Genomic DNA, 57,671 nt, shown 5'->3' with positions numbered 1-57,671 from the left:
GGTGGCTGCACTTTTATCTGCCTCATTTACACACCGAAAGGGTGTTATTACCAGAAACGGCGAACTAAGCTGCCTTGCTAGGGGTTATAACTTACCATTCCTCCTTTTAAGCCGAGCCGTTCCAGCATGAGACAGTTAAAAATCAGCAAGCAGATTACCAACCGCGAAAGCCAGTCGCTGGATAAGTACCTGCAGGAAATCGGCAAAGTGAGCCTGGTCTCAATTGACGAGGAAGTAGACCTAGCCCAGCGTATCCGCGAAGGTGACCAAATGGCCCTCGAAAAGCTGACCAAAGCCAATCTGCGCTTTGTAGTCTCGGTATCCAAGCAATACCAGAACCAAGGCCTAACGCTGGGTGACCTTATTAACGAAGGCAACCTAGGGTTGATTAAGGCGGCCAAGCGCTTTGACGAAACCAAGGGTTTCAAGTTCATCTCCTACGCTGTGTGGTGGATTCGCCAGAGCATCCTGCAAGCCTTGGCCGAGCAGAGCCGCATCGTGCGCTTGCCGTTGAACCGGGTGGGCTCGCTCAACAAAATCAACCGCTCGTTTGCCGAGCTAGAGCAGCGATTTGAGCGCGAGCCCTCGCCCGACGAGATTGCCGAGTTGCTAGAGCTGACGACTTCGGAAGTAGTAGACACGCTCAAAGTCTCGGGTCGCCACGTCTCGATGGATGCTCCCTTCGTGCAGGGCGAGGAAAACGGCTTGCTCGACGTGATGGTAGATGAGGGACAAGACACGCCGGATGCGGGCTTGCTCCAAGACTCACTGCGCCGGGAGGTGCAGCGTGCGCTCTCCACGCTGACGCGGCGAGAAGCTGACGTGCTGACGCTGCACTTCGGCCTCAATGGCCAGGCTGCGCTAACGCTAGAGGAAATCGGCGAACGATTTAGCTTGACCCGCGAGCGAGTGCGTCAGGTAAAGGAGAAGGCAATTCGCCGCTTAAAGCACACCTCCCGCTCGCAGTCACTCAAATCGTACCTAGGGTAGCCCCTTTACCCTTCCGCGCGACAGCTATTGCCTTCTGCTGCTGCCGCTTTGGCGATGGGCTAGACTGCGACCCACGCCGCTTACTACCCCGCGTCGCCATGACCGTCGATTAGCATGTCTCTGAGGCAAAGGCTAGGTACTATTTACTTCTTTAATACAAAATAGCGTTGTCCTGCTGATGCAGGGCAACGCTATTTTGTTTAGCGCGCAAAGGCACGTATTCTATTTTAAGCTTGGACCATCTCAGTGTAAGTCCGAATTTAAGAAGTAACGTCTATCCTTATAAGCCGACACAAGAGGCTGTTACGCAAGCAGCCAACTCCGTAAAGCATCGTTGACAGCTTGTGGCTGTTCAATTGTTGAGCCATGCCCGCACTCCGGAATAATGACGAGGCGGGCGTGTGGAATGGCCGCTGCTATTTCTTGCGCGGCGTCAGGCGGCGTTAATTGGTCTTGCTCCCCTACCAGTACGAGGGTGGGTACGGCAATGGCCGCCAAGCTTGGCCGGCTATCGGGCCGGGAAAGCACTGCCTCCACTTGGCGAGTGAAACCTGCTAGGCCAATTGCCTCACCCATGCGCTGATTGACAGCCCGAAGCCCAGGGTCACGTTGGTGAGCCGGGTGCATGACCGAAACAAGCGTCTCGCCCATCACGGTGGCCGCCTCCCCACTACGCGCCTGGGTCAGTAAGCCGCGAAACAAGCTAGCTTGTGTTGGTGACGCCGGTTGGGCAGAGGTGTCAAGCAAGGCCAGTTTGAGCACGCGCTCTGGCGCTTGCCGCATGATTTCGAGGCTAATCATGCCGCCCATTGACAGGCCAACGAGCGCAAATTGAGGTGGGGCCTGCGCCAGAATGTCGGTGGCCATCTGGGCGATAGTATTGCCACCTAGGGTGGAGGCGACTGTAATAGGTCCGTAAGGCCACAAAGCGGCTAGTTGGGGCGCAAAGAGTTCGGCCGTGCACAGCAGGCCAGGGATAAACACAAGCGGAGTCATCGCCAGAAGGAATAGGGGAAAGAAAGGCTGCTGCGTTAGAAGCGCAGCTAACTTGTCACAAAGCTCCCCTAGGCGAATGCCCGAAAACTTAAGCTACCTTAAGAAATAGGCCCTAGCTGTGCCGGGTGCGCAGCGCACTCAAAAACTCCGGCGTCATGCCCAAGTACGAGGCAATGTACTTCTGCGCTACCCGATGGCGCAGGCGGGGGTACTGGCGACAAAAGCGGGCGTAGCGTTCGGCGGCGGGCCACTGCAACAAGGCTAGCCGCTGGCGCTGCTCGAAGAGAAATGCATTCTGAAATAAGAGCCGAAAAAAGCGTTCGCAGGCAGGCACGCGCGTGCAGAGCTGTTCGAGCCGCTCTAGGCTCAGTTGCAAGACCTCGGTCGTTTCGAGCGCCTGAATGGTGAGAGCAGCGGGGCGCACCGCTACCGCGCTCGCAGTATCGCCACACCACCAACCCTCCCAGGCAAAGCCGAGCACGGTTTCGTGGCCGTGGGCATCGGTAGCATAAGTGCGCACGCAGCCTTGTGTCACAAACAGGAGGGAACGAGTAGGCTGTCCGGCCTGGAGTACGTAGCCAAAACGCGCCACTTGTAGCGGAACCATCAAGCTACTAAAATAGGCCTGCTCAGAAGGAGTGAGGGATATGTACTGGGTTACATTGGCCAGTAAAGCAGGGTACATAGCTAGTGATAAGAGAAGATATAGAAGGAGCTCTCAACTGGTGTAATAAGCTCGTTTTACTGCTAGATATCCACAAAAACCTGATTAGTTCAACTTGACTTCTACCGTCGTATTATTTTGCACTACCCGTTGGACTACCACCTTGCCTTGCTGGACAACCTGCACCTGGAGCTTGTTCTTGTTCCGGCGCAGGTTGATATCGAAGCTCGCATTAAACGCTTTGATGTTACTGATAGTCAAGCGGTCCCACTTACTTGGCAGATTGGGGCGTAGGCTGAAGGAATTAAAACCAGTCGGCTCGAGGCCCAGCATGCCTTCGGTAAAAAGGCGGCAATACAAGGCACTTTCAGCAGAGAGGTGCGCCATGCCGTTTTCCGGCCAAGCTTCCACGGCATACGGTACTCGAAAACCAGTTAAACGCGTGGTGGAATAAGAAACCAAGCGAGCGAGGGCTCGGTCAGATGCCCCCGCTTTAAACGCGCCGCGAAAGGCATAGAGTGTACCGCGGTCCCAAAACACGGGTGCGGACCCAGTCTCAGGTTTTAGCTCGGTCAGCACGCCATTGGCTGACCACAATTTATCGAATAAGGCATCTAGCGTACCGGCTTTGCGCGGGGTTAAGCCGACCACTAATGGTAGGCAAATCCAGCTCCGTAATGTCGTATTCTCTTTATAATACTTATACGTGTGCAGCCCCGCCAGTTCCGCTCCGAAATACTGCTCAATCGCCGTTGCTAAGCGCTGAGCTTGCTGATTATAGGTCGTGCTTACGGCAACCGGCTTGTGCATCGCCTTCGCCAACCGAGCCGCTTGCACCAGCGCCCCATAGTATAAGCACGAGGTAGAGAGATTGGCCGAACCTGCTGGAAAACGCCCTTCTAACTCATCGCTTTCCGATGCCACGACCCCGGCTGCCGTGGTTCGTTTCCGGCAGTAGTCCAGGCACCACTCAATTAAGGGCCAGAGCTCTTTACTTTTCTGCTCGTCGCCAGCGGCAAGCAGGAAGTGCGTGGCCCCGAACGCCAGCATGGCCGCATCGCCGCGGTCGCGCTCCCCAAAAGGAAAGGTGACGTCCATCTCAAACGAGGCCCAGCTCTTGCCCCCGTCTTTGGGCAGGTTACGCTGAAAGATGCGGTAAGCATTCATCGCCGCTAGGTTGCCGGTTTGATAGCCTAGGTACGGAAAGAAGGGACCACTGTATTCTGCCTGGTCATTGGCCCATATTCCGACATAGTAGTTGCCCCCGCCCGGGGAGTGCACTAGCCCGTAGCGGGAGCGAAAAATGCTTTCCGCAGCCCGAATTTTAGAAAAATAGAACAGCGTGTTCAGAACTAGGTCCGGCGAGTGTAGCTGCAGATTGGTGGCGATGCTGTCCAGGAACGTATCGCGGCTGCGTTCTACTGCGGCTACGGAAACGGTGGGCGCCGCTTCGTCATTGAGCGTGGCCAGGAAGTAGAGGCCAAACTCATAGCGCTCCCTAGGTTGCAACGTGACAGTACGCTTTGCATCAGTGAACATGCGCCGGTGGTAAATTCCCTTCCAGCCCGCCTCTTCCTGTTGAAGTTCGGTAGCCCCAATACCTACTGTACACGGTGTTTGACTTGTGTTAAGCAAGGTCCATTTTTCCACTAAACACCGCTCTTGCATGGAGGGGAAGAATAAGCGGATTACCGTTAAGCCATTTTGTGCGTGGAAGTAGAAGCTGATTTTACCGTTTATTCGGATGGAATCCAATTCGCCAACTTCGTACTTCTGGTCTCCTAGGGTGAGCACGGGCAGCAGGTTATCGCGGTACTCCCCGCGTAGATACGCGCGGTAGGGCGACTCGCTGGGGGTGGTGTAGCGACGCAGTTGGGGAAAGATGATGTCGCGGGTCAGGTGCAAGTGCTTATTCTTATCTACCTCGTAGCGGATGATGGCGGAAACTTGCGTACCAGAGAGTTCAATGTTATCGGCATGAGGCAGCCGGCCTTCCTTGCTCAAGTTCCAGGTGATACTCTGGTCACGATTTGGCTGCCAGAAGCGCTCGTTTTGGTGCGAAAAGTCCTGCGCATGCAAGGAGAGGAAAAAACCGGCCGCTACACTAAATAAGAGAGCTAAGTAGACCTTGGGGAGCAAAGAAGAGGAAAGACAGGTCATCACGAGGCAGGGAGCGTGGTTGGTAGGTAATGGACAGCGAGCGGCACCTCTGCGGAGTGCTAGTTGAAAGAAAGCATACCTTACCTAGTAGCCGAGCTGGAGCCCGACCTAGTAAAACAGCCTAAGATAGGTTGAGTAACTAAAGTGGGTACTCTAGCCCCGAAAGATGCACCTTGTTACTACGGTCAGTACATCCTGGCATTACAGGCTAGCTAGCCGGGGTTACCCACTTTTCTTATAGTTCGTACCCCACGTGCCTAAAAAAAGCAATCCCCATCTCGTTAAATTCGATGGCCGCCGAGCCCAAAACCGCCATCATCCTCGACCGGCTAGCTGCGGCCGACTTAGACGAAAGGACGAGTAACGCTGGTGGGGATGCGGCCTACTGCGCCTCGCTCGGGGCAGGCACTGGAGGCTCACTGGCCATGATTGACGGGGCGGCCCTGGCGGAGACTTTCGCGGCCTATAACCAGCAGTTGCGGCCGCGCGTGGAATAGGCCCAAGCCCAAGCGCTGGTCATGCTAGCATACTATTTGGTGCCTGGACTAAGGCAGGATTGAGCAGCGCAATACGCAACCACCTTCTTTCTAATGCCAAGGTAGTAATGCCTCAGGCAGAAGCTCTCTAGGATGGCCTAGTGACCCACTATGGGAGCAAGCCCACCCTGAAAAGCGCACCTTTCGGGGCCAAACTATACAGAGGGCTGGCGTGGCGAAGAGCAGTAAGGCTACTAACCTTGCTTCTAGGACTTGTCGACACTACTCTGGCTTTTCGCTTAGCTTTTCTTCCAGCACCTTTCGATACAACGCCTCATTGTTGTCTTCATACCCGCTGAATCGCTTGAGCTCCTTGCCGCGGCTGTCCGTCACCAGAATGAAGGGAATGGCGTTGAAATTAAACTTCTGCTTCACTTGCTCAATTTGTTCTTTGCCGACCAACAACTGCGGCCACCCCATCTGCTCCTGGCCCAACGCCTGTTGCCAGTTTTCTGGCTTTTCATCAATAGAAACGCTGACTAGGTGCACACCCCGGTCCTTGTAGTGGGCATAGAGTGCTTTAAGCTGGGGTATCTCTTGGCGGCACGGGCCGCACCAGCTCGCCCAAAACACGAGCATATTCACCTTCGCGCCATTATCCATTAGCCAGCCTTTCTGCTTATCAGGGCCAACAAGCGACAGGTTGGGATAAGGTTGCTCGGAATCGATACGCGTAACTAGGTACTGGTTGACCTTGCGACCAAAAGTGGATTGTTGCACCTCGGGGTTGAACGAACCCACTAGTTCGCGCAGCTCCTGCTCTGTGTACTGTTCTTTATAGTTGTAGATTTCTTGGAGCAGGTAGTACGAGTAGGGATTCTGAGTAATCTTGTTTTTGAAAAAACTGATTTTGGCCGCTCGTTTTGCTCCTTCCAGATTGCCTAGCCACCCAAAGTCGGCTGTCAAAAGGCTGAACATCACATCTGTTTCTCGATTACCTATTACTCTTATTCCGTCTTCGCTCTGCGCATCCCCTTCTAGTTGGGTATGCCCTTGAGTTAAAAAGAATGCGGTACTGCCGGAGGAAAAGCGCACGTGAGCTGCTCTCAGGCTATCAGGGTTGCGAATGGTATGGTTGCGCAGTAGGAGCATTCGGTGCCCTATTCGCTTAAAAAGTTGCTCGGTAGAAGTAGTAGTGTCAAATACAGGCTTGTTAGCGGTGTAATGAATCGAGACCATCTGGGGCGTGAACGAGGAATCAGGCGTAAGTGTGAAGCGAAACCTACCATCCTGGCACTGCGTCGAATCAAGCCGCTTCCAACTATGAGCATCGGCCAAGTAGACCTTCCCATTCTGTATGTTTTGTACGTTTCCCTCAATCACAATTTGCTCCGCGGGCTTGGCTTTAGTACAAGCCCCCAAACAAGCGAGCAGCCCCAGTTTGACCAACGAATTCTTCATAGCTTGCTGACATAGTGAACAGATGGTGAGAATCGATGCAATGTAAAAATTAAATATGAACATACTTCATTTGCATAGCCATAAAGCTTGACTACACAACCAAATAGCCGGTTGCGCTTTGCTGGCTGAATAGTTTACTCTCTTCCATTTTCCCGCTATGTGGTCACTCCCCAACCGCCCCTCGCTGACTGGGGCCATGCTCCTCTTCTTCACGCTCGCCTTTGGTCACCGCCCATGCCTTGCCCAGACGAAGGACCCGCTGCCACCTAGGCCAAAGGAAACGTCACCGACGCCACGCCTCGATATGGCCCCTCGCTTAGCCGACCGAGTACAGGACACGCCCGCTACGGTAGTCCGCCTGTTTAAAGACGCTGGCATGTCCCCACGTGCTCACGTGCTCACGGTCAACGAGCGTCGCCTCGTGGCTCAGTCTCTTGCTGCCCTGCCCCCTTTGTACCAACGCGTGTTGCAAACCCGGTTACGTAGCCTCAGCTTCCTGGACAACATGCCCAACACGGCCCTGACGTCCACGGTCGAGTCCACGTCTCCTAGCCCGCTCTTCGACATTACGATTCGTGCTGGGATTTTGCAGCAAACGGCCAGCGAATGGCTCACCGAAAAAGAGCGTACCTGCTTTACACCGAACGACTCGACGGTCCAGGTCGCCATCGAGGGCGGGGCGCGCGCTGCGCTTGACTACGTGTTGATGCACGAAGCCACACATGTGATAGATGCTACGCTGAAGCTAACCCCAACGTCTTCGGCCACGGGGCAGCTACTTGATAGCGCAGCGGCCAAGCCCTTCACGGCCGGGGTCTGGCAGCGCCGCACCCTACCTACCCCTGCCTGGCGGCACGCATTGCTGCTGCAGATTCCATTTCGGCGTGGCGGAAAAGCCTTGCCCATCACCAAGGCGGCCCAGGTATATGCCTCGCTACAACAGACGCCCTTTGTTTCTCTTTATGGCAGCTCTAGTTGGACCGAGGACCTAGCAGAATACCTGACAGTCTATTACTTCACCCACAGACTGCACCAACCGTTTCGCATTGTGCTCCGCCAGCACGCGCAGGAACTATGGGCGTACGAGCCTATGCAGTCTGGCTTGGTGCGGCGCCGCATGCGGCAGTTGAAACATTTGCTAGCCTAGCGGCACCGTTTCTGGGAAACATACATCCACCTTCACCTAGTAACCTGATAGCAAGCACACACTTATCAGACCCTCTTGATAGCCTTATAGATAGCTACTGCGCTACTGCTGCAATAGATTAAGGCTGACTATTGGCGCGTAGTTGCTCGTTCATAATGAATAAACTACATCCTAGGGATGGTAATGCATCTCTAAAAACCGTTTTTGGCGTACTAGCAAGCGTACCCTAGTGACCCCAAAGGCAGTTTTTAGAACGTTATTTCGATACGGGTTTTTGGAGAGTAACAATAGTGAATATCACCTATTTAGCGGTGGGTACTTTTGAGGGAGCGAATACCAGGCGCAAGGCGCGCAGCGCCGCCGGATGGTAAATAGTAGCGTGGGTTTCTGCAGGCATGGACTCATAATACCAACGCAACTGCTGCGGCGCAGCGGCGCGCAAGGCAGGGGCTAGGCGGCGCGATTCGGGAATGCGGGCATCATCACTGCTAGAAGCTACATACAGGGTTTTGGCCGGGCCCTTATAAGCCTGCAGCCGCGTCTGAGCCTGGTTTACTAGCCACCCGTTGTTCCACCACAAGCTGGGGTCAAAGGCTACATACGTATCAAATAAGTCGGGCTCCTGCAGTAGGGTTTCCATAACGAATAAGCCCGCTAAGGATTCGCCGATGATGGCCGTTTCAGCACTGGTGTGGTAACGCTGCCGAATCACGGGCATGAGCTCTGTGCGGATGAACTGGCGAAAGGCCGCTGAGCCACCTACTTGAGGCGCAATCTTTTTATCGTCTGCGCTGGTGGTAGGGCCGGTAAGGTCGCGCCGACGGGCCGTATTTTCGATACCGACCAGTAGAAAGGGGCGCATGGTTCCATTGGTCGTCAAGACCTGTACTAGCCCGGCCACATGCAAAAAGTCTTCCTTTATGCCCCCATCGGGCATATATAAAACAGGCAGTTGGCTAGCTACCGAATCTGCGTAGCCCGGTGGCACATACACATTTATGCGGCGAGTTTCTCGGAGTGCCACAGAAGGCAGGGTAAATGTTTGCCCTATCGGGAGGCTAGTAGGCGCAGATTGCGCATGCGCCATAGGAGGGCTAATGGTACTGACCAAAAGGCCACTAAGCGTAAGAAAGGATAAGTAATTCACCGCTGAAAGAGGAGCAAATAGAAGGTAGTGTGCACGAACCAATGGGACGAAGGTATTTTTAGAAATGTGAGTCGCCATTTACGCTCGCGTGTCGAGGCAGGAGGAGTCACACAAAAACAGGCATAGCAACCCCCGTTAAGCCGCTGTTAATAATGAGACTTTCTAGGTAGCAGGTGCAGGAGTCTTTTTACTAAGCAGCCCGATATACTGCGTGGGCACTAGCCAATAAGAAAACAGTAGGGCACCTAGGCCCAACTCTTTATCACAAACCCTCGAATTATAGCTACTTACACTTCTTTGAGGCTACTTGTTGAGGAATGCTGTGACTACTCTCGTGAGCCCTTTCATACTTGCGCGGGGCGGCATCCAGTCTTGGGCAGGCCCGCTCTTTAAATAATTCTATCGGCCTGATTAGCTGATAAAATGACACTAAAAAAATAAATAACTATCCTTTTCTCAGCTATCCATAGTGTACTATATTCGTCTGATTATCCAACCATTCTACAGCAGTCGCACTCAGTTAAAGCTGAACACTTGATGGCTTTATTCCGTAAGTAGCAATTCATTAATTACTTGCGCCAAAGCTTGTCTGGTTTTCGCTTTTGCCAAAGCATCACCTCTGCGCGTCTATTCTTCACTCTCGGCTATGAACCTACCCCTACGCGGGCTATTGGCGGCGGCATTGCTCCTAGGGAGCCTGCGACCCGCTTTGGCACAATTAGCGCCCGACACGCTAGCCCAAACTACTGCTGGCACTGATACGCTGCGCCTAGCCCAGCGACTGACCGAAGATGAGGAAGAGCCGGCTACGGCGAGCACCTTGCCCGTGGCCCCCATGCCCGTGGCCGTAACGGAAATAACGCTGCACGGCACCGTACTGGATGTAGCTAGTGGCAAGCCAGTGGCAGCCAGCATCGACGTGCTCGATAATGAGAACGGTTCGCTTGTCACCACCCTGCATTGCACGCCAGAGGGTAGCTACTCAGTAAACCTGCCGGCGGGTACCAACTACGGCCTAGTGCTGCGAAATAGCGCGTACCCTTTTCACTCCGAAAACGTGAACTTGGCATCGCGGATGGGCTTCCCAGAAACGGTGCGCAACTTCCGGTTGCAGAAGCTAGAGCCTGGCACCAACATCTTGCTGAATAATGTATTCTTTGAGCCCGGCACCGCTAAGCTGCGCCCCGAAAGCACAGCCGAGCTAGAGCGCCTCTTGAAGCTGTTAGGCGACAAACCCAAGCTGAAAGTGAAAATCAGCAGCCACAGTGATGGCACCGGTGACTATGAAGAAGGTGTGGCCCTGACCAAGCGCCGCGCCCAAGTAATTGCCGCTTACCTCACTGAGCACAAAATCAAAACCGAGCGGCTGACGGTGATGGGCTACGGAGCCAGCATTCCGCTGCGGGCCAGCGCCCTTGACGGCGACCGCCTGCGTAATCAGCGCACCGAGTTTAGAGTACTAGCTAACTAAGCGTAGCGTCGGCAAGTCCTAGGTGCTTGCAGCTACCACTTAGTACCTATAAAGCACGAAAAAGGGCCGCCAATTTGGCGGCCCTTTTTCGTGTAGCCAGCGCCGAGCACCCCTTTAGTGGAAGTGGCGGCACGGTTGGCTAGCAGTATTCTTCAAATGCACCTTGTAGGTTGTTGACGATGCGCATCATGTCAGAGCCTTCGATGTGGTAGCGCTCAATCATGTGCACCAGTTCGCCATCCTTAAACAAGCCGATGCAGGGCGAGGAGGGCGGATAGGGCAGCATGTGCTCGCGCATTTTAGCTACCGCATCGGTTTCCATACCAGCAAAAACGGTCACCAGTTTGGTGGGCTTCTTCTCAGCGCTGGCCAAGGCCAGCTTGAGGGCCGGGCGAGCTTTGCCAGCAGCGCAGCCGCACACCGAGTTCACGGCTACTAGCACCGTGCCTTCGGTTGGGGCCAGGGCCGCATCTACTTCCTGCGGCGACATCAGTTGTTCGAAGCCCGCTTCTACCAGGTCCTGGCGAATGGGAGCGACCATGTATTCGGGATAAACAGCCATAATAGGGTAAATTAATTTGGACTGAAACGGCGGACAATCCGTTTATTTCTTCGCAAAAATACGGCACGCGTCGCGCCGCATTCCATAAGCAGGCAACCCCGCAAAAGGTTCGTAGTGCTACGTTCATTTTCTGGCCACTATTGCCGTATACCTTACTGACTGCCTGCCGCTCCTAGGTAGTCATACTTGCTTAGTAACCCACTCATTCCTTTACCGTTTTGGCTCTTAAATTATCTACGCTTACTGGGCGCCTAGTGCTGGGCTTAGCCGCCTGGGCTAGCCTAGGCCTAGGCCACGAAGCCAGCGCCCAAACGGGCACGGGCAGCGGGCCACTGGGCCAACCCCGCCCCACAGCCGAGCTATTGCGTGCTCGCTCCAGACCTATGCCGCCGAGCACCGCTGGCAGGCAGCGCATTGTCGCCAGCGCCAGTACCAACCCGCATCTCGACGAAAGATTGCAGCGCCTTTACCAGGAGAGCGCAGCTGCACCAGGCACTGAAAGCCTACGGGCTCGCCACCCCGAGCTTACGTTTGGCAAGGACACGGCGCCCGCAGTGCTAGTGCGCATTACAGCAGAAGATGTAAATACGCTGCTGCCTAGCTTGCAAAAACGCGGTTTTGTAGTAGCCGCTTCTTATCCCAAGCTGCACTTTGTGGAGGGCCTGCTGCCGGTGAGCCAGCTCAGTGGCGACGGCCAGGGCGTGGAGGCACTTACCAAGCAAGGCCTGCTGGGGGTACTAAGTGCTTACGAACCGCAGCACAATGCAGGCGTGGTGACCAGCCAGGCCGACTATGTGCTGCAAGCAGCCCGCACCCGCGCCACCCGCCCCAAAAACGTGACTGGCAGCGGCATTAAAATTGGGGTACTGAGCGATTCTTTTGACGCCCTAGGTGGCGCGGCCGCCGATGTAGCCGCGGGCGACCTACCGCCCGCAGGGGTGCAGGTGCTGACGGAGGGCGGCCCTACCGACGAGGGCCGGGCCATGTGCCAGCTCATTTATGACCTAGCGCCGGGGGCAGCACTAGCTTTTAACACGGCTAATGGCGGCGAGGGCATCTTTGCCCAGCATATTCTGGACCTGGCCGACCCTAGCAAGGGCAACTGCCAAGTGATAGTAGACGACGTGCGCTACTTCACCGAGCCTTTTTTTCAGGATGGCGTAGTAGCGCAGGCCGTTAACCAGGTAGTGGCGCAGCGCGGCGTCAGCTACTTTTCCTCGGCTGGCAACAATGCCGATGCCAGCTATGAGAATGCTACCCCGCAGTTTATAACACCGACGGGCAGCACCAAGCGGCTGCTCAATTTTAATACGGCCAACACCACTACCGACGTTACGCAGCGCATTACGATAGCCGCCACAAACTCTTTCCGGCCCTTTCTGCAATGGTCAGACCCTTTCTACACCACTGCCGGGGTAAAAACCAACCTAGACATGTACCTCATTGCCGTGACCAACGGCACGGCAGGTGACACGGTAGCACGCGGCACCAACAATAATATTGCGCTGCAGTATCCGCTTGAAGTTCTTGACTTCACTAATACTGCTGCAACGGGCACTACGACCTTCGACCTTGTCATCGTGGTGCGGGGCGGGGTGGCCCCTACGCGCGTCAAATACATTGACTACGGCTCGGGCGCGACGCTCAGCGAATGGCGCACAAGCAGCAGCACCATCTCGGGGCATGCCGCGGCGGCTTCGGCCTATGCGGTAGCGGCGGTGCCCTACTATGCCCAGCAAACGCCGGCTAGCTATACATCGAAAGGCGGCGCACTGCCTTTCTTGTTTAGCCCAACGGGTACAGCGCTGGCGGCGGTAGAAACGCGCCAAAAGCCTAATATCACGTCGGTAGATGGCACAGACACTTCCTTTTTTGGCTTTGATATCGAAGGCAACGGCTTTCCTAATTTCTCCGGCACGTCGGCCGCGGCGCCGCACGCGGCGGCCGTAGCGGCGCTGCTACGCTCTTCGGAGCCAGGCCTAACGGCCACGCAGGTCTACAATCGCCTCACCAGTTCGGCTCGCCTCATTGGCACCATGGCCACCGACCCGCTCACTGGCCCCGGTCTGCTCGATGCCTACACGGCCGTGTACGGGCCAGTAGTGGCTACTGCCACGCCCTACATAGAGGACCTAGAGAAAACAGCGCTGCCCCTTAACTGGGCCGTGAGCACCTACCGGGCTGGGCGCGTGCGGGTAGTAAGCGGCCTAGGGGCCGCCTCAGGCAAGTACGAGCTGTTGCTCGATTCGGAAGTTAGCCAGTTGCAAAGTATTACCGAAGCGACCTGCTACGTGACGCCGGTTGCAGGCAGCAACTTACAGCTGTCATTCAGGCACCGTAAGAACGTAGCCGAAACCAATGAGGTCATGCCCACTTCGTACACGGGCAACGGCACCAGCCGCACCGATGGCGTGGCCCTCAGCGTGGATGGGGGCACGACGTGGTACCGCATCTACGACCTCGCTACTAACTCTACGACTAGTTACCAGACCAGCGTCGTCAACCTCACGCAGTTTGCGGCGGCTAATGGCCTGACCCTAGGTACTACTATTCGCATTAAATTTCAGCAATTCGGTACCGGCTCGGGCACCACAGACGCAACCCGGCGCGGTCGCTCGTTCGATGATATTGCCGTGACTGCTAGCACCCCAGGCTTAGTGGCTCTTTTCAACTCTAGCACGGCCACCGGGTGCTCTGGCTTGCAGGTGCAATACGCCGACACGTCGCTTTTCAAGTCGGCCGCTACCACTTATGCCTGGACGTTTGTAGGCGGCATCCCCGCTACTTCTACCTTGCGCAATCCGCTAGTGACTTACAATACGCCGGGCCACTATCCTGTCACGCTGAGCGTGAGCAGTGCCGGCAGCACTGCTACCCGCACCGACACGGGCTACGTTTTCATTTCGGGCCGCGCCCCGCAGGCTACTATTACGGCCAGCAGCACTAGCATCTGCCGCGGTGGCAGCGTCACATTCAGCAGCACAGCGCTTTACTGCCCGAGCACCTATGCCTGGAGCTTTCCGGGAGGCTCGCCGGCTACCTCTACCGCTGCCAACCCCGGGGCCGTCACATACGCTACAGCGGGCACTTACACGGCTACGCTCACGGTAGCAAATGCCTACGGCACCGTCACCAGCAGCGTCATTATCGACGTGGATGGGCGGGCACTACCGTTTGCAGAGTCCTTTGACAACTCCACTACCCTGCCGCGCGGCTGGACGCTAGTACGTCCTAGCGTCTACACCTGGTCATTGGTCGATGGCATTATCGGGCGGTCGGGCGTGGCCAGCCGGGCCCTTCAGGCCCCCTTTGTTGATGATGAAACCCGCGGCGAGCGGCCAGCTGTGTACACCCCAGCCATCAACCTAACGGGGGTAGCCAGTCCCAAACTACTCTTCGACCTTGCCTACGGGCCCTTTGCTACCGTGGCCGGGGCCGTTCCTACCGATATCGACTCGCTTAGTATCCAGGTGGTCGATGCCTGCACTGGCACAGTACTCGGCAAGCCCTACAGCAAAGGCGCCACCAACGGCCTTGCCACTAGCACTAGTACTCCCAATGTCTTTATTCCCACTTCGGGCAGCGACTGGCGGCAAGAGCTAGTAGACCTAACCCCTTTTGCTGGCAGAGTCGTCATCCTCCGGTTTATTGGCTACAATGATTACGGCAACTCTCTCTACCTCGATAATATTCAGATAGGCAACAGCTTACTCAGCCTGACTTCAGTAGCCAGCACTGTAGGGCTAGAAGTGTGGCCCGTGCCTACCCCGCGCGGCACTAGCCTCAACCTGCGCCTACCAGCCTACACTGGCAGCGTCGACCTGCGCTTGGTTGATAACCTAGGGCGCGTGGTGTGGCAGCAACAGCTTACGCAGACCGGCGCGGCCCTCGAGCGCACGTTGCCGCTACCATTCGCACCAGGCTTGTACAATCTGCTCTATAGCCCAGCTAGCGGCACGCCCGCCGCCCGCCGCGTAGTGCTTGAGTAAGGCTATTATATAGGTAGCCGCCCCTGCAAAATGACCAAGTGCTATTCCGCTTGGTCATTTTGCATTTTTTATGCTTTATCTTTAGGCTGATAATGAGCTAATACGTTATTTAAGTCTTTTTATAATCCTAATAAATAGAAAAGCGTAGCGAACAGTAAACTGCCGTAATCCTGCTACAACTACTAGCCTGAGGCGACCGCTTTCAGCTGATTTTCTACTGCTTTACCAACGTACTTTATGGCTATTTTTACGCGTTCCATCATCTTATCCTGTGGACTTTTAGGGCTTGGTACTAGTTTGGCGCAAGCGCAGAGCATTCCTTTCACAAAAGAGCAATTCACCATTGATAAGGATGGTCTTAAGCTCGCCCAACGCGAGCTAGAGTTAGGCGACCACGAAATGGGGGCCGACCCAGCCAGGTTTGGAGCCGCGCTGCCGCACTACCTACGCGCGCAAAAATTCAATCCTAAGAACGCCCTGCTCAATGCGAAGATTGGTGAATGCTACTTGCACTCTGCTACGAAGCAGGAAGCCCTACCCTACCTACAGCGCGCCCAGCAGCTCGATGCCAAAGCCGAGCCTCGGCTACACTACCTACTAGCCCGCGCCCTGCACCTAGGGGGGCAGTGGGAAGCTGCCATTAAGGAGTATGAGCAAGCGCGCCCAGTGGCCGCCGAGGCCACCAGCGATGACGTGGCCGTAACCACCGACGACCTAGCCCGCTGCGTGCGCGAGTGCCACCGCGGCCAGCAGATGCAGGCTCACCCTGTGCGCGTGAAGCTCGAAAATGTTGGCCCAAACATCAACTCGGCCATGTCGGACTACGCGCCGCTCATCTCAGCCGATGAATCGGTGCTGCTATTGACCTCGCGCCGGGCAGGCTCGACGGGTGGCCAGCTCGATGCAGAAGGTGACGGCATGCTGGAAGACATTTACCAAAGCGACTGGACTGGCTCGGGCTGGAGCCCCGCCCGCAACCTAGGCGCCCCCGTCAACACCGCCCACCACGACGCAACCGTGGGCCTTTCGGCCGACGGGCAGCACCTACTGGTGTACATGGAAGATAATGAGGGCGATATCTACGAATCGGACCTGATAGGCAACGCCTGGAGCAAGCCCAAGAACCTAGGCGCCCGCCTCAATACGAAGTATCATGAATCTGCGGCTTGCTACTCGCCCGATGGCAAGTATCTGTATTTTGTGAGCGACCGGCCCGAGGGCAACCGCGGTGGCCGCGACATCTACCGCTTAGAACTCGATGCCCGCACGCCGGCCGAGAACCTAGGCCCAGTTATCAACTCGCCCTACGACGAGGAAGGCGTCTTTATGCACCCCGATGGCAAGACGCTTTACTTCTCCTCCAAAGGCCATGACTCAATGGGCGGCTACGATATTTTTAAGTCGACCCTCAACGCGAAGGGCCAATGGAGCGAGCCCGAAAACCTAGGCTGGCCCATCAATACCCCCGACGATGACGTTTATTTCGTAATGTCGGCCTCAGGCCAGCATGGCTATTACTCTTCTGACCAGCCGGGCGGCCTAGGTGGTAAGGATATTTACCGCGTCACGTTCCTGGGTCCCGAGCCAGCACCGGCAGCCATAGCCGCCAAGACCCCAACCAAGCCTAAACCCGGCGCGCCTGCTGCCCTAGGTGCTAAGGCTCCGACTGCTCCCGCTAAACCCGCAGCGGTGCCTGCCCTAACGGCCGCCACCCTGGCGCACGTGACGGTACTGAAAGGCATGGTAACGGATGCTGTGAGCAAAAAACCGCTTGCCGCGACTATCGAAGTAATTGATAATTCGAAGGGGGAAGTTATCGCCACTTACCAGTCGAATGCGGCCACGGGTCGCTACCTCATCAGCTTGCCATCGGGCCTGAACTACGGCGTGGCGGTGCGCCAGCCCGGCTACTTGCTTTACTCCGAGAATGTAAACCTGGCGGCCAATGCTCCCTACGCCGAGCGGCAGCAGGATGTAGCCCTAAACCGGCCCACGCTTGGCTCTATCGTGGAGCTGCGCAATATTTTCTTTGCTCCAGCCCAGGCCGATTTGCGCCCCGAAAGTGCCGCCGAGCTTATCCGCTTGCAGCAATTGCTGACCGAGCAGCCGACTCTACGCCTAGAGCTCAGTGGCCAAGGTGATGCCGACGCCAGCGCAGACCTGCGCCAGCAGCGCGCCGAAGCCATCTTGGCTTACTTAACCAGCCACGGCATTGCGCGCGCACGCCTCAGCACGGCGGCCCTCGGGCAGCCGGTGGCATCGGTGGCCAGCACACCGCAGCCGACGAGTGGGCCCACTGCTTTTCGAGTAGTAGCTACGGCCGCTAATTAGGCGGAACTAGTAATGCTCAGCAACAAATAGACTGCACTGAACGAGCAAACCCACCCACTGGGCTTGCTCACTAGCTCTTCCTCAGAGCACTTGGCTAATTTGCAGACCTAGATAAGATGGCTGGCAATAGGCCAGCGCCTGGCTCGTGCGCGTTTGTTCTGTAGTTGTTGTACTTACTACCCGTCTTCGCTGGTTGGCGGCGGTGTTCTGCCTGCTTGTGCTGGGCGGGCCCGCGCGTGCCACGCCGCTGCCGGCGCCCCACGCATTCGTGCGCCAGTTTGGGCCCGCCGATGGCCTTAGCCAGACGTTTATTTACTGCCTCTTACAAGACCGGCAAGGCTACCTGTGGCTAGGTACCGCCGAGGGCTTAGTGCGGTATGATGGCGCTCGCTTTGTCACGCTCACCACCCACGATGGCCTTGCCGAAGACTTCGTAACCGGCCTATGGGAAGAGCCTAGTACTGGCCGCTTGTGGGTGGCGCATCGCGAGGGAGGGCGCTCGCTACGTGCCACTCCGGGTGCCAATTTCCAAGCCGTAGCGGCTACGGTAGCCCTGCCCCAGGGCTGGCGCCCACCAGCCCCCGGCCCCCCGGCGCCCGACACGGCACGCCTGCGTGCCTATCTGCGCCGCTACCCGCTGCCGCTGCCCGCCGATGTCACCCCGAGCTGCCTGCTCGAAGACCGGGATGGCAATGCCTGGCTGGGCACCTCCGGCCAGGGCCTGTGGCGGCATAGCGACCGGTTCGTGACCCTAGTACCGCTGCCTACTAACTATGCTGCGGCGGGCACTACGCTAGCACCAGCGCTCCTGGCCGGCGCGGCTACGGCTATTTGGGGAGCGGCAGGCTCGCGCTTTTTCCTGCTTGATAACCCTGTGCATACGCTGGCCAGCGCCGGCAGTAGTGGCCTGCTAGCAGCACCAGTACGCACCTTTTTGCCCCGGCCGGCCGCTCTAGGAGGGGGCGTGTGGGAAGGCCGGGAACAAGGGGGCGTGTGGACGGCCGCTAAACCCGGCGCCCCAGCTGCCCGAGTGCTGGGCTTGCCACCGGGACTAGCAGTAGCGGCCCTGGCATACGCGCCAGGGTCGGGGCTATGGGTGGGCACCGTGGCCGATGGCATCTATTACCTGCCGCTGTCGAGCAGTGGGGTGGCTTCGCTACCCGCCGTGCATTTCACGACAGCCAACGGCCTGCTGCACAATCAGATTTACGCGCTACTAGCCGACCGCACCGGCCGTGTGTGGATAGGTACGCACGGCACTGGCCTCTCGGCTTGGGAACCGAGGAGCCGCCGCTTTCGGCATTACCGAGTGCACGCCAGTGGCTTGGCAGTCAATACCCTGAGCGAAGACAACCTAGGCACCATTTGGGTGGGCACCGAGGGTCAGGGGCTTTACTACCTACCTGCAGGCGCTAGTCGGTTCTCTAATTCAGGAACGGGGCCTGCTGGCTCATTCGACGATTATACCCTAGCTATGGCGCCCCTAGGTGAGTACTTGCTGCTGGTGCACCCGCAAGCACTCACCTTGCTTGATACCCGGCGGCGCACGGGGCGCTCCATTCGCCTTTTAGCCCGCAATTTCCTGCCTGCTGCAGCAGTGTTAAATGGGCGCCAGCCTACTGCCTGGGTAGCCACCCAAGCCGGACTACTCCGCCTAGATGTGCAGGCGCTGCTAGCCTGGTTTGCGCGCACGGCAGCCTCACCTAGCTTGGCCCTCACCGGCGCCGAAGTAGACGGTGAAAGCCGTTTGCCCACCGCTATCGGCGAGCTTTCGGCGCAGCAGCACCGCGTCAGCTTCACTTTTCAAGGTCTGAGCTTAGCGGCAGGTGATGCCCCATTGCTCTACCAATACCGGTTACACGGTCTTTCTACCGATTGGAGCCGCCCTAGCCCAGCAGGCGAGGCCCAATTTGTAGGCTTGGGCGCAGGTAGCTACTTACTCGAGGTGCGAGCTCGCTACGCCAGCCCAGCCGCCACTGCCTGGAGCCCGGTGGTTAGCACTCCTTTTAGCATCGCCACGCCGTGGTGGCAGCAGCCCTGGGTACTGGCCCTAGGGGCGCTGGCCGTGCTGAGCGGGGCTGTGCTAGTGGTGCGGGGCCGCGAGCGCCTGCTGCGCCACCAGCGCGCCCACCTCGAGCGCACGGTACGCCAGCGCACCAGCGAGCTTCGCCAAAAAAACGCGCACATCGAGCAAATGAACGGGGAGCTACTCGTGGCCCGCGATGCGGCCGAGGCCTCGCGCCGGGCTAAAGCCCAATTTCTGGCCAATATGAGCCACGAAATTCGCACCCCAATGAACGCCGTTATTGGCCTCACCAACCTGCTTCAAAATACGCAGCCTACCCGCGAGCAAGCTGAGTATCTCACGGCCATCGGCTCCTCGTCACAGAACTTGCTGGTCATTCTTAATGATATTCTGGACTCCTCTAAAATGGAGGCCGGCAAGCTGACGCTGGAGCAGATTCCCTTCCGCCTACCCGATGCGGTACGCCGCCTCAGCACTATGTTTCGCTACGCGGCCGATAGCAAAGGCTTACAGCTAACGATAGAGGTAGCGCCCGAAGTACCCGCCGCTGTACTCGGCGACCCTACCCGCCTGCAGCAAGTACTGATAAACCTAGTCAGTAACGCGCTAAAGTTTACACGCCAGGGCAGCGTGTCAGTGCAAGTCAATCTTGCAGTGCCCCCCGCCCCCGATGCCTCACACGTGGCGCTGCGCTTTGCGGTGCAAGACACTGGCATTGGTATCGCCGCCACGAAGCTCAACGCCATCTTCGAAGACTTTTCGCAGGCTAACGCTAGCACTACTCGCGAGTTTGGGGGCACAGGCCTGGGCTTGAGCATCGCCCGCAATCTAGTGCAGTTGCATGGTGGCCAGCTAAGCGTGCGTAGCACCGAAGGCGTAGGCTCAGAATTCTTTTTTGAGCTCACCTACCCCATCGCCGATGCCACGCTGGCGCAGCCCGAGGTGCACACGGGTCCGCTACCGGCCTTCGAGCCCATGCTGCGCGTGTTGGTGGCCGAAGACAACGAGCTAAACCAATTGGTAGCGCGCAAAACTCTGGAAAACTGGAACGTGCACGTCGTCATTGCCGCCAATGGGCGCCTGGCTGTAGAGCAAGCCACCCAAGCCGCCGAACCCTTCGACGCCGTGCTGATGGATGTGCAGATGCCTGAACTCGATGGCTACGCAGCCACCCGGGCCCTGCGCGAGTTTTTCCCCGACGAGCGGCGCCTGCCCATTATTGGTCTCACAGCCTCGGTGCTGCCCGAAGACCGTGGCCTGGCCCTATCCGCTGGTATGAACGATACGCTCGCCAAGCCCTTCGACCCTGCCTTGCTACATGCACGGTTGGCCTACTTCACTGGCCGGCAGCCCACAGCCTCTACCGATGCGGTAGCAACGCAATCCAACTTAGGCGAACCTGCAGCTGTCCCCCTTCCTATACTGCGCCCCGATTGGCAGCTACTCGAAGAACTGGCCTGTGGCAACGAGGCTTTTATTAAGCAGATTGTCAATACTTTTTTGAGCGAAGCACCCTCTTTAGAAGAGGTCCTAACCGCGGCTTTTCCCCACGATGCCGATAAGCTCGCGCAGGTAGCGCATAAGCTCAAGGGCCAAGTAGCTTATTTCGGGGTGCCGGTGCTTCATACTCAGCTAGATGAGCTAGAGCGCAGTGCCCGCCGCGCCGATTGCCAGCACTGCGAGCCATTGCTCCTCGCCATTCGGCAGCAGCTAGGGCAGCTTTATCCGCACCTAGAAGAACGCGCTTAGCCTATGCAGCCCACTAGGTGCTCTTAATCAGGAGCTACTTACCGTCTACACCATAACTTCACTTTTACTTCGTAAAAGATTACGCTTTTTGTAGCTAACACATAGCAACACACATTAAATTTATACAATTTTTCGCCTCTACTTAACAGCCTTTATAAACCATCCGTATTACTATGCCTACTACGCTACCAGAGCCTGCTCCCATCCTTCCTCCCCTGCGCTGTTTAGTAGTGGACGATGACCCTTTGTCGGTACAAATAGTGCTGAACTGCATTGCCAACACCCCCTTTCTGCAAGCCGTTGGCTCGTGCAGCAGTGGCATGGAAGCCGCTGAGGTACTGCGCACTCAAGCCGAACCTATAGATGTGCTTTTCTTAGACATTGAGATGCCCTTGATGTCAGGACTCGACCTACTGCGCCTGCAAGCTGAGCTACCACAGGTCGTACTCATCACCAGTAGCGACCACTACGCGGTACAAGCGTTCGAATTCGCGGTTGCTGACTATCTGCTCAAGCCATTGTCCTATCCGCGCTTTTTGCAAGCTGCTCAGAAAGTTCTTGAAAATATCACGGCCGAGCGGACGGCTGAGCCTGATACGCTGAGCCCCACGCCTACTTCGACAACGGAACCCGACTTCACGTTTGTGAAAATGGATACCAAACTAGTGCGGGTTGATTTTCGAGAGGTGCAATACGTAGAGGCCCTAGGTGACTACGTACACATCGTCACGACCCAAAGCAAGTTGATAGTGTACAGCACGATGCGGGCCATTGAAGAGAAGTTTCCTCCCTCGCAATTCCTGCGCGTCCATCGCTCCTTTATTGCGAATATTAACTGCATCCAAGCGCTGGAAGACAACTCTCTGCTAGTCAGAGACAAATATATCCCTGTGGGCCAGACCTACTTGCGCAACGTCTTGCAGCGGCTCAATCGCCTCTAAGCATACTTATCCTAACGGCTTTATTTGCCTGCTCGCTAGCCGGGTTAGGGCCACAGTAGGGCGGCTATTTTTATCCTATATATGCGTTTTTTTCGTGTTTTGGTGTGTGCCGCGGCTCTTGGGGCCAGCACTTGGCATGCGGCCCACGCCCAGTCGGCCGCTGCCGACTGTGGCCCGCCCTTACTGCCACAGCTATGCGTCGATTTTGACGCGAGCCGCTCTGTTGATGCCGCCGCGGGCAATCTAGTATACCGCTGGCACATGGGCGACAGCACCACGCTCAGCGGTTTCACTATCAACCATTGCTACAAGCGGCGGGCCCGCTACCAAGTAGTGCTTGATGTCGAGGTCTCCGCGACGGGCGAAGTGCGCCGGGCCGAAAAGACCTTTGAGGTGGACCTAGTAACGCAGCCCGTTATCAACTTTAGCTTCCCGGCTACCACCGTGCACGTGGGTCAGGCTATTGCCTTTGATGCCTTAGACTCGGGCCTACCCACGTGCCAGAACATTGCTTATATCTGGGATTTTCGCGATGGCACCACCCAGCAGGGCCATCGCATAGAGCATACTTTTCGCCGGGCGGGCCGCTACGCGGTGCGCCTGAGCCTGCGCGGCTATGGCCCCGGCGATTGTGCCGATAGCCACTGTGCCACTCGCGAAGTAGTAGTGGTACCCTAGGGTCATTCCGGCGCTCCACTACGCAGAATATCCAAGACGAGCGTCCACACTTGCTCGTAGGGAATGATTTCAATTTCGGCATCGGCCTCGCCCACCATTGGGGCTTGGCTTAGCTGCGCTAGTAGGTTTTGCCCCCGCTTCGCCAGTGCAGTGGGGTCAAACTCGCCCTCAGGCAGCAGCAGCAACAAGCGCAGCAGCAGCCGGCTACGTAAGGTGGCTGCATCGCGCAGGTGGCGCTGCTGGTATTTGCGCAGGCGCTCGAGGCGCGTCAGTACTGGCTCTAGCGACCGCTGCCGCAAGTAGTGAAGCAGCTGAAAAACAAGAATGGCCACATTATAGCCACGCTTATCGCGGGCGTATTCAGGCACGGTTAGCGCGGCAAATATGGCTAGTTGGTTGCGGCGACGCAGGGGTATTTTATCGGGCGGCTGCACAAACTCTACATAGGCTTGTAGCAAACCCCACCGCTCTTGCGCTGCTGGGCGCTGCTTTGAGAGCGAAGGGTTTTTATGCACGGTATGTAGCAGCAGCAATGCTTTGTCGTATTCGCCAGCGTGCAACGCAAGTAAAATGTAGTGCTCGTAATAGTAAAACCAGTTGTTGGAGGTAGGGTGCAAATTGGCGGCGTACTCTTCAGCAAGCTTCAGCCCTGCCGTGTACTGGCGCCCCCGTAAGTGCGCGTACACGCTCATAAACTGATTAAACCGCTGGTCAAAGCGACGCTCATTAAGCTTACCCTTACGCAGCATCTGTGTGGCAGCCGTAGTCGAACGTATTATTTCGTTATAGTCACCCGCGAGCCCAGCCTGCACCAAGCGCAGTCGGTAGAGCGTTAGAAAAGTGGTGAAAGTTTTAGCTTTCTGATGCAGCAGCTGCGCTTTTTCTAGGTGCGCCGCCATCTTAGGCAGTAGTGCCTGCCGCACTGCTACAGGCCGCCGCATGGTGAGGCTGATTTGCGTAGCTAGCTCCTCCGACTCGTGTTCGTAAGCCAGAATTTGACGCAGCTTGTGCAGTTTTTTGGTGGCAGCCGTGTATTTATGCTGCTGCCGCTGCCCAGCATATAGCGTGCATAATCGGTGGCAAGCCTGCTCAGCATAGTTAATAAACTCGCCTTTTTCGGCCGCCCGCAAGCAGCGCCTCAGCAGGCGCTCGCTGAGTACGTACTCTCCTTCTAGGTACAGGATAGTTACTTTGTGCAGCAAGTCAAGGCATTCTAACTCGTAGCGACGAGCAACGAAAAGTCGCGTGTCAGAGTGGTCGAGAAAGAAAAGATGATTCAGCAGCTTGTCCTGCACCCTGACGCGTAGTCGCAGAAAGGCTGTTTGGTTAGCGCTTGTGTGCTTGCCATACAGTTGCTTAACGAGGCCTAGGGCTGTTACATTTACGTCTGCCGCTAGCAACGTAGCCAGTTGTACTTCTTTGCCTGGCTGCTTCCCATTCAAATCGAGCAAGGGCTCATTTTTGAGGCGGCGCAATGTCACAATTCGGGCCAGATTTGCGATTTCCTTCATAGGAAAAGCGTGTTAATAGGCTAATAGCGCAGTATCGCGTTCATAATTACCCTAAAAGTAGCACGCAAAAAAAGAAGTAAAATGTCCTTGCTGACTTTAGACCCAAACAGGAATTTTGTAATATGGAAAAGTGTGATTTCTTCCTCGAAGCGATGTCACAATTTCCACTTTTTTTTGCAAAAAATGGGTTCAACTGTAGCGCTTTTATTGCAGTGCATCATCTACATTTGCGGCACTGCCTATAATGAGTTATAAAAAATCTTATTTAAAACATTGTCTTGTTTTCTGTAAGACTGTCCTTTAAGGAGGCTCCTGGGTAGCGGAATTTTGTCACAGTTAATCACCGCAACAATTTCACAACCCTCTTAACATCTCTACCATGTTTGACCTCTTTATCATCGCCCTGATTCAGTTCGCTACCCTCACTGGCGATGCACCTGCTACTAAAATCGGCGGCAGCGGCTGGGAGAACGACGCTACTTCGACCCAAATTGGCGGTAGCGGCTGGGAAAATGATGCCACTTCGAGCAAAATCGGCGGCAGCGGCTGGGAAAATGATGCTACCTCGAGCAAAATCGGCGGCAGCGGCTGGGAGAACGACTAAGCGTCGTTAGCCGATAGTTTCTTAACTTGCTGGTGTTGCTATTTCACCGCGCAGTTAAATGAAATATCTTTGGTTTAGTTGGGTACTAGTACTTGGTAGTAGTTCATGCTCCTTACCAGCTAAGCAACAAGCAGGTACCACGGTGAATATTCGCTGGAATCGCGACCCAGAGAATTTGTCACCACTAGCCCAGCCTAACCAAAATGCAGTTGACGCCGCCACATTGCTCCACTGCAGCTTGCTACAAGTCGACTTGTCAACGGGGACTTATTCGCCAGCATTAGCTGACTCTTTGCCCCGAACTCGCCTGCTAGGTGACTCGCTTACGCACTTGCAGTACCAGCTGCGCCGCGCCGCAAGCTGGGACAATGGCCGCCCAGTGCTAGCTACCGATGTAGCCTTCACGCTGAAGCTAATTTTTTGCCCTGGCTTGCCCAATGAAAAGGCTCGGGCTCCACTTGGGTTCATTCGCGACATCAAGCTTGACCCCACCAACCCACGTCGTTTTACACTAGTGTGCCGTGGGCAAGCGCCGGAATTTAGCTTTGAGTCTGGTGATTTTGCCATCGTACCAGAAGACGCCCTGGACCCTACACATAGCCTGCGCAAGTTTTCGGTGGCGAGCGTGGCCACAGCTAATGCTACTGAGCCCACATTAGCTGCCTTAGTAACTCGCTACCAGCAAGCCGACCTAGGCAGGAACCCTAAGCGGCTGCCTGGCTGCGGGCCTTATAAGCTGGCCAAGTGGAAAACCAATCAATACCTGACCTTCGAGCGCAAGACGCACTGGTGGGCCGATAACTTGCGCCCAGCACCATTTGTGCTACAGGCTAAGCCAGCCAAGCTGCACTTCCGTATCATTGCGGATGATGCGACGGCCGCCCTAGCGCTACGGCGCCACGAGCTAGATGTGCTGCCTCAGGTATCAGCACGCGATTTTAAGCGCTTGCAGGAGTCCTCGGCTGCTCGGCAAAGCTTCGCATTCTACTCTACTGTTTCTTACGAGGTTGTAACCGCTGGCTTCAATACGCGCCGCCCCCTGCTGCGCGACTCGCTTACGCGCCAAGCCTTGAGCAAGCTGTTTGCCCCCGCCCGCTTGCTACAAGCTACGCAGCTAGGCCAGGGCCAGCGCACGGTGGGCTTGGTGCACCCCGGCGACCGTCGCTATTACGCTAGTAATCTGCCGCTGCCCGCCTATAATTTGCCGCAAGCCCAAACCCTGTTGCAACGCGCAGGCTGGACGCAGCAAGCCACTGGCTGGACGCGCTCAGCTGTGGGCAGCCAGGCCGAACGCCTAGCCCTGATGCTACGCTACCGCACCGACGAGCCGACCTTCCAAACCATTGCCCTGCAGTTTAAGGCGGCGGCTGCGCTGCTCAATATCCCTGTAGAGTTGCGGCCTACTGAAAGTTCGTTGCTGACGACTGCCCTCCGCGAGGGTAACTTTGACATGTATATACGCATCCAAAAGGGGAATCCTTTTGCGTTTGACTATGCGGCCATGCTGCATTCGCGTAACGCTAAGGAAGGGAACTTCACCAAATTTGGGACGCCAGCTACCGACCGGCTCATCGAAGCAGTGGCCACTGCCGAAACGCCGGTCCAAAAGCGCCAGTTGCTGTATCGCTTCCAAGTAATGCTACAGCAGCAGGCACCACTTGTGCCTCTCTTTTTCTTGTCTTACCGCTTGGTAGCCGACCGGCGCTTACAAAACTTGTATCCGTCGGCACTCAGGCCTGGTTATAGTGCGCCAACCATAACGTGGGCTGCTAACGCAGCACCCGCACTGGCGCAGCAATGACACTCCTAGGGCGCTGGCTAGTGGCGCAAGTGGGGCGAGCTGCCCTGGCCGCCTGGGCTATTGCCTCGCTAGTGTTTCTACTAAGCCGCCTTGACTCTGCCAAAGCTACTGACTTATTACTAAGCGAAGTAGATAGTCTCAATAGCACGGCGTTGCGAACCGATACAGACGCTACTCAGCGCCAAGCTCGCCAAGCCATCAAACAGCGCCTCGGCTTAGAAGCACCTCTTTTTTACGTCACGCGCACCCAGCAAGTGGGGGTAGTAAAGTGGCACTGGCATGGTTTGCACAACCAATACCACCAGTGGCTTGTGGGGCTATTACATGGTCAGCTAGGGCTTTCCTTTCGCGACGGTCAGCCCATCGGGCCGCGCTGGCGCGCTGCCTTAGCCTACACGCTACCCCTCACGGGGCTAGCCACCCTAGGCGCCATCGCTGGAGCATTGCTGCTGGGGTTAACACTAGCAGGCGGGCCTTCAGCGCCGGCGCTTTCTGGCTGGCGAGCAGGACTACATACACTGCTGACGGGGCTGCAAGCGCTACCACTTTTTGCATTAGCCCTGGGCCTGTTGTTTACCCTCGCCAATCCTGACATGCTCAACATCTTGCCGGCCTACGCGGGCTCGGCTGATACCGACGAGTTGTGGGACCAACAAGCCCTGCGGCTGGTGCTACCCGTGCTAGCGCTAGTGCTGGCCGTATTGCCTGAGCTAGCGCTGCTACTGGCACACACTCTTCGCCACGAGCTAGGCAGTGATTATGCCACCACGGCTCGCGCCAAGGGACTGAGCAACCGCCAACTGCTGCAGAAACATGCCTTGCCCAACGCCATCTTACCGCTGCTGACCGCTTTTGCGGGCCTGCTGCCAACCCTAGTAGCGGGGGCTGTAGTTGTAGAAAAGATTTTTTCTGTACCTGGTACTGGTCGCCTGTTGGCCGAAGCTGTAGCGATGCACGACTACCCAGTGGTAGTAGCTGGTGTATTACTCACAGCGTTGGCCCGGCTGCTCGCATTGGCCTTAGCTGATGCGCTGTACGCCTGGGCCGACCCGCGCATTCGCCTGCTGTCATGAGCCAGCCCGTTTTTCGTGCTCGCGCCACTGGTTTTTGGTTTGGGGTGAGCTGGCTCTTACTGGTGTTAGGTGGAGGCCTACTGGCTCCATGGCTACCATTAGTGTTTCCGCCCGCTGTGCCCGACTTGCAACACATAGCCGAAGCACCCTTGTGGGCCAGCAGCCCTACGCACTGGCTGGGCACCGACCTACAAGGCCGCGATGTGCTCACCGAATTGCTTTATGGAGCTTGGCAAGTAGTTAGTGTCAGCCTACCTGCAACTTTATTAGCAACAATAGTTGGGGCACTGACTGGGGGGGCAGCAGGCTTCTGGGGCAATAAAGGCCTGCGCGTGTCGTGGGCCGGCTGGCTTGCTGGGGCAGCTGCGGGCTGGTGGGCCTTGGCACTGCCTGGCCGGGGACCGTGTTCGCTAGCACTGGTAGGCTTAGCAGGGCTTGCCTGGTGGTACCAGCGCTCGCACGCTGCTAAGCCAAGTGGTTGGCCGTTACCCCTCGACAGTCTGTTTCAAAGTGCACTCACGCTGCTAGGTGCCGTACCCCGCCTCGTGCTGGTGTTGGTCTTTGCGGCCGGCCCCGCCCTAGGTACTGTGCAGCTAGTAGTGCTGCTGGTGCTGGTGGCCTGGCCCGAGCCAGCCAGCCAAGTGCGTGCTCAAATGCTACGCGTGCGTGAGCTATCCTTTGTAGATGCGGCACGGGCGGCGGGCCTAGCCCCTACGCGCGTGTGGTACCGGCACGCACTACCGCACGCGTGCCGACCGCTGCTGGCTACCGCGCCGCTCAGCCTAGCCGGCCTCATCGGCTTAGAGAGTACGCTGGCCTTTCTAGGAGTCGGGCGGCCCCCCGATGTACCTAGCTGGGGAAATTTGCTCGGTGCGCTGCAACAGGAACCGAGCGCTTGGTGGATACTGGCCAGTGCAGGTGGCACTTTGGTTTTGACACTGCTGGCCTTACAACAGTTAGCGCAGCAGCTAGGAAAACGCAGGTAAGCCCATATTTTATGTGCTGTTTGAGGGAGAAAACGCAAGCCTTTGAGCTCGCTTGATGTCGCGTTTTTATTCTTTTTCGTCAAATAGGGCTGTTATCAAATTGCATCAAACACAACTCACTATAATAGCAACATATTGTTTTTTTGCCTATTACACGTAACAACTGCTGTGCTAGCCAAAAATATTTTGTTCTTTTATATAATTTTTACCTGGCTACATTCAGCATCTTCGATGTCGTAGAAAAAACAGGTTTGTCCTTTAACTAGCTTAAGCAACGCCCTAAAATTGTATTAGAATTTGAGTCCCCATCTATGGGCTTACCGGTTCTACTGCCTTATTTCTGCCGTTGCCATGAGTACTACTTTTTGCTTCAACCAAGCGCTATCGCAAGCCAGTGGGCTCGTAGAGGATTTTTCCTACCTCTCGGCCGAGCGCGACTTCATGACGCCCGACGGCCGCTTAGTACCCCGCGAACTTGGTGAGGCAGCTCTGCGCCAGCGCACAGCACTGCTCGTTGGTGGGCTGCTAGTGGGCTTTTGGCCTACACAAATCTGATTTTCAGTTAATTAAATATACAGGATAGCAAGCCTTACTGGCGCTGTCCTTATTACAGTGTTGCATACAACGTCCAGTATAGCGTGTCCTTTTATTAAAAAGCGGAAGGTTTATAGCTGAAAAACCCGTTGGCTCTGCCAACGGGTTTTTTTCTTGCTTCCTAGGTGCCTCTACTTGCTTTGTTGCGCCAGCAAGGCGATGCCTTCCATAAAACTACGGGGCTGGTAACCTAGCTCACGCTCAGCTTTTTCAATAATAAATCCTGTGCGCGGCGGGCGCTTGGCCGGCTGCGTGAAAGTAGATGCATCAACCTGTTCTAGCAGGGCGGCATCTAGCTCAAAAAAGGCTGCTACCTGCTGCGCCATTTGGTAGGGGGTCAATAGCTCGTGCCCACTAAGGTGGTAAATGCCCTGGGCGCTGTGCAGGGCCAGTAGCCAGCAGCCAAGGGCTAGGTCTTCGGCTAGCGTAGGCGTACGCCACTGGTCAGATACCACTTTTATTTTCTGGTTTTTACGTAGCGAATCGCGCACCCAAAGTACGATATTACTACGCCCTCCGCCGTGCACGGTGCCATATACCAATACGGTGCGGGCAATGGCCCAGCGCAGGCCGGGTGTAGCTCGCACTATGCGCTCGGCGGCTAGCTTGCTTGCGCCATAGTGGCTGATGGGGTCGGGGGTGGCCTCCTCGGTCAGCGGCCCAACTAATCCATTGAAAATAAAGTCAGTGCTGAGGTGAATAAGGTGAATATCTAGTTCGGCGCAAGTGCTGGCTAGGTACTCTACAGCTGTCACATTTTGAGTCCAGCAAGCGTCTTGATTCAGCTCGCACTCGTCTACCTGCGTCATGGCAGCCGTGTGGATGAGGTGCGTGGGCTGCTCCTGCACAAGCACTTGGCGCACTTGCACAGCATCAGTTACATCGAGGGGCACAAAGCGCACGTCGGGGTATAAGTCGGCCAGCCGATTGGTACCACGGGCAGTAGCCACCACAGTCACCTGAGACTGCTGGCGCAGTAGGGCTACCAGCTTTTGGCCCAGTAGGCCATTCGCACCGGTTATCAGAATTTTCATGGGTGTAGAAGGATCTAGGCCGACCAAGACTAATAAGCGTAGCCGTACAGCTGCGTGATTTTCTTTTTGCGAAGCCGCTCTACCTTCATCGTCATTTTCAGGTCGCTGAGTGGCCGGTCGCGGCCGTCCTTGGGCAAGGCAGCTATTCTGTCAATAACCTCTTGCCCCTGAATAACCTGCCCAAATACCGTGTACTGACCATCCAGAAAATGCGTGCCTTGGTGGTTTTCTACTAAGTAAAACTGGCTGCTGCTGCTGGCCCGCTGCGGATTTACAAAGTCGCCCTGCCGGGCGGCAGCCACGGCACCGTAGTCGTGCTTGTGGCCCGCCGTCAGTTCGGCCGGTATTGTTGGCTCGTTAGCCGGGCCCTGGCCGTCGTTGTTAGGGTCGCTGTCCTTCGAGTTTGGGTCGCCGCCTTGCACCATAAACTGCGGAATGACGCGGTGAAAAGTCGTGCCGTTATAAAAGCCCGCCTTGGCTTTGCGCAGAAAGTTGGCGCGGTGCAAGGGCGTATCGCCGAACAGGATAAGCCGAATATCACCTAGGCTGGTCGTAATTGTCACTACCTCATCTTTCTTGCTTTTGAGTGCAGGCTTACTCGCCCAGCTAGGCAAACTGAGCAGCCAACAGAAAATAAGCAGGGAACGAAGCAAGTAGTTATTCATAGCTAAACCAAACAAATTCAACCTTCTACATATATAAGGAGCACTAATAGCGGAGCCTATAGGTCGCCCCGCTGCTCGCGGATGCTGGCCAAGATAGCCGTTCCGCCATGCCCTAGCACATACTCAGCCACAGCCATACCAAGGCCCTCGGCCTGCGCGATGGGAGCAGTTTGGGTGAAGTCGATGTACTCCTCCCCGCTCAGGCTGATAAGGCCGCCGTGCAGCGTGATATCGCCCGCGTCGGAGAGGGTAGCGAGCGCGAAGGATGGGATGCTACAGCCGCCTTCCATGGTACGCAAGAAGGCGCGCTCGGCGAGCAGGCAACGGTGCGTGGCCGGGTGGTCTAGAGCCTTTACTATTCTTTCTTTCAGGCTACTATCAAGAAAGCGCGAGCTCTCGACCGCGATGCTACCCTGGCCCACAGGCGGTACAAACTGGTCGGTGGGTAGCACGTGCCGAATAAGGCCATCGTAGCCCATGCGATGCACACCAGCATAGGCCAACACTAGGGCATCATACTGGCCCTCTTCGAGCTTGCGCAGGCGGGTTTGGAGATTACCGCGGGCCTCGGCCGTGGTAGCCTGTGGGTAAAAGCGGCGCAGCAGTGCCCGGCGGCGCGTGCTGCTGGTACCAAGCACAATGCCCGGCTTGGCAATGTCAAAATCTTCCTTGAAGCTGATAACTACATCGTTGACTTGCTCACGCTCTAAAAAGGCGAGTAGCTCTAGGTCGGGCGGAATGCTGCTTTGCACATCCTTAGCCGAGTGAATGGCGAGGTGCGTGTCGCCGCGGCGCAAGCTTTCTTCGAGCTCTTCGGTAAAGACGCCTTTGGCTCCGATTTTAGCCAGCGAGCGGTCGAGCACCTGGTCGCCGGTAGTTTGCATGGGCACGATTTCGGTAGGCAGGCCGGCCTGATTGAGTAGACTGGCCACGTGCTCGGTTTGCCAGAGGGCAAGGCGGGAAGCCCGGGTAGCGAGGCGAATGGGAGTGTCGGACATACGAGGTACTATTCGGGCGGGCCAGGCAGCAGAAGTTAGCTAAACGACACGCTTGAACAAAGCCAAACACGGCGCCCCGCTCAAAGGTTAGTCTTTGGGTAACAATAAGGAATGAACGCGCAGTCCGTGTACCGGATTGTATTCCAGCGACGGCGCGGGGATTTTAAAGAATTGACCAGCACTTAGTAGCGGCTGGGCCCCGCTGGTACGGATGCCCGGCAGCTGTGCTAGGGTGATATCGGGCGAGAGATAAAACTGGCGGTAACGCTTGAACTTTACTTCGTTGCCGGCTGCATCAAAATAGGGCGGGTTGGCGTGGCCGCCTGTCATGCCGCTAGCGCTGTAGCCTAGGTCCAGGTTGAGCCAGCGCGGAAACGACGGGCCCACCGGCAGCACCGAAGCCATATTGAACGACAGCCAGTACTGCTGGCCATTGTAGTCTTTTAGCATTTGGTTGCCAGCGCTGTGCCCTAGCAGACTGGGCCGGTAAGCGGGATAAATGCTCTGGCGCCAGCCGTAGCGCAGGCTGGCTTTTTGCTCGCCAAAGCCATACTGCTGCCCCATGAAGAGCGCCACGCCAGTGAGATTGGCCACCATGTCGCCCTTCGAAAAGCCCCATCCTTCGGAACGCCCATCAAATACCTCAATCGTAGTTTGATAGAGCAGTGCGATGAGCCCGCCCGTAAGCACTGCCGCTCGCTCGTTGACCCCGCTCCAGCGAAACAGCTCATACTCGCCGCGGCTGATGGCGTAGCTTGTAGTAGCGTGGCCTATTTTGTCCATTTGCAGCCACTCGCCATTGTCGTTGAAGCTGTGGAAAGGCACTCGCTTGGTGTACCAGGTTTTACCTAAGAAGTAGGTAGTCAAGGCGTATACTATCGCTGTACCCGCTACCACCCCAATAAAGCGGCCCTGGTGAATACCAGTGTCGGCGGGGGGCCTAGGGTCGGGGCCAACCACCTGCGCTCGCACGGTGCCTAGGGGTAGGCTGACAAGTAGCAGAAGGCAGGTGGGGCGGCGCATAGCTGCAAAAGTACCGTGGACACTGCGAGTCTGCGCGGCGGTGGGCCGCTAGGTGCGGCACCCATAGGTTAATTGGGTGGCACAACTCAGCTGTCTGCAGGCAGACCCGCTAGGGTCATAGTACAGCTTATGCCCGGCGCAGTTGCTGGCCCATGCGGAGCGACGCATCCACGAATACCATGCGCGGGTTAGCATTGCGCTCGATGTGGTAGTGGGCGGTGTTGAGCTCTTCGGTGAGCTGGTCAGCGTTGCGCGGCGTCACAAACTTGCTGAACCCCTGCACAAACTGCTGCTCGCCGCTGGCTAAGTGGGGCACCAGCTGCGGGTCGAGGCCGAAGAGCAGCACCCGACGCAGCAGCCCAAGCGAGAAGCTGAGCTGCTCTTTCTGGTTTTCGCGGCCCATCTTCTGAAATTCATCAGCCAGCGCCATTACTTCGGTCATTTTCGACCCGTAGCACTTGCGCATCCACTTGATAAAGAAGTCGGCATAGTCGTGGTCGGCGCTTTTCTCACGGCTGGCAATAGCGGCCCCTAGGTTGCCCTCGGCCAGCTGCGCTACCTGGCGCGCTTTTACTTCGGGCACGTGGTAATGCTCAGCAACATAGGTGGCAATATCGTCTTCCGAAAAAGGACGTACTGCCACCGGCTGCACTCGGCTCAAAATGGTGGGCAGCAGCCGCTCGGGCTCGTGGCTGACCAGCAGAAAAATAGTAGCGGGTGGCGGCTCCTCTAGCAGCTTGAGCACGGCGTTGGCGGCCGCGGGGTGCATCAGTTCGGGCAGCCAAATAATTACAATCTTAAACTTGGCCTCGAAAGCCTTGAGCGATACCAGCTTGAGCAATAAGCCGGCTTCTTCTTTCGAGATGCTGCCCTGTTTGTTTTCGGCCCCGATGTGCTGCATCCAGTCGTTGAACCCCTGGTAAGGATTCTCGCCCAAGAAAGTGCGCCACTCAGCCGCAAACTTGGCGCTGGTAGCATCCTTAGGTACCGATTTGGTAGTAGTGGTGGGTAAAATGAAGTTGAGGTCTGGATGGGCAAGCTTGCCCATCTTCAGGCACGCCGGGCAATGGCCACAGCTGTCGGCGGCGGTATCGGTGCGGTCCTCGCAGTTGAGATACTGCGCGTAGGCCAGCGCCAACGCTAGCGCGGCCGAGCCCTCGCTGCCGCGGAAGAGCTGAGCGTGCGCCACGTGCCCGCGCTGCACCGATTGGCGCAGGACTTCCTTGAGGGCAACTTGATTGGGAATGTCTTGAAACTGCACGAAAACTATATTAGCTCTGAATTAGATGACAGACAAAAGATAAAGCCTTCTTATTCTGTCATGCTGACGCAGGAGGCATTTTGAGTGCTGTAATACTTAGCAGCCAGTCAATGAGCAGAACGAGGTACTACCTTTTATCAGCTGTATGACTGCACACGCAACGTTTGAGTCTCAATTTCGGCTTACTTGGCCTTATCCCACACCCGGTCGCCCTCGGTCTGCCGAAACACCTCAGCCATTAGCGCTTCTTCGGCCTCATCGTACCCTAGGCCGCGCCGCGAGAGCACCCGCTCGGCTACCTCCGCGAACTTGGGGAGGCGGAATGTTTCGAACCCTGCGGGCCCGCCCCAGCTAAAGGACGGAATGAACTGGCGCGGGAAACCTGCCCCAAAAATATTGGCCCCTACCCCTACCACCGTGCCGGTGTTGAACATGGTATTGATGCCAGCTTTGCTGTGGTCGCCCATCATCAGGCCGCAGAAGGTTTGGCCGGTATCCACGAAGCGGTGAGCGGTGTGGCTCCACACTTTCACGGGGGCGTAGTTGTTCTTGAGGTTGCTGGTGTTGGTGTCGGCCCCTAGGTTGCACCACTCGCCGATAACTGAATTGCCGAGGTAGCCTTCGTGCCCCTTGTTGCTGTAGCCCATCAAGATGCTATTACCTACCTCGCCGCCTACTTTGCAGTAAGGCCCTATTGTATTGTCGCCGCGTAGTTTGGCGCCTACGTTCACGTGGCTGCCTTCGCCCACAGCCAGCGGCCCTTTCAGGACGGCGCCTTCGTGCACCTGCACGTTTTTGCCTAGGTAGATGGGGCCATTCTCGGCGTTGAGGATGGCGGCGCGAATCTTTACCCCCTCCTCAATAAAGATATTCTGGGGCGCGTACACGATGGTGTGCGCGTCGCCGACGGGCTGCGAGGTACGGCCCTGCGTGAGCAGCGCAAAATCGCGCCGGATTTCAGCGCCGTTGCGCAGAAACAGGTGCCAAGGCCGGCTGATAACGGTCACGGGCTCGGCCACTTGCTTTTGCTCGTTTAGGCCATCCTGGATGAGCTCGGCTATCTGGCTGGCATCGGCGAGGTGCGCGGCCACCAGCACTTCATCGCAGTAGAGGCCCTGGCCGGGACCTAGGGCCCGCACCTGCCGCACCAGCAGGTCGTCGGGGCACACGGCGCCATTGATGACTAGCGCTGCGCCAGCTACTTCACCCGCCGGAAACTTGGCCTGTAGATACGGCTGCGTGAGGTAGCCTACGGTCGGCACCTCTAGGTGGCGCTGCCACTTTTCCGCTAGCGTGAGAATGCCGCAGCGTAGTGCTGCCACGGGCCGGGTAAACGTAAAGGGTAATAGATGCGGCCGAATGGCCGGGTCGTCAAATAACAGAACGTGCATAGTATTAAGCTATTAGCAAGTAGCTGCCGGCTACTTGCTACGGCGGCGGCGCGAAAGTACAACTTGACTGGCTGGGCCAAATGACAAGGGCTCCTTTCAGCTAAACCGAAAGGAGCCCTTACTAAAAAGCTAACAGCTTGTAGCCAGCAGCCAACAGCCCAGAAAAAGACTAGCCTTTGTTGGCGCTGCTCTGGCTCTTGTTGGCGTAGCGGCTGCGGAATTTCTCCACGCGGCCAGCCGTGTCAATGAACATGTTCTTGCCGGTGTAGAAGGGGTGCGAAGCACTGCTCACTTCGATTTTAATCACCGGATAGGTGTTACCGTCTTCCCACTGAATCGTCTCGGCCGACGTCATGGTGGAGCGGGTCAAAAATTTGAAGTCCGACGAGGTGTCTTGAAAAACTACCTGGCGGTACTCGGGATGGGTTTCCTTTTTCATATCGAGAGGGCCGTTTTACCTAATTAAACCCTGCCGGTTTTGCGGAAGGGACTGCAAAAGTACGCATTAACCGCCGAAAAGTCAACGCTTCGCACCGATTTGATACCTAGCAGCCTAAGCTACAAAACCGCACCAAGCCCCTAGCGCCGCGCCAGAAGCCAGCCGCAACGCTGCTTAGCTTATATTTGAGTACCGGCCGCTTTGGCGGCTGGCCCTCCCTGTGCACTATTACTATGTACTTCGTAGGCTTTCTGGCGGGCGGTTTCGTCCCCGACGAGACGGGCCACTTGCCTTGAGTGGAGCCGGAGTGCTGCTGGCCGCTGCCCTACTTTGGAAGGCAGCTACACCGGGCAGTGCTAGCTTACACTTAACTTGGAACGCACCTAGGGTATCACTTAGCAGCCCTCTCACTTTCAGACATTACGATGCCGCTAAAGCTGACTTTAAAACACCAGCTTCTGCTAGTAGCACACAGTCTGTTCCTGATTTTTTTGGTTATAGTGCGGCAGTGGGGCTGCCCGGCGGCAAGGCTGGCGAATTAGGGGCGCCGCGGCACGCAGCCGATTCTACCGCGCCAAGTGGGCTTACGACTAGCTTATACCGCTATTGGTGCATTATTAAGCTCGGGTTTCGTTAGGTGAGGGCAGTGTGATGGATTTTGCTGGGGCCTTTTGTAGCACTTTTGTCTTGTGACCGCGCCAGGCCAGCGCGGTTTTTTATTTTCTGTGCCCTCTCTTATTTTTTGCTTATGCGCCTCTGCTTTGCTTCCAACAACGCTCACAAGCTTGATGAGATTCGCCCGTTACTGCCGCCCACCGTACAGCTGCTAAGCCTAGCTGATATCGGCTGCCACGAGGAACTGCCTGAGACCCAGCCCACACTCGAGGGCAACGCTCGCCAAAAGGCCCAGTACGTGTTTGACAACTATGGCGTAGCCTGCTTTGCCGACGACACGGGCCTCGAAGTAGACGCCCTAGGAGGCGAACCTGGTGTGTACTCGGCTCGCTACGCCGGCCCCCAGCGCGAAGCTGCCGACAACGTGGCCAAACTGCTGCACGAGCTGGCCACCCAGCCTCAGCGGGAAGCGCGCTTTCGCACGGTCATCGCGCTGGTGTTGGAAGGCGGTCACGTGCACGAGTTCAGCGGCGAGATAGCCGGCGCTATTGCGCGAGCGCCCATTGGGGGGCGCGGCTTCGGCTACGACCCCGTGTTTATTCCGGCCGAAGGTGATGGCCGCACTTTCGCCGAGATGACGCTGGCGGAGAAGAACATGCTTAGCCACCGGGCGCGGGCGGTAGATGGGCTCGTTCGCTTTCTACAAGCAAAGATTGACGATTAGCCTAGCCATGTTATTACAAAAAAAGCCCGGCCTGAAAGCCGGGCTTTTTTTTTCTACTGGCACCTAGGTACTTACTTAGCCTGGCTGAAAAGCTGACTCAAGGTAGCTTGCAGCTTATCGCCGCGCAGATTCACGGCCACGATTTTACCGTTTGGGTCAAGCAGGAAGTTTTGCGGAATGGCCTGCACGCCATACTCTTTGGCTACATCGTTTTGCCAAAACTTCAGGTCTGATACTTGGTGCCAGGCTAGGCCGTCTTTTTCGATGGCCTTGAGCCAGGCCTCACGGCCGTTTTCGCGGTCTAGCGACACACCTAGTACGGTGAACCCCTTGTCCTTATAGGCGGTGTAGGCCTTCACCACATTGGGGTTTTCTTGGCGGCAGGGGCCGCACCAGCTCGCCCAAAAGTCAATGAGCACGTACTGCCCGCGCAGCGACGACAACGTCAATGGTTTGCCGTCGGGCGTGTTCTGGGTAAAGTCGGGGGCGGTAGCTCCCACGGCCACGCGTTCGAGCTGCTTGATTTTGTCAGCGATGCGCTGGCCTTGCGGAGTGGCCCGCAACCTAGGCGAAAGCGCCGCAAAGCGCGTAGCGTAGTTTTTGGCCTCGGGGGCATAACCCACAGCCTGCGGCAGCAAAAATAAATTGAAGGGGTCGTCGGGGTGAGCCGTGAGGTAGGCGTACTTGATTTCGCGCTGCGCTTCCTCATTGGCATCGGCGCGGGCTTCTATCTTGTCTAGCGCGGCAGCCTCCAGGTTCGCGTTGCGGCCCGCTACATACTCGCGCATCAGCGCTTTATATTCTTTATCCAGCGGCTTGAGTTGCGTTTGCAATTGAGCAGCCGACGTATTGAGTGCCGAGCCTTTAATGGCGACTTTGCTTGCCGAGTCGGGCGTAGTGAGCTTGAGGGTGCCCGGCTCTAAATAAAGAGGCGCCATATCGCGCGACTTGGCTAGTGACGTACCACTGTGGCTCAGCGTGAGGTAGGCTGCTACCGGTGTGGCTAGCGCCCCCTGAAACTGGAACGCGCCGCGCTTCACCACGGCTGAGTCTACCACACGGCGCTCATCGACGGTGTAGCGCAAATAAGCCTTCGTCACCTTGGGGCTGGCTACTTTGCCCTGGAGCACAAATTTTCCGGCTGGGGCCTGCGCTTGCGCCAGTAGTGGCAGCGCTCCTAAGACCGTGAGGAGTAGGTTTTTCATAGAGAAGGGGTTACTATCCTATGCAAGTATAGGGATTAGCCACTAACTCGCGGGTTGCAGTTCTCGGCACCCCGTTAGCAACCCTGCATTAGCCGGCGCCCGTACCTTTGTCCCCCGTTATGCAACATCCTTACCTCGTCGGCATCACGGGCGGCAGCGCCTCCGGCAAAACTACGTTTCTGCGGCGCCTGTTGGCCGCGTTCCCCGAGCGCGACATCTGCCTTATTTCGCAGGACAACTACTACCACCCCCGCGAACAGCAGGAGCGTGATGCCCAAGGCTTTGAGAATTTTGACCTGCCCAGCAGCATCGACTCGGCAGCCTACGCCGCCGATGTAAGCCAACTGCGCGAAGGCCATGAGGTACGGCGCAAGGAGTACACATTCAACAACCCTAACGTGGTGCCGCAGGAACTGGTGTTCCGGCCCGCGCCCATCGTGGTCGTCGAAGGAATATTTGTATTCTATTTCGAAGAAATTGCGAAGCTGCTCGACCTCAAGGTGTACATCGACGCCCAAGAGCACGTGAAGCTGCACCGCCGCATTGTGCGCGACCGCGACGAGCGTGGCTACGGTCTCGATGATGTGCTGTATCGCTACACCAACCACGTGGCGCCAACCTACGAGAAGTATATCCAACCCTTTAAGGATGATGCTGATATCATCATTCCTAATAATCGACATTTCGAGAATGGCCTAGCTGTGCTCACAGGCTTTTTGAAAAGCAAGGTGGCTGAGCAGGCCTAGGGCCTTTCTTTAATAAGTTTTTTTACTGGCTGGCTTCCGGCTCAATTGGTGCCTGTGGCACCCTGCTCAAACTTCAAATAGTCCCCGTGTATAGCAAAGCTGAAGCTGCGCAACTCCGCCAAGCCTTTTGGACCACCTTTGGGCAGTACATGGCCCCGGTGCCTTCGGCCGAGGGCATGCCTACCAACTGGATTAACTACAAAACGGGCCTCAAGCACGTGTACTTCAGGATGCAGGCCGACAACCGCCGCGCTAGCATCGGCATCGAGCTTACGCAGCCCGATGCAGGTGTACGCGAGCTGTTTTTCGAGCAGTTTCAGGAATTAAAAACCATGCTGCACGAGGCCCTAGGCGAGCCTTGGCGCTGGGAGCTGCACGCCACCGACGCCAACGGCTTGCCCCTGAGCCGCATATACACTGAAATGCAGCCCGTCAACCTGTTCAACCGCGACGATTGGCCGACGCTTATTTCGTTTTTCAAGCCACGTATCATGGCGCTCGATGAGTTTTGGAGCGGAGCGCAGTACGCATTTGAAGGACTGCGCGATAGCTAGGTAGCCTGCTTGCTTGGCAAGTGACACTTGAAATAAGTATATTTGTAGCCCTGTCTGGGCTATGTACAATTCAATTTCTCCCTTCAAGCGCTTTTTGCAGATAGCCCTAGTGGCGCTACCACTGCTGCTGCTGCTGGGCCTGAATGGCCGGACGGTGAGCCTGTTGCGCCCCGTGAGCACCCCCGCGCAGTCGCGGCTGAGTGCCGCGCCGCGCGCCACGGTTATCAAACAAAAGGTAGTACTTGAGGCAGCCTCGCCCCTAGATACTTACGTGGCCCCAGCCTTTGCCCTAGGGTGGCTGCCAGCTACGCTGCCCGCGGCTTGGCTGCCGCGCCTAGTGCGCCGCGCAGTGGCAGCCGCACCAATAGTTGAGGCGGAGGCCTTCGTGGCCTTGCTGTGCCGCCAGCGTCTGCTGAGCACGGCTCTGTCGCCGCAAGCGCCCTAATTTTTTAGGATAAAAATGAGAATTGAGGAATGAAGAATTGGCTGCTACTGTTCGGCCGGTTCTCGGAGCCTTATTCCCATTTTGCGTTTTCAACTGATTCCTTTTCTATTGTAACTACTTCAATCTCTACTTACTAATGCGTAATAAAGGAGTAATTATCGCGCTCACCGTTGTGGTTTCGGTGCTCTGCGCGTACTTCCTGTTTTTCACCTACGTCTCGCGCGGGGTGCAGCAGAAAGCCGTGGCTTTTGCCACTCACAATGGCCAGCTCAATGAAGCACAGCGCCAGCATTATCTCGACTCGGTATGGCGCGCCCCAGTATTTGGGCCTTACACCTACCGCGATGTACGCCAAAACGAGCTAGGCCTCGGCCTTGACTTGAAAGGTGGCATGCACGTGACCCTAGAGGTTTCGCCCGTAGAAATTGTACGCGCCATGGCTGGCAATTCTAAGGAGCCCGCTTTCAACAAAGCGCTGGCCCTGGCCCAAGAGCGTCAGAAAACCAATTCGAGCACGCCTTTTACCACGCTGTTCTATCAAGCTTACCAAGAGGTAGCGCCCGGCAAGCAACTGGCGCCGCTGTTTGCCAACTCGGTAAACAAAGACCGCAAGATTGACCGCTCTTCGACCGACGCTAAGGTGCTAGCCGCCATTAATAAGGAAGAAGAAGATGCCATCGACCGCTCGTTCGACATTCTGCGCAAGCGCGTCGATAAATTCGGCGTAAATCAGCCCAACATTCAGCGTGTGAAAGGCACTGGCCGCATTCAGGTAGAGCTGCCCGGCGTGGATAACCCCGACCGCGTACGCAAGCTGTTGCAAGGCCAAGCTAAGCTGGAATTTTACGAAGTATGGGGTCAGCAGGAATTTGCCCCCTACCTCATTCAGCTCGACAAATTACTCACTGACAAAGAGAAGACTGTAGCCGCTGCGCCGGTTGCTGACACTGTTAAAGCCACCACAGCCACTGCAGGTGACTCATCGTCGCTGGCTGCCCAGCTAGCCAAAAAGACTCCGGCTAGCAAAGCCAAAACTGACTCGACTGCTGCCGCTCAGCAGGGCGGCGCCCTCACCCGCTACTTCACCATGCCAGGTGCCCTAGGGGTAAACCTACGCGACACGGCCCGCGTGAACCGCCTACTGCGCTCGGACGAAGCCCGCGCTACCCTGCCGCCCAACATGGTGCTGCTTTACGATGCCAAGCCTAAGGACCTGAACGGCCAATCGTTCATCCGCCTGATTGCCGTGAAGAAAGACCGCACTGGCTCCACGGCTGCCCCCCTCACCGGTGAGGTAGTGAGCGATGCCCGCATGGACTACGACCAGACCGGCCGCCCCGAGGTGAGCATGAGCATGAACCCCAACGGCTCGAAGAAATGGCAGCGCATGACCGCCGCCAACATCGGCAAGCAAGTAGCAGTAGTGCTCGACGACGTAGTGTACTCGGACCCCGTAGTGCAGAGCGAAATTTCGGGCGGCAACACCCAGATTTCGGGTAGCTTCTCTATCGAAGAAGCTCAAGACCTTGCCCAAGTACTTAAGGCTGGTAAGCTGCCTGCCCCCACCCGCATTGTAGAAGAAGCTGTAGTAGGTCCTTCGCTCGGTAAAGAAGCTATCAACCAGGGTCTGTATTCTTCGCTGGCTGGCTTGCTGATTATTATGGTCTTCATGACCGTGTACTACGGCCGCGCTGGCCTCGTAGCCGACGCTGCGCTGCTCTTCAACATGTTCCTCATCCTAGGGGTGCTAGCGCAGTTCCAAACGGCTCTTACCCTGCCCGGCATCGCTGGTTTGATTCTGGTAATTGCGTCTTCGGTAGATGCCAACGTGCTGATTTTCGAGCGTATCCGCGAAGAGCTTGACCACGGCCACTCGCTGCACGATGCCGTGAATGCGGGCTACAACCGCGCTTTCTCGGCCATCTTCGACTCGAACGTGACCACGATGCTCATCGCCATCATCCTGGGCTTCTTCGGTACGGGCCCAGTACAGAGCTTTGCCGTGACGCTAGGTATCGGGGTACTGACCTCGTTCTTGTCGGCCGTGTACGTGTCGCGCCTCATCATTGAGGCCCTTATTAAGGGCAAGACGACGAGCAGCATCACGTTCTCGACCTTCCTCTCGCGCAACCTGTTTAAGAATGTCAACTTCGACATCGTAGGCAAGCGCAAAATCGCCTACGCTGCTTCGACCGTCATCATTGTGGTAGGCTTTGTGCTGATGTACCTGCAAGGCGGACCCAACCTAGGTGTTGACTTCCAAGGCGGCCGCTCCTACGTCGTAGACTTCAACAAAGCCGTTGTTTCTTCGGATATAGCTGATGCCGTGCGCCCCGTATTCCAAGGTGCTGGCCTCGAAGTGAAGCAGTATGGCCAGCCCAACCGCATGCGCATCACGACTGGCTACCTAGCCGAAGACGAAACGCAAGCAGCTGACAAGAAAGTAGTAGCGGCCCTCAACCAAGGTCTGACCAAGTTTGCGGCCGATGCGCCGGTTATTAAGTCGACCTCGAAAGTAGGCGCTACTATTGCCGACGACATCAAGCGCACTTCGGTCTTGTCGCTGGGCCTCACGCTGCTAGGCATCTTTGTCTACGTACTGTTCCGCTTCGAGAAGTGGCAGTATTCGATGGCCGCCGTTATCGCCCTCTTCCACGATGCGCTGCTGGTTATTGCCTTCTACCCCATCGCGCGCGCCTTCGGCTTGAACTACGAGATGGACCAGATTTTCGTGGCGGCCGTGCTTTCCATCATCGGCTTCTCGATGAACGACACGGTAGTTATTTATGACCGCGTCCGCGAATACTTGCGTGAGAACCCCAAGCTGACCTTTGCCCAAGTGGTGAACCCAGCTTTGAATTCGACTTTCTCACGGACGATGATTACGTTCACGACCGTGTTCCTGGTGGTAGTGATTCTGTACATCTTCGGTGGTGAAACGCTGCGCTCGTTCTCGTTTGCCATGATTATTGGTATCATCTTCGGTACTTACTCGTCGCTGTTTATTGCGACGCCCATCATTCTGGACACCTACGGCAAGAAAGAGGAGCGTGAGCGCCTCGCCGCTGGTGAAGACGTAAACACCCTATCCGGTGACGCTCCCAAGCTGCGTACTACCGTATAGTTAGCTTCAAGCTTATTTGAAAAGCCCGGCCATTGGCCGGGCTTTTTTTATGCCTTCTACTCAGCCAATGCTGCCTGCCGACCTAGGCAACATGCCCGGTTTTGCTAGCTACCCACAGCCAGTGTTCACCTAGGAAAACCCTCTGACCAACGAAAAGCGAAAATTTTCGGCGGCCACTAATCCTAGTTTTACTGCCCTACGTAGGTTAGCGCCTCTCGAAAATATAAGCTTAACAGTTTTATCGGAAGAGTACTATTATATAATTACGAATACATCTGCCTTGAATATGGTGTCCGGCTAGTATGTTTGAGAAGTAAAATTGCTTACTTACTCTATATTTGTGTTTTAAAGACATTTATACACTAGCAACTAAGTCTTGTATTAGTACATTACTTGCTCAATAAAATTATTTTCATTATCTTAAATCTTAGTTTTGTGAAATTAATTACTACTTTCAAGCCATATCGATTTGGTATTATTCTTTCGGTCGCGGCTATTGCTGGCTTTCTATCGGCCTGCTCCTATACCTATGAGCCCCCGAGACCATGCGACTTGCCCCTGACGATAAGTTATCAAACCGATGTGCTGCCCATCCTTAAGCAGCAATGCTACAGCTGCCACAGCGCCGACAAATACAAGACCGAGACATCTAATACGCTGAATATGGAAGACTTTGCTAGTCTGAAGTATTATGCTACGCCAGCCAACGGCCGCGACAACGTCAGCTACTTGGTTGGGAATATTCGCCATGCGCCCGGCTTCCAGCCCATGCCTAAGGATGGCCAAAAACTATCGGCTTGCGAGATTGCCCTCATCCAAGCCTGGGTTGACGCTGGCGCCCCCAATAAATAAGTGGCTAGGCAGGTGTCTGCTAGCTCTTTCTCCCCTTTTTACCCCATGACTGGTTTTCTACGAAGCGTCGGCCGGCAACGGTATTGGCTGCTAGGGCTCCTGCTGTGGCTGGGGGGTCTGGCTGGGCCGCTAAAAGCAAGTGCCCAGACCAAATACATGACCAAAACGGGACTTATCTCGTTTTTTTCGGCTTCCATTATGGAGGATATCGAGGCGCGCAACAATAAAGTAGCGGCCGTGCTCGACCTCAGCACCGGGCAGCTAGCCTTTGCGGTGCCCATCCGGGAGTTTCAGTTCAAGCGCACCCTCATGCAGGAGCACTTCAACGAGAACTATATGGAATCGGAGAAGTACCCCAAAGCCACCTTCACAGGCCAGGTTATTAACGCAGCTCATGTGCTAAAAATGCTGCCTACAGCCTCCCAAAACGTGGAGGTAGAAGGCCAGATGACGCTGCACGGGGTATCGCACAAGGTAGCCGTATCGGGCACACTACAACAACGCGATGGCCAGCTGGTAGTATTCGCCTATTTCAATATCGCACCGGCCGACTACGCTATTGACATTCCGCTGCTTGTACGCGAGCACATTGCCAAGTCGGTAAGCGTGCGGGTGAACCTTACCTGCGACGCCGTAACGCCCACCGTAGTTTCCCAACCTTAGCCATTTACTATCTATTCCTATATGAGTCAATTAGCTACTTTTATCGGCCGGGCCGCTGCGCTGGGCTTGTTGCTGGCGGGGCTAGCCGTGCCGGCTGCCTACGCGCAGACCGACCTCCTAGGTCAGCTGGAAACTGAAACCAAGAAGGATGCGCCTGCTACTCAAGTAGTCGATGCTACGTTCAAGAGCACGCGCCTCATCAACGGCCACACCGTCGAGACGCCTGGCGAGGGCACACTGGTTTTTCTGTTCTCGCACAATTTCGGCACCATCAATGAGGGCTTTTCCTCCCTCTTCGGATTTGACAATGCGAAGGTGCGTATCGCGCTAGAGTATGGCATTAGCGACCGCCTGGAGGTAGGCATAGGGCGCTCGTCGCTCGATAAAACGGTAGACGGCTTCCTGAAATACCGGGCACTGCGCCAGAGCACTGGGCTGCACGCCATGCCCGTATCCGTCACGCTGTTTACTTCGGCAGCCGTAGTTACGCAATCTTATACTAACGATAACTTCGACCGCACGCTGGGCCTGCGCACGGCTTACACATATCAGGCGCTCATTGCCCGCAAGTTCAGCCCTGAGCTATCGTTGCAGCTCATGCCTACTTTCATTCATCGCAACCTAGTGCAGCGCGAGGGTGAAACTAACGATGTAGTATCCCTAGGGGCCGGGGGCCGCTACAAGCTCACCAAGCGGTTTTCGATTAATGCCGAGTACCACTACCTGTTAAGCAAGTTCGCGGCCGACCACCAGGCTAACTCGGCGGGTGTGGGCGTGGACATCGAAACTGGCGGCCATATCTTCCAGCTCCACGTCAGCAATTCGCCGGGCATGATTGAAAAGCAGTTTATCGCCGAAACGGATAAGACCTTCTTCAGCGGCAACTTGTATTACGGCTTCATCGTGAGCCGCAACTTCACGGTGAAGCAGCGGCACCGCAAGTAACCCTTCGCACTTATCTAAATCAAACGGCCGGCTACTCTCGCAAGTAGCCGGCCGTTTGACTTATATGAACTATCCGCACCTGCGACTAATAGGAAGGCAAAACCTGCTCTACAGCTATACTCCCATTCTCTTCGGGGATAGACGAGGGTGCAGGAGGTAGCGTGCGCTGCATCCACCACGCAATGCGGCCGAGCGTAGCGGCGGCTACCACCAGTGCGGCTACATAAGCGCCTGGGCTGACAATGTCGAAAATATCGTGAGCACTTGTTAGCTTGGGGTGCCGCATACCATTGAAAGCTAGCAAATTATTGAGCATATGCAGCCCGATGCACAACCTCACCGAGCCCGTGCGGTAGTATAGCCAACCCAGTAACGCACCCATTAGGGCGGTGGCGATACTCTGCGCCGGGCTCATGTGCATCAGGCCGAAGAGCAGCGCTGACTGCCCAATAGCTACTGCCGGCCGGTAGTTGCGCAGCAGCCCTTTCAGGAGAATGCCCCGGAAGAAAAACTCTTCCAGCACGGGCGCGGCAAAGCAGCCTATCCCAAATAATAGGGCCGGGTAGCGCGCCATTTCCTGATAGATTTTCTCATTAGGACTTGGTAAGTGGAGCAGTGATACCACCGATAGTAGCACATCCTGCGCCAGCACTAGCGCGGGCAGCAAGGCATAGAGCTGCCATTTTTCCCAAGGCCCTTGTAAAGCAAGGCCGGGCCAACGCTCCAACCCAGCCCGCCGCCGCACCCACCAAATGGTAACGATAATACTAAGCTCGCTCGCCAGCGAGATGCCCACCAGCCGGCCTAGGCCGTGCGTGCCTACTCGCCCGCCAGCTAGCGCCAATGCCACTCCACCAAGTAGAAGCGAGATGAGTAGTAGCCAGCCAAAGGCACCCCAGCTTTCTTTCAGGGTCGGGTAAGCAGGGAGAACTTTTAAGGGTTCTGCGGACAAAAGTATAGGTTCTTCCAAGTGAGGGTATGGCTTACTACTGAGCAAATAAAGACATAAAAAAAGGCCGGGCAATGCCCAGCCTTCTCTATCGCGTGATGCACGCTGGCATTACACCAGGATACCTTCGGCTACTACTTCTTTCACCTCGGGTACCATACGCTTGAGCAGGTTCTCGATGCCCGACTTCAGGGTCACCGTAGCCGAGGGGCAGCCCGAGCACGAGCCTTGCAAGTTCACGGTCACGATACCATCGTGGTAGCTCTTGAAGGTGATGTTGCCACCATCTTGCTCCACGGCAGGACGCACGTAGTTGTCGAGCAGGTCAATGATTTTTTGGCTCGTGAAGCCGTCTTGCTGGGTGGGGTCGCCGGCGCTAGCAGCCTGGGCAGCCTTTTGCTCAGCAGCAGGGTCCACGGTAAAGAGCGTACCGCCGGCCTCTACATAGCTCTTAATGAACTGGCGCAGCTCGGGGATGATGCTCGTCCAGCCCAGCTCGGGCTGGTTCTTAGTGACGGTCACAAAGTTTTGGGCGATGAACACCCGGCCCACGTAGTCGAAGCCAAATAGCTCCTGGGCGATGGGCGAGTTAGCTGCCGCCTCTATAGTGGGATAATCTACGCTCACGCCGTCGGGCAGTAAGGTAGAGTTGAGCACAAATTTCATGCTCTCAGGGTTGGGCGACGCCTCGGCGTAAATGGAAATAGCAGACATGATTTCTAAGGAATTAGTAGCTAATAAAAAAGCCTTGGCGAGCAACTTAGCCCCAAACGGAACCTAGGGCCAGTGTTTGCCAGGCTGGCAATTTAGACCATAACAACAACTAAGCGGTGGAGGTTGCGCCCACCTGCCGTTCACAAGTAGCCGCCCAATTTTTAGGGCGCTGGTAGCCAGTACAAAAGTAGTGCAAATAGGGCTGCTTTGCTTATTTTTAATTAGACTAATTACAAATAAGCAAAGAGTAACTTATACCTTTGCAGCGTCGCCTTCATCAAAACTTAATGTCTGCAAGTAGTACACTTTCCCTAGGTCGCCTCTCGCTAGGCCTGCCACTGTTGTTTGCCACCAGCATTGCCTTCGCTCAAAATATTGTAATTCAAGGGCATATTACCAACAGTGCTACTGGCAAGCCAGTAGTGGGCGCCTCAGTGGCGCTACGTGGCACAACGGTGGGTACCGACACCGATGCCAACGGCGACTACCGCCTGCCTAATGTGGCGCCCGGCAACTACACCCTAGGTATCCGCATGGTGGGCTACGCAACCCAAGAGCGCCAACTAGAGCTGACCGATGGTCCTTACGAGCAGAACTTTGTTCTTACCGAAGCCCAGCATGACCTAGACGAAGTGTCGGTGACGGGCGTGCACAACCGCTACCGCCGCCCCAACCCATCCAGCTCGCTGCGCCTAGGCGAGCCGCTGCTCGAAGCGCCCCAAAACGTGCAGGTGGTAACCAACCAGCTGCTGGCCGACCAGCAAATTTTTACGCCCGTGGAGGGCATCACGCGCAACGTGAGCGGCGCGGTGGCGCCGGGCCACTGGAACAACGTGTACGCCCGTATCAACATCCGGGGCTTTAATACGGGCTTTGGCTCGCTGCGCAACGGCATGAGTACGGGCAATTACTTTGGCCCGCTGGCTGAGGATGCCTCCTTTATCGACCGCGTAGAATTCGTGAAAGGGCCAGGCGGCTTTTTGCTGAGCAATTCGGACGCGGGTGGCTTTTACAACGTGGTGCTGAAGGCGCCCACGGGCGTGAGCCGCAAGTCAGTGGGTTTGACCCTAGGGAGCTTTGGGCAGTACCGCGCCACTGCCGACATCGACGGCAAGCTGAGTAAGGACAACAAGCTACAATACCGCCTCAACGTGATGGGCCAGAGCCTGGACTCGTACCAGGGCTACGACTTCAACCGCAAGGTGGCTCTGGCGCCCAGCCTGCGCTACCAGCTCGACGACAAGACGACCATCACGGCGCAGTACGTGTACCAGTACTCGAACTTCTCGGTGGCCGGCAACTACGTATTTTCGCCCAATGGCTACAAGAGCCTGAGCCAGGATTTTTCGGTGTACGACCCCAGCATGGGCTCATCGCGGGTGAACGACCACAGCTCGTTTGCCAACATCGAGCACCACCTCAACGACAACTGGAAAGTAACCGGCCAAGTGGGCTACTTGCGCTACGCCATGCGCGGCCTCTCCAACTGGATAGCCGCGGGCTCGTTCAATCCCAACGCCACCTTCACCGTGAGCGGCGTGAATGGCGGCCGCGCCATCGCGGGCACCAACGTGCTGAACCGTTCGCTATTCCTCTACGACGTAGACAATACCACGCTGGTGGGCCAGGCCTTCTTGAATGGCACCGTGGAAACCGGCCCCGTGCAGCACCGCATCATCGTGGGCCTCGATGCCTCGAGCAAGAGCTACGCGGCTGACTTTGGCGCGGCGGGCTTCCTGCCGCTCGACATTACCCAACCCACTTATTACAGCACGGCGCCGACCTCGCTCAGCGACCAGGACGCTCTGCGCGCCCGCAGCCTCGACCAGCGCGGTGCTAAAGGCCTGACCCGCTACACTGGCCTCTACGTGCAAGACGAGCTAGGCTTCTTCGATAACGTGCTGCGCCTGACGGTGGCCGCCCGCTTTTCTGCCAACAATAACGTGACTGCCCGCGTGAAGCAAAACGTGGTGACGCCGCGCTTTGGCCTGAGCGCCACCGTGCTGCCTAACACGGCCGTGTACGCTGTGTACGACCAGTCGTACATCGCCCAAACGGCATTTGACATTGACAACAATCTGCTGCCGGCTCAGCGGGGCAAAAATATCGAGGCGGGCATTAAGCGCGAGTGGATGGACGGTCGCTTCAGCACTACCGTGGCGGCGTTCAATATTAATAAGACTAACATTGCTCAGTCGCTGCAGCCCATCAACCCGCAGTTTCCGAATGCCCAGGTAGCCATCGGCGAGGTGCGCTCGCGGGGTATCGAGGCCGACTTTACTGGCGAACTAGTATCGGGCCTGAATCTGGTGGCTAACTATTCGCTGCTCGACGCCACTATTACGAAGGATAATAATGAGGCCAATATCGGCCGCCGCCTAGGTGGCACCGCCAAGCACAACAGCAACGCCTGGCTGAACTACCGCTTTCAGCGCGGCGCGCTCAAGGGCTTCGGCCTCTCGGGCGGCATGCAGTGGCAGGTAGAGCGCTACGCCGGCCTCGGCAACCAGGGTGTCAAGCTGCCCGACAACTACTACCGCCTCGATGCGGGCGTGTCGTGGCAGGGCGAGCACCTAGGCGTCAACTTACTGGTAAACAACATCACGAACCGCTACAACTACGCTGCGGGCGCCTTCACGGCGGCTTCTGGCACTGGTGCGGCCGCCATCGGCAGCTACTACACCTGGCAGCCTGAAGCACCCACCAGCTTCCGCCTCACGGCCGGGTATTCGTTTTAGAGTATGCTGATTTATAATTATCTGTCATGCTGAGCTTGCGAAGCATCTTATCACGGCCGGAGTAATCTAGCGTGATAGGATGCCTCGCAAGCTCAGCATGATAGGCCTTTTTAAGACCTAGAGTAATCACTAAATCTAATCGTCATGACCTTCAAAAAGCTAGTTGGCAAGCTGCACCTGTGGCTCGGGCTCGCATCCGGGCTCATCGTGTTCATCGTAAGCATCACGGGGTGTCTCTACGTGTTTCAGCGCGAGATTTTTGAAGTCGTGCACCGCGACATGGTGTTTGTGACGCCGCCCAGCACGGCGGCTCAGCCCCTCCCCTACACTGTGGTGTGGCAGAAAGCGCAGCAAGCCCTAGGTCCTGACCAGCAGATTTATTACGCCAACGCCTACCGTGCCCCCGACCGCGCCTGGAGCTTCATGACCTACAAAGGCACGCCCGGCAAGCCCTACTTTGGCGGGCAGGTCGAGGTGCTGCGCTCGGCCTATGTGAACCCGTATACCGGACAGGTTACAGGCGTTCTAGACAACAAAACGGAGTTTTTTCAGCTCGTCAAAAGCGTGCACTGGGACCTGCTCCTCGGCGATGCTGGCCGGTGGGTGGTGAGCTACAGCACCCTCACCTTCGTGTTAATGCTACTAAGCGGTCTCGTGCTGTGGTGGCCCAAAAACATGGCCGCCCGCAAGCAGCGCTTCAAGGTAAAGTGGGACGCCTCGGGCAAGCGCCTCAACTATGACCTGCACAACACGGTGGGTTTCTACGTGACGCTCGTGAGCCTCGTCATCGCTCTCACCGGCCTCACGTGGTCGTTTGATTGGGTGCGCAATGGCGTGAGCTACCTAGCCACCGGCCACACCGCCGAGGCCCACGGTGGTAAGGGCGGAAAAGGCGGCAAAAAGGGTATGAACAAAGAGAAGCCTGCCGCCCTAGGTGCCGCTGAGCAAGCCCAAGCCGACCAAACCCTAAATACCGCCGTGCGCGACGCCTGGCAGCGCATTCCGGCCGCCGTATCGCTATCGGCCAAGCCCCTCACGGGCTTCAAAGACCCGCTGATGGTGCGCGTGAACGAGGGTGAAGGCACTCGCTTCCGCTCCGACCAGCTGACGTATGACGCCCGCACCGGCGCTTTCCAAAAAGCGGAGCTTTACCGCGACAAGCCCGGGGGCGAGAAGTTCATTGGCATGAACTACGACATCCACGTGGGTGCCATCTTGGGCTGGCCCACTAAGATTCTAGCGTTTGTGGCTAGCCTAGTGTGCGCCACACTGCCCGTCACTGGCTTCTTCATCTGGTGGAACCGCTTGAAGAAAAATAAGAAGCCGCAACGGCAGCCGGTGGCTAAGGCGACTGTGAAGCAAGCCGTAGCGGCTTAGTATTCCTAGGAGGTCAATAACCCCAAAAAGCGCTTGTCATGCTGAGCTTGCGAAGCATCCTCTCACGGCTGGGACAGTAACCTAGCGTGAGAGGATGCTTCGCAAGCTAAGCATGACAAACGTTTTTTAAGGAATAGCTCTCCCTAAGGAGCTATTTTACAGCTTATTAGCACGCGCGCGTAGCAGCAGGTCGGCCAGCACTAGCTGGGTCATGGCTTCTACGATGGGCACGGCGCGGGGCAGCACGCAAGCATCGTGGCGGCCGCGGCCTACCAGCTCGATACTTTCCCCTTGGTCATTGATGGTGTTTTGGCGCTGCAACAGCGTAGCCACTGGCTTGAAGGCAACGCGGAAATACACGTCCTGGCCGTTGGAGATACCGCCTTGGCTGCCGCCGCTGTGGTTGGTGCGGGTGCGCACGCGGCCCGCCTCATCGGTGTAAAACTCGTCGTTGTGCTCCGAGCCGGGCAGCTTGGTACCTTCGAAGCCCGAGCCAAACTCGAAGCCCTTCACAGCATTAATACTGAGCAACGCATGACCTAGGACGGCCGGCAACTTATCAAACACAGGTTCGCCTAGGCCGGGTGGCACGCCAGTAGCCACACCAGTTATTACGCCACCTACGGTGTCGTGGGCAGCCTGCGCCGCCCGGATGCGCTCTTCCATAAGCGCGGCAGCAGTTGGTTCGGGGCAACGAACGGCGTTGCTTTCAATCAAGCTCAAATCCAGGTTTTCGTAGCTCTCTACTAGCTCGACTTCGCCCACGGCCGACACATAAGCCTTAACCTCGACGCCGAAGTGCGCCAGCACCCGGGCGGCCACGGCGCCGGCGGCTACGCGGGCGGCCGTTTCGCGAGCCGAGCTGCGGCCCCCACCGCGGTAGTCGCGGCGGCCGTATTTCACATCGTAGGTGTAGTCGGCGTGGCTCGGGCGGTAGGCATGCGCGATGTGCGAGTAGTCGCCCGAGCGCTGGTCAGCATTGGCAATAAATAGGCTGATGGGCGTGCCCGTGGTGTAACCCTCAAATGTGCCCGACTGCACCAGTACGGTATCGGCCTCCTTGCGCGGCGTCGTCAGGTCCGACTGCCCTGGTCGGCGTCTATCCAGCGCCGCCTGAATCTCGGCCACCTCCAGCGGCACGCCCGCTGGGCAGCCGTCAATAATTACTCCAATGCCAACGCCGTGCGACTCGCCGAAAGTGGTAATGCGAAAAAGTGTTCCGAAAGAATTCATAGTAAGTAACAAACAAGTATCAAGGAGCAATTAACAGTGAATAAAGCAGACTGAACAAATGGGCTGCTCATGTCAAGTGCTCACTGGCTCTAGCTGCTGCGCCACCAGCCCACGGCTGTCACTACCAGCAGCGCTCCTAGTAGCCAGCCTGCGTAGCGACGCACGTCTTGGTACACGTCGAGGGGTTGCAACTGGCTGTCGGCACGACCTAGGGCCGGTCCATAAAAAGGGTCTTCGGCAGGATTGGCGGCGGCGATGGGGCGGGCCACACCACGCACCTCAGGCCGCAGTTCGGGGCGCAAGGTATCGTAGCGGGCAGTGGTAGGGTCAAAAAACACCAGCTGAAACAAGCTATCTAGAGCCAGCACGCCAGGCTGGTGCGGCACTAGCCGGTAGCGAAAACTCTTGCGCGGAGTGCCGTCAGGCAGTTTTTCTTCCTTGATGTCGGGGCCATACACTTCCAGCTGGTCGGTAGAACGGGGCGTAGGCAACACCAGCGCAGAGGTATTGCCGGCGCCTTCTACCCCAAAAGTGTACACGAAGGCCTCACCCGTGCGGAAGCGAACACCACTCACGCCTTCATGCAGCGTGTAGTGGCCCACCGGCACGGAGCCAGCTGGCGCACCGCGCCGCGCTGGCAGCGGGCGCACAGCCACGCGCACGGCCGGGGCCGTGTAGGTCTTATAGATGGCTAGCTTGTCGTCCTCGCCTGGCTGCGGCTTTTTCAGCAGCTTAAACTTGGTCATGGTGAGGGCCAGCGGCGGAAAGCGTAATTCCTGCGCCGTGAGCGGGTAGTAGGTAGTTTCGGCCAGCCGAAAGCGTAGATAAACAGCTCCTTCACGGCGTACGGTGTCGGGTACAATGGCCGCTTCGGGGGCGGGCACCTCCCAGGCCGTAGGCTGGCGCAGCTGGCGCACCAGCTCGGGCAGTTGCTCAGTAAAGTTGTAGAAATTGAGCACCGCTTGGTCGGCGGGCTGCAAGTACAGATAGAGTGCTACTCGCACGCCTTCCCCCACAAACACTTTGTTTTGGCTGGCTTCCAGCGCCAGCGAGGCGTGGTCGGGCGGCTCGTAGAAATACTTGGGCTTGGGCTTACCTAGGAGCTGGTCGAGCGAGCCAATGGCCTGCCCAGCGCCCACCGTGGCATCGGTGAGGGGCGCTGTAGCCGGCGCAGCGGCCACGCGCACTCGACTGCCGGGGCTGTGTAGCACTTGACCATTCACGGTGAGGTCGAAGGCCGGAATCTGGTACGTGCCCTCGGTATAGGGCGCGTAGCGCTGCGTCAGCGTCAGCTCCGCTACGCTGCCGCGGCCTGCCACCAGTCGGGTGGCGGTAGTTTTAGTAAGGCCTGCTTTGCGAAAACCTTCGAGCTCCGGAAACTCAGAGTGGCTGGTAATGACCGCTCCGCGTACCCGCACGCCCAAGGAGTAGGTAGCCGTGAGCGGTATCACGGCTGGTCCCGGCACCAGCTCGGCTTCGGGAGCTGGCACTGGCTGCTGGGCACGCGTGGGTGCTCCGCTGCTGCACCACAACAGCAAGCTTAGCAACCAGCCTAGGCCCCGCGGACCCCAAAAAGCGCACCTAGTCAAGAATTTTTGAGCACTGAGATATAAGGAGAACTGCAAAGTTCGCCTGTCTGGGCGACCAGTACTAGCTACTACCCGTGCTAGCCCTAGATTTTTTGGCTCAAATCACAGGCAACTGCCGCCAGTTGCGAGTGTAGCTTAGCAATTAGAATCAACGATATGAGCAACAGAAAGGCTACGTATTTCGCCCAGGAGAAATACCTATTTTTTATCTATTCCGGGTGCGCCTTCACTGTCTTCACTTGTGACCTACCTCTTCTATGAGCGTGGCTAATGCGCATACCACAAGCTTTTTGAGGTCGCAGTACCTAATCTTGACCAAGGTAAGTACCTCTTTTGCGACTCGCTGCCTAAGCATCTTACCCTAAGGGCTACCGTAGAAATCCCACTTCTCTGCGCATGAGCTAGCCTTCTGCAAGAGAATTGTGCACTAGCCCTTCATTCATTTTTCCTTTTCTTTTATGTCCCACAATGTTTCCCCTGGCTCGCAGCCACACGAAACTGGCCTCGACCGGCCGTTGTACACTCCTATCAAGCGCCGCTCATTCTTCATGTATGCTGGTGCTACGGCTGGGGCAACGGCACTCCTGCTAGCTGGCTGCAAAGATGATGATAACAACAGCCCCAACGCAACGGATGTAGGCGCGGGCGATACTGGTGTGCTTAACTATGCCTATGCCCTCGAGCAGCTCGAAGCTGCTTTCTATGCGCAGGTATTGACTAGCCCTTATTTCACTAATAGCTCTACTACTGCCGCCGAAAAACAAATTTTTACAGACTTAGCACTGCACGAAAAAATCCACGCAGATTTTTTCAAAGCTGCGCTGGGCAGCGCTGCCATTAAAGCGCTGACGCCCGACTTTTCCAAAATCGACTTCGCTACCCGCGCAGGTGTACTTGCTGCTGCACAGGCTTTTGAAGACCTAGGCGTGCAAGCTTACAACGGAGCCGGCCGCTACATCACCGATGTAGAATACCTCGGGTTGGCTGGCAAAATCGTATCGGTAGAGGCTCGCCACGCGGCTCTCATCCGCGACCTTATTACCTATAATAGCTTCGTAGGTCCTCTCAGCGGTACTACCGTTAGCAGCAGCGATGTTATCGACCCTAATACTGGGGCAGCTGTCACGACGGCCAATTCTACTACTTCGTCTGTCACTACGTTCCGGACTGAACGCTCTAAGCTGCCGTCGGTAGTGTTGGCCACGGCCAACACCTTCTTGGCCGACGGGTCTAAAATTTCTGCTAACAGCTTCGGTTAGGTCCAAGGCTTATTTTCCTTTCTATCCTGAAATTATCAAACTAAGTCATGGACCTCTTCAAAATTCTTTCTGACATTGAAAAAGTAGACCCCGAGGTTTACGACCGCTTCGACACACGCCGGCGCGTATTTAAGCACCTCTCGGGCATGGGCAAAGCGATGACCGCCGCCGCAATGCCCGCCGTAGTGGGCACCATGTTTCGCAAAGCCTATGGCCAAACCACTGGCGCCCTTCCCAGCATTATTGCTGACACGCTCAACTTGGCGCTAACTTTAGAATACCTAGAGTACTACTATTATGCGGCTGGCGTGAGCAGCGGCCTCTTTACAGGTGGCGACTTGGCGGCTATCACGGTAATTCGTGATGACGAGCAAGGCCATATTAATGTACTGAAGGCTGCCTTAGGTACGCAGGCGGCCTTTGCACCGCCCAGTGCTAGCGCCTTCGACTATACGGCTAGTGGTCGCCTCACCCCTTTTGCTAGTGCAGCCCTATACCTAGGTCAATCGCAGGCCTTTGTTGACACCGGTGTGCGCGCTTACAAGGGTGGTGCAGCTAACCTGATTAATAACAAGGAGATTCTAACTGCAGCGCTCAATATCCACTCGGTAGAGGCTCGTCACTCTTCGCACGTGCGCACTATGCGGCGTGGTGGTATCGCTGGCGTAGGTGCCGAAGCCGGTGGTACTTCCAACTCGATGCCTAAGAGCTGGATTTCGCTCCAAGAAAACGGTGGCCCTGCTCCCGCTATTACAGGTGCGGTGTATGGTGCTGGTAACCCAGTTGCCTCTTACCCAGCCGAAAGCAATGTAATGCAAGGTAAAACGGGTGCTATGCTTAACGTGCAGACTGCCTCTACCCCCCCCGCAGGCCTAACCATATCGGCAGCCGCTGCCTCAGAAGCGTTTGATGAGCCGCTCGATGCTGCTACGGTTAAAGCAATCGCGCGCTATTTTATTTCTCCTAGTGCACCAGCCGACTTGAAAGCTGTACTTGGTGCTTAGGTTGGTTTAGCGCCTAGCGCTACTCACATTTAAAAAGCCGCTCCCTAGCCAGGGAGCGGCTTTTTTGCTTTACTGCCTATCGTGTTACGCATGCGATTACCTGTTCTAAAAGCAGGTGGGTGACAAGCAGGCAAGCTCTTGCCAATGCCTCTTTACCATCTAACCAGAGAGCATACGAAAGCACTTTATTAAAATAATACTAGTGCTTCTAAAATCCAGTACGGTCTCGTTCTACGTAGGTTGTTCGCAAGCCCAGCACTACTGTAACACAGACGTCTGACTGGCTACACTATCCGTAAGCAAGCTATTTTTATAAGCTAAACCATTGATTATAAACCTCAACAATTAGAATATAAAAATTAATTTTAGCTGAAGTGTATCTGACATTATATCCTTAGCGTAGAGGGCTAACTACTTCGTTTTACGCAGTTTGCTTCGGTATTTGATTAGCTAATTTGGGTTTTCAACTTTTTCCTTTTCTTTCTTTTCCCATGTCTCACAAAATCCTCTCCGGTTCTCAAGCTCCTGAGGCTAACCTGGACCAGCCCTTGTACACGCCCATCAAGCGCCGCTCGTTCTTCATGTATGCTGGCGCTACGGCCGGGGCAACCGCCCTTGTGCTGGCAGGCTGCAAAAAAGATGATGAGAACTCGCCCGGCATCGTAAGCCTCGGCAACGGCAACCTGAGCGTGCTCAACTATGCCTATGCGCTCGAGCAACTCGAAGCGGCGTTCTACGCCCAAGTAGTGAAAACTCCAGCTACCGAT

At 56.4% G+C, this 57,671-nt stretch carries 46 protein-coding genes (1 of these 46 running past the window's edge); 27 read left to right on the top strand and 19 right to left on the bottom strand.

Features of this window, described 5'->3' with window-relative positions; genetic code table 11:
- Nucleotides 1-126 precede the first annotated feature (126 nt).
- Nucleotides 127-990 (top strand): sigma-70 family RNA polymerase sigma factor, encoded by an 864-nt coding sequence (locus FNT36_RS13705; RefSeq protein ID WP_144848552.1) that lies wholly within the window; start codon nucleotides 127-129, stop codon nucleotides 988-990.
- A 303-nt stretch (nucleotides 991-1,293) separates the two neighbouring features.
- Here the strand turns inward: FNT36_RS13705 and FNT36_RS13700 are convergent, their stop codons facing one another.
- The 3 genes from FNT36_RS13700 to FNT36_RS13690 all read right to left on the bottom strand — a co-directional run bounded on the left by FNT36_RS13700 (nucleotide 1,294) and on the right by FNT36_RS13690 (nucleotide 4,789).
- Nucleotides 1,294-1,986 (bottom strand): alpha/beta fold hydrolase, encoded by a 693-nt coding sequence (locus FNT36_RS13700; RefSeq protein WP_144848549.1) that lies wholly within the window; start codon nucleotides 1,984-1,986, stop codon nucleotides 1,294-1,296.
- 112 nt (nucleotides 1,987-2,098) lie between these two features.
- Nucleotides 2,099-2,671 carry a Crp/Fnr family transcriptional regulator gene (locus FNT36_RS13695; protein WP_144848546.1) on the bottom strand — a complete coding sequence of 191 codons (573 nt, stop codon included), beginning with the start codon at nucleotides 2,669-2,671 and terminating at the stop codon, nucleotides 2,099-2,101.
- Nucleotides 2,672-2,755: 84 nt separating this feature from the next.
- Nucleotides 2,756-4,789, bottom strand: coding sequence for a hypothetical protein (locus tag FNT36_RS13690; protein WP_233635901.1), 2,034 nt, complete (start codon nucleotides 4,787-4,789; stop codon nucleotides 2,756-2,758).
- Between the two features lie 311 nt (nucleotides 4,790-5,100).
- Between FNT36_RS13690 and FNT36_RS25485 the strand changes: the two genes are divergently transcribed.
- Nucleotides 5,101-5,307, top strand: a complete 207-nt coding sequence (locus FNT36_RS25485) for a hypothetical protein (protein ID WP_233635900.1) — start codon at nucleotides 5,101-5,103, stop codon at nucleotides 5,305-5,307.
- Between the two features lie 261 nt (nucleotides 5,308-5,568).
- On the opposite strand, the gene FNT36_RS13680 is transcribed toward FNT36_RS25485, so the two are convergent.
- The gene (locus FNT36_RS13680; RefSeq protein WP_233635899.1) at nucleotides 5,569-6,747 is read right to left on the bottom strand and encodes a TlpA disulfide reductase family protein; all 1,179 of its coding nucleotides are present in this window, start codon (nucleotides 6,745-6,747) and stop codon (nucleotides 5,569-5,571) included.
- Between the two features lie 157 nt (nucleotides 6,748-6,904).
- On the opposite strand from FNT36_RS13680, the gene FNT36_RS13675 reads away from it, so the two are divergent.
- The gene (locus tag FNT36_RS13675) at nucleotides 6,905-7,894 is read left to right on the top strand and encodes a hypothetical protein (RefSeq protein ID WP_144848540.1); all 990 of its coding nucleotides are present in this window, start codon (nucleotides 6,905-6,907) and stop codon (nucleotides 7,892-7,894) included.
- A gap of 301 nt (nucleotides 7,895-8,195) precedes the next feature.
- Here FNT36_RS13675 and FNT36_RS13670 read toward each other — a convergent pair whose 3' ends face one another.
- Nucleotides 8,196-8,918 carry an alpha/beta hydrolase gene (locus FNT36_RS13670; RefSeq protein WP_233635898.1) on the bottom strand — a complete coding sequence of 241 codons (723 nt, stop codon included), beginning with the start codon at nucleotides 8,916-8,918 and terminating at the stop codon, nucleotides 8,196-8,198.
- A gap of 769 nt (nucleotides 8,919-9,687) precedes the next feature.
- Between FNT36_RS13670 and FNT36_RS13665 the strand changes: the two genes are divergently transcribed.
- Complete coding sequence (locus FNT36_RS13665) at nucleotides 9,688-10,512, top strand: OmpA family protein (RefSeq protein WP_144848534.1); 825 nt, start codon at nucleotides 9,688-9,690, stop codon at nucleotides 10,510-10,512.
- A 139-nt stretch (nucleotides 10,513-10,651) separates the two neighbouring features.
- Here the strand turns inward: FNT36_RS13665 and FNT36_RS13660 are convergent, their stop codons facing one another.
- Complete coding sequence (locus FNT36_RS13660) at nucleotides 10,652-11,074, bottom strand: BrxA/BrxB family bacilliredoxin (RefSeq protein WP_144848531.1); 423 nt, start codon at nucleotides 11,072-11,074, stop codon at nucleotides 10,652-10,654.
- 218 nt (nucleotides 11,075-11,292) lie between these two features.
- On the opposite strand from FNT36_RS13660, the gene FNT36_RS13655 reads away from it, so the two are divergent.
- From FNT36_RS13655 to FNT36_RS13635, 5 genes are all read left to right on the top strand, one after another.
- Entirely contained in the window at nucleotides 11,293-15,063 is a 3,771-nt protein-coding gene (locus FNT36_RS13655) for a PKD domain-containing protein (RefSeq protein WP_144848527.1), read from the top strand.
- A 237-nt stretch (nucleotides 15,064-15,300) separates the two neighbouring features.
- The gene (locus FNT36_RS13650) at nucleotides 15,301-17,394 is read left to right on the top strand and encodes an OmpA family protein (protein WP_144848524.1); all 2,094 of its coding nucleotides are present in this window, start codon (nucleotides 15,301-15,303) and stop codon (nucleotides 17,392-17,394) included.
- A gap of 202 nt (nucleotides 17,395-17,596) precedes the next feature.
- Nucleotides 17,597-21,169: a hybrid sensor histidine kinase/response regulator gene (locus FNT36_RS13645; RefSeq protein WP_233635897.1), complete on the top strand. Its 3,573-nt coding sequence runs from the start codon at nucleotides 17,597-17,599 to the stop codon at nucleotides 21,167-21,169.
- A gap of 173 nt (nucleotides 21,170-21,342) precedes the next feature.
- Nucleotides 21,343-22,110, top strand: a complete 768-nt coding sequence (locus FNT36_RS13640) for a LytR/AlgR family response regulator transcription factor (RefSeq protein ID WP_144848516.1) — start codon at nucleotides 21,343-21,345, stop codon at nucleotides 22,108-22,110.
- Between the two features lie 81 nt (nucleotides 22,111-22,191).
- Nucleotides 22,192-22,788 carry a PKD domain-containing protein gene (locus tag FNT36_RS13635; RefSeq protein WP_144848513.1) on the top strand — a complete coding sequence of 199 codons (597 nt, stop codon included), beginning with the start codon at nucleotides 22,192-22,194 and terminating at the stop codon, nucleotides 22,786-22,788.
- A gap of 2 nt (nucleotides 22,789-22,790) precedes the next feature.
- Here the strand turns inward: FNT36_RS13635 and FNT36_RS13630 are convergent, their stop codons facing one another.
- Complete coding sequence (locus tag FNT36_RS13630; protein WP_144848510.1) at nucleotides 22,791-24,299, bottom strand: hypothetical protein; 1,509 nt, start codon at nucleotides 24,297-24,299, stop codon at nucleotides 22,791-22,793.
- A 379-nt stretch (nucleotides 24,300-24,678) separates the two neighbouring features.
- Here FNT36_RS13630 and FNT36_RS13625 point away from each other — a divergent pair, with 379 nt between their 5' ends.
- The 5 genes from FNT36_RS13625 to FNT36_RS13605 all read left to right on the top strand — a co-directional run bounded on the left by FNT36_RS13625 (nucleotide 24,679) and on the right by FNT36_RS13605 (nucleotide 29,318).
- Nucleotides 24,679-24,903, top strand: coding sequence for a hypothetical protein (locus FNT36_RS13625; RefSeq protein ID WP_144848507.1), 225 nt, complete (start codon nucleotides 24,679-24,681; stop codon nucleotides 24,901-24,903).
- A gap of 58 nt (nucleotides 24,904-24,961) precedes the next feature.
- Nucleotides 24,962-26,704 (top strand): ABC transporter substrate-binding protein, encoded by a 1,743-nt coding sequence (locus FNT36_RS13620; RefSeq protein WP_144848503.1) that lies wholly within the window; start codon nucleotides 24,962-24,964, stop codon nucleotides 26,702-26,704.
- Complete coding sequence (locus FNT36_RS13615) at nucleotides 26,701-27,777, top strand: ABC transporter permease subunit (protein ID WP_144848500.1); 1,077 nt, start codon at nucleotides 26,701-26,703, stop codon at nucleotides 27,775-27,777. The genes FNT36_RS13620 and FNT36_RS13615 overlap by 4 nt, the downstream gene beginning before the upstream one ends.
- Nucleotides 27,774-28,763, top strand: coding sequence for an ABC transporter permease (locus FNT36_RS13610; protein WP_144848497.1), 990 nt, complete (start codon nucleotides 27,774-27,776; stop codon nucleotides 28,761-28,763). Before FNT36_RS13615 ends, FNT36_RS13610 begins: the two co-directional genes overlap by 4 nt.
- A 351-nt stretch (nucleotides 28,764-29,114) precedes the next feature.
- Nucleotides 29,115-29,318: a hypothetical protein gene (locus FNT36_RS13605; RefSeq protein ID WP_144848494.1), complete on the top strand. Its 204-nt coding sequence runs from the start codon at nucleotides 29,115-29,117 to the stop codon at nucleotides 29,316-29,318.
- A 170-nt stretch (nucleotides 29,319-29,488) separates the two neighbouring features.
- Here FNT36_RS13605 and FNT36_RS13600 read toward each other — a convergent pair whose 3' ends face one another.
- The 7 genes from FNT36_RS13600 to FNT36_RS13570 all read right to left on the bottom strand — a co-directional run bounded on the left by FNT36_RS13600 (nucleotide 29,489) and on the right by FNT36_RS13570 (nucleotide 36,168).
- Nucleotides 29,489-30,391 (bottom strand): SDR family oxidoreductase, encoded by a 903-nt coding sequence (locus tag FNT36_RS13600; protein WP_144848491.1) that lies wholly within the window; start codon nucleotides 30,389-30,391, stop codon nucleotides 29,489-29,491.
- A gap of 29 nt (nucleotides 30,392-30,420) precedes the next feature.
- Nucleotides 30,421-31,056 (bottom strand): peptidylprolyl isomerase, encoded by a 636-nt coding sequence (locus tag FNT36_RS13595; RefSeq protein ID WP_144848488.1) that lies wholly within the window; start codon nucleotides 31,054-31,056, stop codon nucleotides 30,421-30,423.
- Between the two features lie 56 nt (nucleotides 31,057-31,112).
- A complete protein-coding gene (gene hemC / locus FNT36_RS13590) occupies nucleotides 31,113-32,054 on the bottom strand; it encodes a hydroxymethylbilane synthase (RefSeq protein ID WP_144848485.1) in 942 nt (313 codons plus the stop codon).
- 87 nt (nucleotides 32,055-32,141) lie between these two features.
- A complete protein-coding gene (locus tag FNT36_RS13585; protein ID WP_144848482.1) occupies nucleotides 32,142-33,077 on the bottom strand; it encodes a DUF2279 domain-containing protein in 936 nt (311 codons plus the stop codon).
- A 127-nt stretch (nucleotides 33,078-33,204) separates the two neighbouring features.
- Complete coding sequence (locus FNT36_RS13580; RefSeq protein ID WP_144848479.1) at nucleotides 33,205-34,338, bottom strand: DNA polymerase III subunit; 1,134 nt, start codon at nucleotides 34,336-34,338, stop codon at nucleotides 33,205-33,207.
- A 182-nt stretch (nucleotides 34,339-34,520) separates the two neighbouring features.
- Nucleotides 34,521-35,729 (bottom strand): GlmU family protein, encoded by a 1,209-nt coding sequence (locus FNT36_RS13575; protein WP_144848476.1) that lies wholly within the window; start codon nucleotides 35,727-35,729, stop codon nucleotides 34,521-34,523.
- 169 nt (nucleotides 35,730-35,898) lie between these two features.
- Nucleotides 35,899-36,168 carry a type B 50S ribosomal protein L31 gene (locus FNT36_RS13570; protein WP_144848474.1) on the bottom strand — a complete coding sequence of 90 codons (270 nt, stop codon included), beginning with the start codon at nucleotides 36,166-36,168 and terminating at the stop codon, nucleotides 35,899-35,901.
- A 748-nt stretch (nucleotides 36,169-36,916) separates the two neighbouring features.
- Here FNT36_RS13570 and rdgB point away from each other — a divergent pair.
- Entirely contained in the window at nucleotides 36,917-37,507 is a 591-nt protein-coding gene (gene rdgB, locus FNT36_RS13565; RefSeq protein WP_144848472.1) for an RdgB/HAM1 family non-canonical purine NTP pyrophosphatase, read from the top strand.
- 71 nt (nucleotides 37,508-37,578) lie between these two features.
- On the opposite strand, the gene FNT36_RS13560 is transcribed toward rdgB, so the two are convergent.
- Nucleotides 37,579-38,712, bottom strand: a complete 1,134-nt coding sequence (locus tag FNT36_RS13560; RefSeq protein ID WP_144848470.1) for a TlpA disulfide reductase family protein — start codon at nucleotides 38,710-38,712, stop codon at nucleotides 37,579-37,581.
- A 119-nt stretch (nucleotides 38,713-38,831) separates the two neighbouring features.
- On the opposite strand from FNT36_RS13560, the gene FNT36_RS13555 reads away from it, so the two are divergent.
- The 7 genes from FNT36_RS13555 (at nucleotide 38,832) to FNT36_RS13525 (ending at nucleotide 46,041) form a co-directional block, all read left to right on the top strand.
- On the top strand, nucleotides 38,832-39,458 hold the full coding sequence (locus FNT36_RS13555; protein WP_144848468.1) for a uridine kinase family protein: 627 nt from the start codon (nucleotides 38,832-38,834) through the stop codon (nucleotides 39,456-39,458).
- A gap of 86 nt (nucleotides 39,459-39,544) precedes the next feature.
- Entirely contained in the window at nucleotides 39,545-40,012 is a 468-nt protein-coding gene (locus FNT36_RS13550) for a DUF4268 domain-containing protein (protein WP_233635895.1), read from the top strand.
- A gap of 61 nt (nucleotides 40,013-40,073) precedes the next feature.
- Nucleotides 40,074-40,457 carry a hypothetical protein gene (locus FNT36_RS13545; RefSeq protein WP_144848466.1) on the top strand — a complete coding sequence of 128 codons (384 nt, stop codon included), beginning with the start codon at nucleotides 40,074-40,076 and terminating at the stop codon, nucleotides 40,455-40,457.
- Between the two features lie 136 nt (nucleotides 40,458-40,593).
- Nucleotides 40,594-43,581: a protein translocase subunit SecDF gene (gene secDF / locus FNT36_RS13540; RefSeq protein ID WP_144848464.1), complete on the top strand. Its 2,988-nt coding sequence runs from the start codon at nucleotides 40,594-40,596 to the stop codon at nucleotides 43,579-43,581.
- 582 nt (nucleotides 43,582-44,163) lie between these two features.
- The gene (locus FNT36_RS25480) at nucleotides 44,164-44,433 is read left to right on the top strand and encodes a hypothetical protein (RefSeq protein WP_233635894.1); all 270 of its coding nucleotides are present in this window, start codon (nucleotides 44,164-44,166) and stop codon (nucleotides 44,431-44,433) included.
- Between the two features lie 45 nt (nucleotides 44,434-44,478).
- The gene (locus FNT36_RS13530; protein WP_144848460.1) at nucleotides 44,479-45,096 is read left to right on the top strand and encodes a YceI family protein; all 618 of its coding nucleotides are present in this window, start codon (nucleotides 44,479-44,481) and stop codon (nucleotides 45,094-45,096) included.
- A 21-nt stretch (nucleotides 45,097-45,117) separates the two neighbouring features.
- Complete coding sequence (locus tag FNT36_RS13525) at nucleotides 45,118-46,041, top strand: DUF5777 family beta-barrel protein (protein WP_144848458.1); 924 nt, start codon at nucleotides 45,118-45,120, stop codon at nucleotides 46,039-46,041.
- An 85-nt stretch (nucleotides 46,042-46,126) separates the two neighbouring features.
- Here the strand turns inward: FNT36_RS13525 and FNT36_RS13520 are convergent, their stop codons facing one another.
- Both FNT36_RS13520 and FNT36_RS13515 read right to left on the bottom strand, forming a co-directional pair.
- Nucleotides 46,127-46,993, bottom strand: a complete 867-nt coding sequence (locus FNT36_RS13520; RefSeq protein WP_144848456.1) for a CPBP family intramembrane glutamic endopeptidase — start codon at nucleotides 46,991-46,993, stop codon at nucleotides 46,127-46,129.
- A 108-nt stretch (nucleotides 46,994-47,101) separates the two neighbouring features.
- The gene (locus FNT36_RS13515; protein ID WP_144848454.1) at nucleotides 47,102-47,704 is read right to left on the bottom strand and encodes a NifU family protein; all 603 of its coding nucleotides are present in this window, start codon (nucleotides 47,702-47,704) and stop codon (nucleotides 47,102-47,104) included.
- Nucleotides 47,705-47,991: 287 nt separating this feature from the next.
- On the opposite strand from FNT36_RS13515, the gene FNT36_RS13510 reads away from it, so the two are divergent.
- A complete protein-coding gene (locus tag FNT36_RS13510; protein WP_144848452.1) occupies nucleotides 47,992-50,442 on the top strand; it encodes a TonB-dependent receptor in 2,451 nt (816 codons plus the stop codon).
- 144 nt (nucleotides 50,443-50,586) lie between these two features.
- Nucleotides 50,587-51,819: a PepSY-associated TM helix domain-containing protein gene (locus FNT36_RS13505; RefSeq protein ID WP_144848450.1), complete on the top strand. Its 1,233-nt coding sequence runs from the start codon at nucleotides 50,587-50,589 to the stop codon at nucleotides 51,817-51,819.
- A gap of 156 nt (nucleotides 51,820-51,975) precedes the next feature.
- On the opposite strand, the gene aroC is transcribed toward FNT36_RS13505, so the two are convergent.
- Both aroC and FNT36_RS13495 read right to left on the bottom strand, forming a co-directional pair.
- Complete coding sequence (gene aroC, locus FNT36_RS13500; RefSeq protein ID WP_144848448.1) at nucleotides 51,976-53,052, bottom strand: chorismate synthase; 1,077 nt, start codon at nucleotides 53,050-53,052, stop codon at nucleotides 51,976-51,978.
- Between the two features lie 89 nt (nucleotides 53,053-53,141).
- Complete coding sequence (locus FNT36_RS13495; protein WP_233635893.1) at nucleotides 53,142-54,590, bottom strand: BatD family protein; 1,449 nt, start codon at nucleotides 54,588-54,590, stop codon at nucleotides 53,142-53,144.
- Between the two features lie 509 nt (nucleotides 54,591-55,099).
- Here FNT36_RS13495 and FNT36_RS13490 point away from each other — a divergent pair.
- The 3 genes from FNT36_RS13490 to FNT36_RS13480 form a co-directional block, all read left to right on the top strand.
- Nucleotides 55,100-55,900 carry a ferritin-like domain-containing protein gene (locus tag FNT36_RS13490; RefSeq protein WP_144848444.1) on the top strand — a complete coding sequence of 267 codons (801 nt, stop codon included), beginning with the start codon at nucleotides 55,100-55,102 and terminating at the stop codon, nucleotides 55,898-55,900.
- 47 nt (nucleotides 55,901-55,947) lie between these two features.
- A complete protein-coding gene (locus tag FNT36_RS13485) occupies nucleotides 55,948-56,904 on the top strand; it encodes a ferritin-like domain-containing protein (protein ID WP_144848441.1) in 957 nt (318 codons plus the stop codon).
- Between the two features lie 491 nt (nucleotides 56,905-57,395).
- On the top strand, nucleotides 57,396-57,671 hold the 5' end (the start) of the coding sequence (locus FNT36_RS13480) for a ferritin-like domain-containing protein (protein ID WP_144848439.1). The gene runs 459 nt beyond the window's last position; only the first 276 of its 735 coding nucleotides appear in the window; it begins with the start codon at nucleotides 57,396-57,398; its stop codon lies beyond the right edge, outside the window.

Source organism: Hymenobacter setariae (genome assembly GCF_007713685.1).
Taxonomy (GTDB): domain Bacteria; phylum Bacteroidota; class Bacteroidia; order Cytophagales; family Hymenobacteraceae; genus Hymenobacter; species Hymenobacter setariae.
The sequence above is the reverse complement of the archived record's forward strand: the minus strand, read 5'-3'. Positions and strand labels throughout refer to the sequence as shown.

Coding starts and splice junctions, on each gene's coding strand:
- FNT36_RS13705 (WP_144848552.1), top strand. CDS start 127: ATGAGACAGTTAAAAATCAGCAAGCAGATTACCAACCGCGAAAGCCAG.
- FNT36_RS13700 (WP_144848549.1), bottom strand. CDS start 1,986: ATGACTCCGCTTGTGTTTATCCCTGGCCTGCTGTGCACGGCCGAACTC.
- FNT36_RS13695 (WP_144848546.1), bottom strand. CDS start 2,671: ATGTACCCTGCTTTACTGGCCAATGTAACCCAGTACATATCCCTCACT.
- FNT36_RS25485 (WP_233635900.1), top strand. CDS start 5,101: ATGGCCGCCGAGCCCAAAACCGCCATCATCCTCGACCGGCTAGCTGCG.
- FNT36_RS13680 (WP_233635899.1), bottom strand. CDS start 6,747: ATGAAGAATTCGTTGGTCAAACTGGGGCTGCTCGCTTGTTTGGGGGCT.
- FNT36_RS13675 (WP_144848540.1), top strand. CDS start 6,905: ATGTGGTCACTCCCCAACCGCCCCTCGCTGACTGGGGCCATGCTCCTC.
- FNT36_RS13665 (WP_144848534.1), top strand. CDS start 9,688: ATGAACCTACCCCTACGCGGGCTATTGGCGGCGGCATTGCTCCTAGGG.
- FNT36_RS13660 (WP_144848531.1), bottom strand. CDS start 11,074: ATGGCTGTTTATCCCGAATACATGGTCGCTCCCATTCGCCAGGACCTG.
- FNT36_RS13650 (WP_144848524.1), top strand. CDS start 15,301: ATGGCTATTTTTACGCGTTCCATCATCTTATCCTGTGGACTTTTAGGG.
- FNT36_RS13640 (WP_144848516.1), top strand. CDS start 21,343: ATGCCTACTACGCTACCAGAGCCTGCTCCCATCCTTCCTCCCCTGCGC.
- FNT36_RS13635 (WP_144848513.1), top strand. CDS start 22,192: ATGCGTTTTTTTCGTGTTTTGGTGTGTGCCGCGGCTCTTGGGGCCAGC.
- FNT36_RS13630 (WP_144848510.1), bottom strand. CDS start 24,299: ATGAAGGAAATCGCAAATCTGGCCCGAATTGTGACATTGCGCCGCCTC.
- FNT36_RS13625 (WP_144848507.1), top strand. CDS start 24,679: ATGTTTGACCTCTTTATCATCGCCCTGATTCAGTTCGCTACCCTCACT.
- FNT36_RS13620 (WP_144848503.1), top strand. CDS start 24,962: ATGAAATATCTTTGGTTTAGTTGGGTACTAGTACTTGGTAGTAGTTCA.
- FNT36_RS13615 (WP_144848500.1), top strand. CDS start 26,701: ATGACACTCCTAGGGCGCTGGCTAGTGGCGCAAGTGGGGCGAGCTGCC.
- FNT36_RS13610 (WP_144848497.1), top strand. CDS start 27,774: ATGAGCCAGCCCGTTTTTCGTGCTCGCGCCACTGGTTTTTGGTTTGGG.
- FNT36_RS13605 (WP_144848494.1), top strand. CDS start 29,115: ATGAGTACTACTTTTTGCTTCAACCAAGCGCTATCGCAAGCCAGTGGG.
- FNT36_RS13600 (WP_144848491.1), bottom strand. CDS start 30,391: ATGAAAATTCTGATAACCGGTGCGAATGGCCTACTGGGCCAAAAGCTG.
- FNT36_RS13595 (WP_144848488.1), bottom strand. CDS start 31,056: ATGAATAACTACTTGCTTCGTTCCCTGCTTATTTTCTGTTGGCTGCTC.
- hemC (WP_144848485.1), bottom strand. CDS start 32,054: ATGTCCGACACTCCCATTCGCCTCGCTACCCGGGCTTCCCGCCTTGCC.
- FNT36_RS13585 (WP_144848482.1), bottom strand. CDS start 33,077: ATGCGCCGCCCCACCTGCCTTCTGCTACTTGTCAGCCTACCCCTAGGC.
- FNT36_RS13575 (WP_144848476.1), bottom strand. CDS start 35,729: ATGCACGTTCTGTTATTTGACGACCCGGCCATTCGGCCGCATCTATTA.
- FNT36_RS13570 (WP_144848474.1), bottom strand. CDS start 36,168: ATGAAAAAGGAAACCCATCCCGAGTACCGCCAGGTAGTTTTTCAAGAC.
- rdgB (WP_144848472.1), top strand. CDS start 36,917: ATGCGCCTCTGCTTTGCTTCCAACAACGCTCACAAGCTTGATGAGATT.
- FNT36_RS13560 (WP_144848470.1), bottom strand. CDS start 38,712: ATGAAAAACCTACTCCTCACGGTCTTAGGAGCGCTGCCACTACTGGCG.
- FNT36_RS13555 (WP_144848468.1), top strand. CDS start 38,832: ATGCAACATCCTTACCTCGTCGGCATCACGGGCGGCAGCGCCTCCGGC.
- FNT36_RS13545 (WP_144848466.1), top strand. CDS start 40,074: ATGTACAATTCAATTTCTCCCTTCAAGCGCTTTTTGCAGATAGCCCTA.
- secDF (WP_144848464.1), top strand. CDS start 40,594: ATGCGTAATAAAGGAGTAATTATCGCGCTCACCGTTGTGGTTTCGGTG.
- FNT36_RS13530 (WP_144848460.1), top strand. CDS start 44,479: ATGACTGGTTTTCTACGAAGCGTCGGCCGGCAACGGTATTGGCTGCTA.
- FNT36_RS13525 (WP_144848458.1), top strand. CDS start 45,118: ATGAGTCAATTAGCTACTTTTATCGGCCGGGCCGCTGCGCTGGGCTTG.
- FNT36_RS13515 (WP_144848454.1), bottom strand. CDS start 47,704: ATGTCTGCTATTTCCATTTACGCCGAGGCGTCGCCCAACCCTGAGAGC.
- FNT36_RS13510 (WP_144848452.1), top strand. CDS start 47,992: ATGTCTGCAAGTAGTACACTTTCCCTAGGTCGCCTCTCGCTAGGCCTG.
- FNT36_RS13505 (WP_144848450.1), top strand. CDS start 50,587: ATGACCTTCAAAAAGCTAGTTGGCAAGCTGCACCTGTGGCTCGGGCTC.
- aroC (WP_144848448.1), bottom strand. CDS start 53,052: ATGAATTCTTTCGGAACACTTTTTCGCATTACCACTTTCGGCGAGTCG.
- FNT36_RS13490 (WP_144848444.1), top strand. CDS start 55,100: ATGTCCCACAATGTTTCCCCTGGCTCGCAGCCACACGAAACTGGCCTC.
- FNT36_RS13485 (WP_144848441.1), top strand. CDS start 55,948: ATGGACCTCTTCAAAATTCTTTCTGACATTGAAAAAGTAGACCCCGAG.